Raw genomic sequence first — 57,671 nt, forward strand, 5'->3', positions numbered from 1 at the left:
ACCCGGCCTCTCCGACGACCTCGCCCTGGCCGCGCAGCAGCTCGCCATCGACCTGGCCACCGAGCTGGGTGTGGTCGGCCTGCTGGCCGTCGAGCTGTTCGAGACCGACGCCGGCATCGTGGTGAACGAGCTGGCGATGCGCCCGCACAACTCCGGGCACTGGACCATCGAGGGCGCCCGGACCTCGCAGTTCGAGCAGCACCTGCGGGCCGTCCTGGACTATCCGATGGGCTCCACCGCGCTGACCGCCCCGGTCGTCGTGATGGCGAACGTGCTGGGCGGCCAGCCCGGCGGGATCTCCATCGACGAGCGGCTGCACCACCTGTTCGCCGCCGTCCCGGACGCGCGCGTGCACCTTTACGGCAAGCAGGTCCGCCCGGGCCGCAAGATCGGGCACGTGACCGTGCTCGGTGACTCGTTGACCGAGGTGCGCGCGCGAGCCGCGCGGGCCGCGCAGTGGCTCCAGGAAGGCAACTGATGGCACCCGTCGTCGGCATCATCATGGGCAGCGACTCGGACTGGCCGACCATGGAGGCCGCCGCGCTCGCGCTCGCCGAGTTCGAGGTGCCGTTCGAGGTCGGCGTGGTCTCCGCGCACCGCACGGTCCGCAAGATGGTGGACTACGCGGAGTCGGCGGCCGGCCGCGGCATCCAGACGATCATCGCGGGGGCGGGTGGCGCCGCGCACCTGCCGGGCATGGTCGCCGCGCTCACCCCGCTGCCGGTGATCGGCGTCCCGGTGCCGCTCAAGCACCTGGACGGGATGGACTCGCTGCTGTCGATCGTGCAGATGCCGGCCGGTGTGCCGGTGGCGACCGTGTCGATCGGCGGGGCGCGCAACGCCGGGCTGCTCGCGGTCCGGATCCTCGGCGCGTCCGACCCGGTGCTGCGTCGGCGGATGACCGACTTCCAGGTCGGCCTGGAGAAGATGGTCGAGGAGAAGGACGCGGCTCTCCGCACGAAACTGCTCGGCTGAGACCGCGGCGCGGCTCCCGGCTCTGGCTGGTTCTCAGGGGTGTCTCCGCGCTGCGGAGACACCCCTGAGAACCAGCCGACCACCCGCGACGCGCGCTGCGGCCCGGACCGCAGCGCGGGCGTCGCGCGAGGCAGCCACGGGACGTGGCTTGTAGCCTGCGGGCGGCCGCTCGTTATTCGTACCAAATAGGGTTTATCGCATCTGGGAGACGACGTTGCGCAGGTCCTGGGCGCGGCGGCGGCTTTCGCTGGTGGCGCCCAGGAAGAGCAGGACCACGCCGACCGGGACCAGCATCAGCCACGGGCCGCCCAGGCTGAAGGCGAACTTCAGCGCGGCGACCACTGTGGCGACCGTGCCGATCACCACCGGCGCCTGTTGACGGGTCCGCGAGCCGATCAGCAGGGTGACCACGCCGCCGAGCAGCAGCACCACCTCGCGGAGGTCGCCGCCCTCGCCGGCCAGCACGATCCCGATGGTCGGCACGAACGCGGCGAGCAGCGCCGGACCATACGCCGCCCAGCTGCTCAGCTCCGGCCGATGATGCGCCTCGACGATGCCGACGGCCAGCGCCAGCGCCGCGAACGGCAGCGTGTAGGCCTCCGGCAGCGCCACCTCGGCCAGCGCGATGAACAGCCACCAGCCGATGATCTCGAAGCCCACCGCCAGCCAGAACATCGCGCGCCGCTGGCTGGGCGTCCGGTCCGGGCGGGACGCGGTCAGGCCCAGCACCGCACCCCAGGCGGCCAGCAGCGCCGCCAGATGCGCCGGTGAGTCGAAGGCCAGCGCGCCGGCGATGGCCGCGGACGCGTAACCGCTCCACTCCACGGTGACCGCCTCGGCCCGGAACTGGGCCAGGCCGAGCCGGGGGAGCAGCGACTCCAGGGCCAGCAGGGTGGCGCCGACGGCGAGCACCCCGAACGCCGCCCAGTGCCGGTCGAGACCCAGCGCGATCGCGCCGGCCAGCACGAACATCTGGCCCATCAGCGCGGCGAACAGCCAGCCCAGCAGGCGAGCCGAGACGGTGCGCCCGAGCACCGCGGCGACCAGCCCCACTACCACCGCGGCGCCCAGCGTGAGCACCGTCAGGTTTTCCTGGGCCAGGCTGCCGGAGAGCCCGGCACCCCCGGCCAGCAGGCCGATCACGAACACCACGGACCGGGTGCCGCGCAGCAGCGGACTCCGGCTCCCCACCGGCGGCAGGGTGAGCGCCAGGCCGAGCATCGAGATGGTGAAGACCGCCAGCGCCGCACCGGTCGCCGCCGGGAACGGCGCGTGCACCGCGATCGGGGTGATCAGCAGGGTGAGCGCCACCCCGGGCAGGATCACCGGCACGGTCTCGGCCGCGCGGCCGCCGAACCCGAGCGCGGCCAGCGCGGCCGCCCCGGTCAGCAGCACCGCGGCCAGCGCGCTCGTCGCGTCGACGTTGCCGGCAGCCGGGGTGACCAGAGCCGGCACCGGGCCCTCCCAGACCGCGGCGAGCTGGCGCAGCGGGTCGAGCAGCGCCGCGCGCAGGGCCGGGGCCAGCGAGAACAGCGCCAGCATGGTGGGCAGCAGGGCGAGCATCACGGCACCGGTCGCCGGGTCGTTCAGCCAGCGCTGGAACAGCCCGCCGCCACGCGCCCGACGGGCCCGGTGGTAGCGGATGTCGCCGTCCGGGAACTCGTTGACCACCGACGGGCGCGGCGGTGCGGGCACGGCGCCGCGCAGCATCTCGGCGAGCACACCGAGCAGGGCGGCGGCGGCCGCGTACAACGCCGTCGGGTAGTCGGTCGGCACCGAGACGAGCGCGGTCACGGTGGCGCCGAGCACCAGCCCGATGGTGGCCCACGGAAGGTACTGCGGGACGTGCCGGCCGAACAGGGCCAGCAGGGCCAGGCCGACGCTGGAACCGGCCAGCGCGGCGGTCAGCACGACCTGGGCGCTGTGTCCCTGGTCGGCGGAGAACGCGGCGAACGTGCCGGGCAGCGCGAGCAGCACCGCCGCGGTGGCCGCGCCGCCGACCTGCGCCCGATGCTCGGGCAGGATCCGGGAACCCTCCGGGGTGACGAGCACCTCGTCCGGGTCGGCGGACGGCAGCGGGATCCGGGCGGTCGCCGCGACCAGCGCGCCGAGCAGCACCACGGTGAGCAGGGCCAGGCCGGTCGACCAGGGGCGGGCCAGGCCGACCGCGGTGGTGTGCAGCAGGACCACGGCGGCGACGACGGCGCGGGCCCGGGCCGCTTGCGGTTCGCTGGTGGCCAGGGCGGCCATGGCGTACGCGGTGGCCACCGCGGCGCCGATCAGCAGCGGGGACCACCAGGGCAGCCCGAGCGCCCAGGGAGCACCCATCGCGGCCAGCGCGGCGCACAGCCCGGAGGCGTAGTGCGACCACGGCCGGGGCAGCGCGATGGCGGCCGTGATCGCGACCATGACCAGGGCGAACGGCGCCTGCCAGGCACCCGGCGGCGCGGCGGTGGCGAAGTGCTCGACGTCGGTGTTCCAGAGCGGTCCGGGCGCGGACAGGATCCGCAAGCTGCCGCCGACCGCCTGCCAGCCGGCCAGCCCGGCGACCACCAGAGCGGCGATGCCCAGGCCACGGGCCGGGCCGCGCTTCCACTCGTCCAGCAGCACCGTCACGCCCATGCCGACGAGCAGCACCACCACGCCGGCCACCGCGAGCGGGGCGTTCGGGAAGGCGAGCGCGGCGACCCGGGCCAGCGCGCCGCAGATCGCGACGGTGGCGGCCGCGGCGGCCAGGTCCGGGCCGTCCATCATCCGATCGGTGCGGCCACGGGTGTCGATGCTCTTGGCGAAGAACAGCAGCAGCGCCGCGCCGAGCAGCAGCGCGCCCACGCAGAGATCCGCGATGGTCCGGCCCGGGGCGAACAGGGCGGCCGCGGCCAGCGCCAGCGCGCCCAGGCCGGTGCCGGCGGTCAGCGGGAAGCTGATCTCGCGGCGGGCCACCTGGAACACCGCCGCGTAGCTGAGCGTGCCGGCCACCGCGAGGAAACCGGCGGCCAGCGCCGGGACGATCACCCCGGTGGTCGGCGGCGGGCCCTGACCGGTGTCCGAGACGGCGAGCGCGGCGGTGACCGCGGCGCCCGGGATGGCCAGCGCCGCGGCGCCGGACGCCCAGTCGCCGATCACCCAGGCGAACAGCCGGATCTGGAGCTGCCGGGCCGCGAAGGTGACCATCACGCCGGCGCCGGCCAGCGCGGTCAGCACCGCGGCGGTCAGCCAGCAGGCGGCCAGCGAGGCGCCCGCCCCGAACAGGCCGACCACCCCGGCCGCGGCGACGTGCGCGATCGCGATCCGGCGGGTGCTCGACCAGAGTCCGGCCGCGCCCAGCCCGATCGACGCCAGCACCAGCGGCCAGGGCGCCTCGGACCAGGCCAGACCGAGTGAGGCGGGCAGTGCCAGGGCGGTCATCGCGATGCCGGCCACCGCGCTCTCGTGCCGGATCTGGGCCGGCAGGGCGAGCGCCGCGGCGATCGTCACCAGCAGCGCGGCGAACGCCAGCAGCCAGCCGGCCGGGCCGACAGCGTCGGCCATCACCCGGGCGTAGTCGGCGCTGTCCACCTGCCAGACCGGGCGGGCCGCGGCCACCGGGGCGATCGCGGCCCGGATCGCGTCGATCCCGACCAGCAGGCCGATCAGGCCGAGGGCGGCCGCGGAGGCGTACTGCGGGCCGCGGCGGACCGTCTCGGGCAGCAGGCCGATCACCGCGCCGGCGATCGCCACCGTGGCGGCCGCGATCACCAGTGTCCAGTCCGGGTCGACCACGGCGGCCACCCGGGCCGCCGCGCCGATCACCGCGAGGACGAGGATGCCGTTGGCGATGTGCCGTTCCAGCGTGTGGTCGAGCAGCTTGGCGGCGGCGACGCCGGTCAGCGCGGCGGCGATCAGGATCAGACCGGAGCGCAGCGCGTCCGACACCGCGTGGGCCTGCAGCAATGCCGCCGACGAGTAGAGCAGCGCGCCCGCGCAGGCGAAGCAGAGCAGGGCGAAGGTCAGCTCGCGCAGCCAGTCCGCGGACGGTGGCTCGACCGGTGCGGCGAGCGGGACGGAACCGGCGGCCGGCGCGCCGGCTGGGCGCGGGCCGGGGAAGATCCGGGTCGGGATCCAGCGTCGGCGCGGGCGATTCAGACCGGAAATGATCAGATCCGGCTCTTCCGGATGGGACTCCGGCCGGGGCGGGGCATCCGCGGCGTACGACGACGGGTCGGCCGGATCCGGGTCACCCTCGTGCCGGGTGAAACCGTCGCCGTCCGCCTCGGCCGCGGCGGCCCGGTCGGCGGCGTCCGGCCGGCCCAGCGGCCAGCGCGGCACCAACCGGCCCCGCCGGATCACCCGGGTGAGCAGCAGCAGGTCGAGGGCGGCCACCGCGGTCAGGGCCAGGCCCCAGCCGGCCGGGCTCTGGATCCACGGGTAGGCCAGCAGCGGCGCGACCGGCTGGGTGGCGATGACCGTGGCGTAGCGGGGGATGGCCAGGCGGGTGGCGCCCGCGTACACGAAGCTCGCCACCGCGGTGATCGCGAAGGTGATGCCCAGGTAGAGCGGGGTGGCCACCTCGGCGCCGCCGGCCAGCGCGCTGCCGTGCAGCGTGTAGAGCGTCATCGGCAGCAGGATCAGGCCGATCGCGGCGATCGTCTCGGCGGTCGAGGTCAGGGTGCGCCGGGCCACGCCGGGCGCCACGCTCAGCGCGATCGCGGTGAACAGGGCCAGGATGACCGCCCGGGCGACCGGGTTGCTGAACGCCACCCCGGCGAACACCACGGCGGCCAGCGCGATCAGCAGCGCGCCCAGGCCGAGCAGGATGTTCTGCACCGACTGGGTGGAGGCCTCCGGGCCGTGCTCCAGCGGCGCCATCGGCGGCCTCGGCGGGCGGCGCACCCCGGCGGGCTCCGGGCCGTCGCCGGTCGGACGGCGTGACGCGGTCCGCGGCGGTCCCGGTGGTGGCTCCTCCGGGCCGTCCGGGCGGGCGCCCGGTGGCGGCGGTGGCGGGAAGTCCTCGGCGCCACCGGACCGGCCACGGGTGGCGGTGGCGGGGCGCCGGGACTTGCCGACCTTCTGCTTCTGCGCGTGCGCCAGGATGTCCCGCCGGAACAGCGCGGCCTGCAACTGGCTGGCGATCTTCGTCCGGGTGCCGGCCGCCGCCATGTCCTGCACCTTGAGCGCCGCTATCGAGGCGTCGATGCGAGCCAGTTCATCTGCGTAGTCGGGCTCGTCAGCCTTCGCCACGGGGCCTCCTGCCAGCGTGTCGCTCAGTAGTTAGAGCATGCCGGTATGACACCTCATTAGAACAGCCTCAAGCGGGTGGAGATCTGTTGAAACGGCCCCGAACCCGGCAGTGAGCTCGTCCGAGCACTGTCGGTGGCGATATTCGGCACAGTGCCGTTCCGTTGCCCGGCGTACGCTACGCGCCAGTAACATTGCGGACGGGACTGTTGAAGGAAGAGAAGGGCAATGGAGCATGTCTGATTTCGACGCCTACCGGCTGCCGGAGGACCACGAGACCATCCGCGCCGCCGTCCGTGAGGTCTGCGACGCCCGGGTGGCTCCGAACGCCGCCGAGGCCGATGAGACCGGAGAGTTCCCCAAGGCGTCGTACGACGCACTGCGCTCCTCCGACTTCCACGCCCCGCACATCCCGGTCGAGTACGGCGGCGCCGGCGCGGACGCGCTCGCCACCGCGATCGTGATCGAGGAGGTGGCCCGGGCCTGCGCGTCCTCCTCGCTGATCCCGGCGGTCAACAAGCTGGGCACGATGCCGCTGATCATCGCGGGCTCCGAGGAGCTCAAGCGCAAGTACCTCTCGAAGGTCGCCGCCGGCGAGGGGATGTTCTCCTACTGCCTCTCCGAGCCCGAGGCCGGCTCGGACGCCGCGTCGATGACCACCAAGGCCGTCCGGGACGGTGACTTCTGGGTGCTCAACGGCGTCAAGCGGTGGATCACCAACGCCGGGGTGTCGGAGTACTACACGGTCTTCGCGGTCACCGACCCGTCGGCCCGCTCGCGCGGCATCTCCGCGTTCGTGGTGGAGAAGTCCGACCAGGGCGTCAGCTTCGGCGCGCCGGAGAAGAAGCTCGGGATCAAGGGCTCGCCGACCCGCGAGGTCTACTTCGACAACGTGCGGATCCCGGCCGACCGGATCATCGGTGCCGAGGGCACCGGGTTCGCCACCGCGATGAAGACCCTGGACCACACCCGGGTCACCATCGCCGCGCAGGCTGTGGGCATCGCGCAGGGCGCGCTGGACTTCGCGCTGGGGTACGCCAAGGAGCGCAAGCAGTTCGGCAAGTCGATCGCAGAGTTCCAGGGCCTGCAGTTCATGCTCGCCGACATGGGCATGAAGCTGGAGGCGGCCCGGCAGCTGACCTACGTGGCGGCCGGCAAGAGCGAGCGCGGGGACGCCGACCTGACCTACTTCGGGGCGGCGGCCAAGTGCTTCGCCTCGGACGCGGCCATGGAGATCACCACGGACGCGGTGCAGATTCTGGGCGGGTACGGCTACACCAGGGACTACCCGGTGGAGCGGATGATGCGCGACGCCAAAATCACCCAGATCTACGAGGGCACCAACCAGGTCCAGCGGATCGTGATGGCACGGCAGCTCCTGAAGGACTGACCGCAGCTTTTCGCAGTTCAGTGAAGCAGTTCAGTGAAGTGGTGGCCGGGCGCATGCGCCCGGCCACGTCTGTCATGGGGTCGGGTGGCTCCGCACGAAGGCCTCGATGCCGTCGAGGATGCGGGACAGGCCGAAGGTGAAGCCGCCGGCGGGGTCGCCCGGGGTGTCCATCGCGCCGGCGTCGATGGCGCGGCGCAGCAGCGGAAACCGGTCGGCCTGCACCAGGTGTCGCATCAAGCCGCCGAACTCGGCGATCACCGCGTCGACGGTCCGGCCGTGGGCGCGGGCCGCCTCGGTCATCTGGCCCCGCAGCAGGGCTTCGTAGCGGATGTAGCCGTTGACCAGCAGCAGCAGTGACAGCTTCTCCGACTCGGGCAGTGGGAGGCCGTCCAGCGCGGCCAGGCCGGTCTCCATCCAGGCCAGCTGGCGCGGGGTGGCCGGCGGCGCGGCGATCGGCACCTGCAGGAACCACGGCTCGTCGCCGAACATCGTGAACATCGCGTGCGCCCAGCGCTCGACCGCGGCCCGCCAGGTCTCGCCGGCCGTCCGCGGCGCCGGTGGCTCGCCGGCCGCCGCCTCCATCATCAGCACCGCCAGCTCGTCCTTGCTGGCGACGTAGCGGTAGAGCGACATCGCCGACGTCTTCAGCTCGCCGGCGACCCGGTTCATCGAGACCGCCGGGTAGCCCTCGGCGCGGGCCACCGCGATGGCCGCCGCCACGATCCGGTCGACGCTCAGCGTCGGCTTGGGGCCCTTGGTGGGCTTCTCGCGCATCCCCCACGCCGCTTGCAGGGCGGGTGGCACGGGGCTGATCTCGGTCATCGACGCGGTTTCTCCTTCGGTGTTGACCGCCATCCTATTGCCGCGTATACCTTAAGCAGTAACGCGTATGGCGTACGCAGTAAGCCGATCACAGGGGAGAGCGCGATGCGAGAAGAGCGGAAAGCCGGGCGGCGCGAGTGGATCGGGCTGGTCGTGCTCGTCCTGCCGTTGTTGCTGGTCTCGATGGACGTCTCGGTGCTCTACTTCACCGTCCCGTTCATCAGCCGCGACCTGGCACCGACCAGCACCGAGCAGTTGTGGATCTTCGATATCTACGGGTTCGTGCTGGCCGGCTTCCTGATCACGATGGGCGCACTCGGTGACCGGGTGGGCCGGCGCCGGCTGCTCATGATCGGCGCGGTCGGGTTCAGTGCGGCCTCGGCCCTGGCCGCGTATTCCGGAAGTGCGCCGACGCTCATCGCGGCCCGGGCGATCCTCGGCGTTGCCGGGGCCACGCTGATGCCCTCGACGCTCGCGTTGATCCGCAACATGTTCCACGACGAGAAGCAGCGCGGCACCGCGATCGCCGTCTGGACCGTGGCCATGACCTCGGGCATCGCGCTCGGCCCGATCGTCAGCGGCGTGCTGGTGGAGCACTTCTGGTGGGGCTCGGTGTTCCTGATCAACATTCCGGCGATGGTCCTGTTGCTCGTGCTGGCGCCGATCCTGCTGCCCGAGCACCGCAACCCGGTGCGCGGCCGGTTCGACGTGGCCGGCGCCGTACTGTCGGTCGCCGCCGTGCTGCCGGTCATCTGGGGCATCAAGGAGATCGCCGCACACGGCGTGGACGCCATCCGGATCGCGGCCATCGTCGCCGGGCTGGTGATCGTGACGGTGTTCGTCCGCCGCCAGCAACGCCACCCGGACCCGATGCTCGACCTCGCCGTGCTGCGCCGCCCGGCGTTCGCCGGCTCGGTGGTGGTGAGCCTGCTCGCCACGTTCGCCATGGTCGGCTTCGCGATCTTCTCCACCCAGTACCTGCAGCTGGTGCTCGGGATGAGCCCGCTGGAGGGCGCGCTGTGGAGCCTGGCGCCCACCCTCGCGGTGGGTGCGGCCGCGCCGCTGGTGTCCGTGCTGGCCCGGCGGGGTGTGGACCGGGCGACGATCGTCGCGGCCGGGTTCGTGGTCGCCGTCGGCGGGTTCGTGCTGCTCAGCACGGTTCCGGTGGAGTCCGGGCTGTGGGTGCTGCTGGCCGGCGCCGGGTGCTACGCGGCCGGTCTGGTGGTGGTGATGTCGACCGCCACCGAGCTGGCCATCGGCACCGTCCCGCCGGAGCGGGCCGGGTCCTCGTCGGCGCTGATGGAGACCGCTTCGGAGTTCGGCGGCGCGCTCGGCATCGCGATCCTGGGCAGCATCGGCACGGCGGTGTACCGGTCCCATCTCGCCGGCCAGCTGCCGGCCGCGGCCCGGGAGACCCTGAGCGGGGCCGTCGCGACGGCCGCCCACCTGCCGGAACCGGCGGCCGGGCAGGTGCTCGGGCCGGCCCGGGCGGCGTTCGTCGAGAGTCTGCACACCGTCGCCTGGGCGAGCGCCGGGATCATGCTGATCGCCGCGGTGGTGGCGCTGACGCTGCTGCGCAGGCTGCCGGCCGGTGCGCCGCAGGACCGTCCGGCACGGACGCCGGACGAGGTCGCCGCCTAGGTCCAGCGGTGGTGCGGTGAAGGCCGGCGGGGGCACCCGCCGGCCTTCTTGGTGTCCGGCCTCCGGGGAGCTGCAACAACTGGGCGGACAGCGTTGACGAACCAGTGACATATCTGAAACATTGGATGTCTTAGCCCGCAAGAACTCAGCAGAACCACGAAATTTTGCATGAGTGCGCTGGAAAATGTCACCCCGGGCTGATCACCCCCATATCCATCCCCTCGGCGCAGTGGCGTCCGCTTCGGCGTACGGTGCTGCGCCGGTCCGACAGGACGGATGTCATGAAGCCGATAACCCTCAGTCGAAGACTGGTCAGCGTGGCCCTGGTGGCCGGCCTGGCCGTGCTGGGTCTGTCACCGGTGGCCGCGCAGGCGGCCGGCGGTCCCAACCTCGCGATCGGCAAGGCGGTCGCCGCCAGCGGCGCGCTCGGGGCGCAGCCCGCGTCCGCGGTCAACGACGGCAACGCGAACTCCTACTGGGAGAGCCCGAACAACGCGTTCCCGCAGTGGGTCCAGGTCGACCTCGGCAGCAGCGTCGCGATCGACCAGGTGGTGCTGAAGCTGCCGCCGGCCGCCGCCTGGGCCACCCGCACCGAGACGCTCAGCGTCCAGGGCAGCACCGACGGCTCGGCGTTCAGCACGCTCTCGGCGTCGGCCGGCCGGGTGTTCAACCCGGCCACCGGCAACGCCGTCACGGTCGATCTCACCGCCACGACCGTCCGGTACGTGCGGGTGCACATCACCGCGAACACCGGCTGGCCGGCCGGACAGCTCTCCGAGCTCGAGGTCTACGGCGTGGCCGGCCCGGTCGACCCCGACCCGGACCCCCCGACCGGCACCAACCTGGCCGGTGGCAAGGCGATCGAGGCGTCCTCGGCGACCTTCAACTTCGTCGCGACGAACGCCAACGACGGCAACCTGGCCAGCTACTGGGAGTCGGCGGGCTTCCCGGCCACGCTGACCGTGAAGCTCGGCGCCGACGCGAACGTCACCGGCGTCGTCGTCAAACTCAATCCCGATCAAGCCTGGGGTACGCGTCAGCAGGCCATCCAGGTGCTCGGCCGGGCCGGCACGGCCACCGCCTTCACCGAGTTGAAGCCCCGCGCCGACTACGGTTTCAACCCCTCGTCGAACCAGAACACGGTGACCATCCCGGTCAGCGGCCGGGCCTCGGACGTACGTCTGCAGATCTTCACCAACAGCGGCGCACCCGGCGGACAGGTCGCCGAGCTGCAGGTGATCGGCGCCTGGGCGCCCGCGCCGGACCTGGTCGTCACGTCGACGACCTGGAGCCCGGCCGCACCCGACGAGACCTCCGCGATCGCCCTGACCGCGACCGTGCGTAATGCCGGCACCGTGGCCTCGGCGGCGACCAAGGCCGACTTCAAGCTCGGCGGCACCGTCGTGGCTGGCGCGGACGTGCCCGCCCTCGCGGCCGGAGCGTCGGCCACCGTCACCGGCACCGCCGGCGCTCGGGCGCAGGGCAGCTACACCGTGTCGACCACGGTCGACCCGGCGAACACCGTGGCCGAGTCGAACAACGACAACAACACGTTCACCGCGAGTACGCCGCTGGTGGTCGGCCAGGCACCCGGCCCGGACCTGCAGGTCACCGCGATCACCATGACCCCGGCGAACCCGGCGGTCGGCACGGCGGTCAGCTTCACCGTCGCGGTGCAGAACCGCGGCATCAGCGCCGCGGGGGCCAGCACCACCCGGCTCGCCGTCGGCACCACCACGCTCACCGGGGCCACCCCGGCGATCGCGGCCGGCGCCACCACGACCGTGACCATCGGCGGCACCTGGACCGCGGCCAGCGGCGGCGCCACCGCCGTGGCCACCGCGGACTCGGCCGGTGTGATCGCCGAGACCAACGAGAACAACAACACGCTGTCCCGCTCCATCGTGGTCGGTCGCGGCGCGGCCGTGCCGTACACCGAGTACGAGGCGGAGGCCGGCCGCTACCAGGGCACGCTGCTGCAGGCCGACCCGCTGCGCACCTTCGGGCACACCAACTTCGCCACCGAGTCCTCCGGCCGGCAGTCGGTCCGGCTGACCAGCACCGGCCAGTTCGTCGAGGTCACCTCGACGAACCAGACCAACTCGATCGTGGTCCGCAACTCGGTGCCGGACGCCGCGGGCGGTGGTGGCCAGGACTGGACCATCAGCCTGTACGTCAACGACGTGTTCAACCGGAAGCTGACGCTCAGCTCCCGCAACAGCTGGCTCTACGGCACCAGCGACGACACCGAGTCGCTGTCCAACACCCCGTCGGCCGACGCGCGCCGGCTGTTCGACGAGTCGAACCTGCTGCTGGGCCAGTCGTACCCGGCCGGCACCCGGTTCAAGCTGCAGCGCGACTCGGGGGACGCGGCGAGCTTCTACGTCATCGACCTGATCGACCTGGAGCAGGTCGCGGCGCCGCTGAGCCAGCCGGCCGGCTGCGTCTCGATCACCACGTACGGTGCGGTGCCGAACGACGGCGTCGACGACACGGCGGCCATCCAGCGGGCGGTGACCGACGACGAGAACGGCGTGATCAGTTGCGTCTGGATCCCGGCCGGCCAGTGGCGGCAGGAGCAGAAGATCCTGTCACCGGACCCGACCCGGAACCAGTACAACCAGAAGGGCATCCGCAACGCCGTGATCCGCGGCGCCGGGATGTGGCACACCCAGCTCTACACGAACACCCAGCCGCAGAACGTGGTCGGCAACATCAACCACCCGCACGAGGGCAACGTCGGCTTCGACATCGACGACAACACCCAGATCTCCGACCTGGCGATCTTCGGCAACACCCAGAACCGGGCCAACCGGGGACACGGCCTGAACGGCCGGTTCGGCAAGAACACGAAGATCAGCAACGTGTGGATCGAGCACGTCAACGTCGGCGCCTGGGTCGGCCGGGACTACTCGGACACGCCCGCCTACTGGAACCCGGGCGACGGGGTGGAGTTCACCGGGATGCGGATCCGCGACACGTTCGCCGACGGCATCAACTTCTCCAACGGCACCCGCAACTCGCGGGTCTTCAACTCCTCGTTCCGGACCACCGGTGACGACGCGCTGGCCATCTGGGCCAACCCGTACGTCAAGGACCAGAGCGTGGACATCAACCACGACGACCACTTCCTGAACAACACGGTCCAGCTGCCCTGGCGGGCGAACGGCATCGCCATCTACGGCGGTTACGGCAACTCCGCCGAGAACAACCTGGTGTACGACACCGCGAACTACCCGGGCATCATGCTGGCCACCGACCACAGCCCGCTGCCGTTCTCCGGCACCACACTGCTCGCCAACAACGGGCTGTACCGGACCGGCGGGGCGTTCTGGAACGAGGACCAGGAGTTCGGCGCGATAACGCTGTTCCCCTCCACGAAGGACATCACCGGCGTCACCATCCGGGACACCGACATCATCGACTCCACGTTCGACGGCATCCAGTTCAAGAACGGCGGCGGGAACATGCCGAACGTCGCCATCACGAACGTACGCATCGACAAGTCGAACAACGGCGCCGGCATCCTGGCGATGAGCGGGGCCCGCGGTAACGCGGTCCTGTCCGGCGTCACGGTCACCAACTCGGCGGACGGCAACATCGTCACCCAGCCTGGCTCGCAGTTCACCTTCTCCGGAAGCTGAGCCTTCTCCGGGAGCTGAGCTTCTCCGGGAGTTGAACCTCGTCGCGGAGGTGCGGGCGCCAGCCGGTGCCCGCACCCCCGCCCCCGTGCGTCAGCGGCCGGCCCGGTCCGCCTTCCCCTGGTGGACCGGGTAGACGTGCCGCTGGTTGACGGAGATCCGGTGCCCGCACGCGCCACTCGTGCCACGGCGGGAGTAGGCGGAGTTGGTGATCGGCACGCCCGGCCCGTTCAGCGTGGGGCTGCCGGTGTCCCGGCCGGGCATCATGCCGATGATCGAGCGGGAGGCCTTGTCGTAGCCGCCCCGGTACGCCTCGTCCCGTTCCACGCCGTGCCGGTGCCACTGGTGGATCCGGCCGACCGCGTACCCGCTGGAGACGAAGACGCTCAGCGTGAAGACGAAATACATCAGCTCATTACCGGGTGCTGTCATGATCCACCTGCTACGCGTGAGGACAATGGACTGTTCGGTACGGCGGTGACCGTGGTCGACGCGCGGAGGAAACCCGCGCGGAAGGCGACCCGGCGCCGGTCGTCCTCGCGCCGCCACTGATGCACCCGGCCGCCGAGGTAGGAGATGACGGTGGCCAGCGTCAGGGCGCCGAGGACCGGTAGGAAAGTGGCCGTCATGGCGCGGAGCCTTTTGCCATGGTTTCCCGTCCTTAGGATCGCGCTTTCCGGTGGCACATTCCGGGGGATTCGCGGCGCGCTTCCGGTGGAGGAACGGCGCTGTTTCCGGCGAGGGCCGCTATCGCTTCTTGCATGACGACAAACCTTCGTTCGGCGACGCCGGAAGTCAGTCGTGAGTTCAGCGTTGCCGAGGAAAAGGACGGTCCGTGTCTGACCGATCGGCGGAGCGTGAACGTAGACGCCTCACAGGCGGTTTTCTGCCCCGCCGCCGGACCATCCGGCCTCGAGCCCGGTGACGATCTGATGCTGTGCCATGTCCAGGTGGGCGCCGACCTCGGCGACGGTGGGCGAGCGGCGCAGGCGCCGGGACAGCTCGCTCTCGGCGGCCATGATCGCGAGCTGCAGGGCCGGCAGTGGCTGGGCGGACGCCGGCCGGCGGCGGATCAGCTCCCGCCGATGACGGCGCAGGGCCCGGACGACCAGCGGAACGACCAGGGGCGAGAGATCCGGTCGCTGTGAGCCGAGCCGGCGCTCGGCCTCGAGAATCGCGGTGATCGCCGCCTGGGTCATCGCCTCGTCGTTGCCGCCGGCCCCCGCGAAAAGGGCCGCGAGATGCTGGGCGAGCGGGCGCCAGTGTTCACCGGGAGTGTGCGGGCCGGAGGTGAGATCGCCGGGTCGGCTGTCGGTGAGGTCGGCGTTTCGCACAGCTCGGCTCCCTGTGAGGTTTTCGGATCCAGACCTTCCTGGATGCCCTACCTCAACAACGAATGGAAATGTACGTACGTATTCGGCGATATGCCTCGTGGTCCGCGCCGACCTCCGCAGATCTCCGCCCGTCCGCCTTAATCCCAACGGCGTAAAGGCTTTCGGCTTCCGAGGGCGGGAGGGAGTACCTTTCCGGCACCCTCGGTGAAAGCCGACGAGAGCGCTCGCCCGCACGTGTCGTGTTCCTGCCCGTCCGGCCCCGCCACGTCGAGATTCGGCCGGTTCTGTGGACCGTGCGGCGGAGACTGAAAGCGTGAGAAAGCATCATTTTCACGCGAACGGGATCACGCCCATTTGTTTCTCCCGGCCGGCTCGTTAGGAATCGAAGCGAGAACCTCTGCCAGCTGCCTGAAGGGAACCGATCGTGACCACGGATGCCGAGGTGCTGCTCCCTCGCAGCGATGTCGACGGTGTGAGTGTCTCCCCGGCGATGCTGTCGGCTCAACGGGACGGGGCGGAGGCGGAGACGCTGATCCTGCCCGGCGGCGCGCTCGAGGTGCTCGCGCTGGCGCAGCGCACCGCGGACGACCATGTGGCCGAGGCGAGCCGGCGTGCGCGGAAGGTGCAGGCCGAGGCCGAGGTCCGGGCCGAGCAGATCCATCGGGACGCGTGTGCGTACGCCGATGAGATCCGGGCCGAGGCGGACCGGCTGCTGACCGACGCGAGGGCCGAGGCCCAGCGGATCGTGGCCGGTGGCAGTGACTTCGCCGAGGAGCTGCGACTCCGGGCGGAACAGCAGTACGAGGACGCCGTCGGCGGCTTGTCGATCAAGCGTGAGGCGTTGCAGAAGCAGATCGAGGCGCTGTCCACCTTCGACAGCGACTACCGGCAACGGATCACGTCGTTCCTGCAGAGCCAGCTGCGCGCGCTCTGGGCCGAACAACCCCGGACCGGGGACATGCCCGACATCGAGATGCAGGTGCCCGGCGGGCCGGTCGGATCTCTTCTGCCGAACTGAGCGGTCTCCGGCGCGGAAACCGCTCGGGCACAACTGAACACGGATCGGCAGATCAGCGTCTGAACCGCGAGCGATCGCGGCTCAGGCGCTGTTTTCGCTGTTCAGCGGAGGGGCCGTCACTCGTTGCGTGCGCGCTGCCGGCGTCGGCGACGGAAGTCGATCTCCCGCCAGTTGTCCGGGATCTGTGCGACGAAGAGGCGTTGGACCAGGGAGAGGTTCCCGGCGGACGCGAGTGCCTTCTGGGTACGGATCCATCGACGGGTGTCGGTGCGCGCCCGTTGCTGCCGGGCTCGGGCGATCGGGTCCGAGGGATCGCTGTACGGCTGATCGCTGTCCAGCAGGGCGAGCGCTGACTTGTAGGCCGCCCGCCAGCGAGCGGGCAGGCTGATGTCGGTCTTTTCCACGAGATGTTCCTTGCTCTAGTTACCCGTCCGGCGTTCCGGCCCTACCCCTGGCTCAGGCCGATCACTTCCGGTCAGTCGATCGAGATCGCGATGTGCCCCGCGTCGGTCCGGCGAGCGAGTGGTCCCCGGTGTCCGGGCGCCGGCTGGCGCCGGTGCCGGGGCGATCCGTCCCCGGTGATCACCGGAAGACGAGCGAGACTCGGGCCCACCGCTGTCGGACCGTTGGCATGCCAATAACTTGCCAGAAATCTGGCCCGGCGTCGGAAACTCCTTTTTGCGACGTTCTGCCCATCGATATCAGGGTGGCGACCGCAGGGCAAGGTGCCGGAATACCCCTCCGAAAACTATTTCGAGGTAGAACCGACGGGATTCGGGCGACATGTGGCCAAGCGCCCGTCGTCCCTTCGGTCGGCCACCCACGTCTGAACGTCGGATCGCGTCCGTCAATCGGGCGACGGGACGGACCGGCTGGGCTACGTCAGCTGAGTGACCGAATTGTGACGGAGTGCAAGAACGTGATCCCTGCTCACGTGGGAGGGTGCTGCCGGCGGGCCTACCGAAAGGGTCACCTGAACGGCCATCCGGGGGCCGTCTTTCCGGCGTCCGGCAATGTACGCCCGTTCGACTTCCGACGTAGCGGAAATGTTGTTTTCCATGGCGAAAGGCACCATGGAATGCACTGCGAAAGGAATTGCAATGAACAAGCTCACCCGCACGTTGACAATGGGGGGCTTCGGTATTCTCGCCGCGTTGGCCGTCGGAGCCGCTCCGGCTCAGGCGACGACCGGTAATGCCGTTCCGGAAAAGAAGTCGGCGTCGCACAAGGTTCAGCTGCGCGAGGGTGTGCAGGTCGTCGGTTACTACCGCACACCGCAGGCCTGCGAGCTGGCCGGCCGGTTCGGCGAGCGGGACGGCTACTGGGACATCCACGACTGCAGCCCGGTGCGCCTCGGCGTCCGTCGCGGCGCGTGGGCGCTGCAGGTCGCCAGCGACGACAACTGGGACCGGGTCGGTTTCGCGGTTCCGCTGCGTGCCGTCGTCGGCTTCCCGGTCCGGTTCCGGCCGATGTGGCCGGGGCAGTACGGCCCGGGTCGTCCGGGTGGGTTCGGGCACGGCCACGGGCCGCGCGACAACGGTCACTGGGGCCACGGCCCGCGGGGCCACGACGGTCCCCGGGGTCACGGCCACGACGGCCCGCGGGGCAACGACGGGCCGCGGGGCCACGGCCACGACGGCCCGCGGGGCCACGACGGCCCGGGCCGGCGCTGAACGACCGGCTCACCGAGCCACGGTGAGCCACCTGAAACGGCAGTCATAGTGCCGGGATTCATTCTGTAGGAAATGCTGTCGGTAATGCCGGCGTCGCCGGGACGCACTCGTCCCGGCGCCGCCGGCTCCCGATCCGCACCTCGAATGACATCGGCGCCCGGCCGCCTTTACGGCGGTCGTGGATAAAGCTTGGAAATCGCCCTCCCGGGCAGATTTCGCGGATTGAATCCGGAATGCAGGTGCACGCGCGGTGGGCGCGGGCACAGCAGGACAGGAGGGTGCCGGGACGGAAAAGCCTTTCAGTATGGTCCATGGGTGGATTGACGGAGTGGGCACGGCTCCGGTGGTCTTTTTTCAGACCACCATCGGGGCTCGTGCCCGCTCTGTCGTCTGTGCTCAATCGCGGGGCGGCTCGGCGGCCGGCACGTCCGGCCCGGTGGTCCCGGGCGCCGGCGCGCGGCCGCGGGAGGCGAGCGGGAAGAGCGCCTGGTACGCGTGCTTGTATCCCTCGCGGAATGATCGATCCCGGTCCAGGCTGTGCTTGTACCACTGGTGAACGCGCCCGCCGACGTACGCGAGCACCGTCGAGATCACGATGCAGGCGACGATCTGTAAGGCGCTGCTCCCGGTCGGCATCCATCCACCTTAAAGTTGCGACACGTCATGACAAAGGTGTCGCCACCATCGAGAACCCCACCCGGGTCAGCTCGCGGTCCACCCGCCGTCGATGGTGATCGAGGAGCCGGTGATGAACGCGGCGGGCGGGCTGCACAGGTAGGCGACCAACTCGGCCACCTGGTCCGGCTCGATCAGCTGTTTGATCGCCGCGCGCCGGAGCAGGATCTGCTCGACCACGTCGGCCTCGGCGATCCCGTTGACCTCGGCCTGGTCGGCGATCTGCCGGTCGACGAGCGGGGTGCGGACGAACGCCGGGTTGACGCAGTTCGAGGTCACCCCGTGCTCGGCGCCCTCCAGCGCGGTGACCTTGGACAGGCCCTCGAGCCCGTGCTTGGCGGTCACGTAGGCGGCCTTGTACGGCGAGGCGATCAGCCCGTGCACCGAGGAGATGTTGACGACCCGGCCCCAGCCGTGGGCGTACATGTGCGGCAGCACCCGCCGGATCAGCCGGAACGGCGTCTCCACCATGACCCGCTGGAGCAGCGCGAACTTCTCCGGCGGGAACTCCGGCAGCGGCGCGACCACCTGCAGGCCGGCGTTGTTCACCAGCACGTCGACCTCGGCCGGGAGCGCGTCCGTGGCGGCCAGGTCGGACAGGTCGGCGGTGATCGCGCGCCCGCCGATCGCCGTGGCGACGTCCTTGGCGGCGCGCTCGTCGATGTCCACGGCCAGCACGTCGGCGCCGGCCGCCGCCAGCCGTTCGGCGCAGGCGCGCCCGATGCCGCTGCCGGCGCCGGTCACCAGCGCGGTGCGTCCGGTCAGGTCGAGGTGGACCACCCGTGCCGAAGTCATGCCGTCAACCGTACGGATCGCCGGCGGCGGCGAGGGTGTGTGCGCGCCACACAAGGAACCGCCGCCCGATGTGCGCAAGGCCGGCGCCCCGAGGGATGCCGGCCTTGCGGAGCGGGACGTGCCTACTTCTTGGTGACGACGACCTTCTTGCCGGACGCCTTGATCGTGTAGATCACCTTCACGCCGGTCCACGGGTTCTTCGCGTAGATCCGCACCCCGCCGGTGATGTTGGTGACCGTGACGACCTTGACCTTGGCGGTCTTGTTGAACGTCGCGCCGTCCCGCTTGACGACCTTGCGCAGCACCGAGACCTTGACGGTGTGCTTGTTCGCCGCGGTGCGCACGTCGGCCGCGCTCTTCTTGGCCAGCTTCTGCACGTCGGCGGCCAGGTTGACGTAGGCCACCGCCTTGGTCAGCGTGGCGAGGCCGACGGTCTGCGCGGTGGTCGGCAGGGTGACCGTCTGCGCGCCGTACCGCCAGGCGAACGTCGCGGTCATGTAGTCGGCGTAGCCGAGGGTGGCGCCGGTCAGCACGCCGGCCGAGCTCACCTGCAGGGCGAAGTCAGCCTCTTCGCCGTCGTTGTACTTGTAGGTGATCGAGCCGTCGTCGTGCACGGTCTTGGTGCCGGCGTAGTCGTTGTCCTCGGTCAGCACGACGGCCGGGTCGGCGCTGTTGTCCCGGGCCCAGGAGACCGCGTTGAGCTTGGTGTTCGTGGTGAACACGTACGTCGCCGACGGCTTGCGGATCATCTTGACCGCGGCCTTCTGCTTCTTCGAGCTCAGCGGCTCGTACAGGCCCTTCTTGCTGACCGCGTACGTGGTGCTGTGCTCGTAGGGCAGGGCCAGCTTGACGTACGCGCGGCCGGCGAGCGGGTCGGTGCCGAACGCCGCGCTCCCGTTGCCGTCGTCGGACTTCATGCTGTAGTTGCCGGCCCAGCCCTTCGCCTCGGCGGCGCGAGTGGTGACCGCCGCCGCGTCGAGCGCCTTGGCCATCTCGGTCTTGCTCAGCGTCGTGGTGGTGTCGGCGGCGAAGGCGGCGCCGGGGACGGCGAGCACGCCGGCTGCGGCGACCGAGGCGGTGGCCAGCAGCAGAGCCGGCCGGAGAGTGCGGAGCACCAGAGGTGTCCTTTCGAGGCGTGGACGATACGTCACCGTCGCGTCGGTAACGCTGGCACGATAACCCATGTGATCAATGGTTCGGCAGGGTCGATCCGGCCTTTTCTGATCATCGAGTGGGTCGAGTCCGGCGCCCCGGTCCCCGGCTGCTTGGATAGTGCGAATGGGCAGGACATTGCGGATCAGCGCTCGGAACGCCACCTTCCAGCAGTGGCAGGCGCTGCTCGCCAACCGCACCAAGCGGCACCGGGCCGGTGAGTTCCTGGTCCAGGGCGTCCGCCCGATCAGCCAGGCGCTCGAGCACGGCTGGCCGGTGCACGCGCTGCTGCTCGACGACACCCGGCGGCTCTCCGACTGGGGCCGCGACGTGCTCGACCGGACACCGGACGCGGCCCGGTTCTCGCTCAGCGAGGAGCTGATGCACGAGCTGGGCGGCAAGGACGAGGAGGTGCCCGAGCTGCTCGCCGTGGTCGGGATGGCGGCCGACGACGTGACCCGGGCGGTGCGTCACCAGCCGGACCTGCTGACCCTGGTCTTCGACCGGCCGACCAACCCGGCCAACGTCGGCGCGCTGATCCGGTCGGCGGACGCGTTCGGCGCCACCGGCCTGGTGATCACCGGGCACGCGGCCGACCCGTACGACCCGAAGGCCGTGCGGGCCAGCACCGGGTCACTGTTCGCGCTGCCCGTGGTGCAGGTCGCCAGCCATCGCGAGGTGGTCGACGAGGTGATCGCGCTGCGCCGCGCGGGACTGCCGGTGGAGATCCTCGGCAGCGACGAGGGCGGCGACGTCGACCTGGCCGCGCATGACCTCACCGGGCCGAAGGTGATCGCGATCGGGAACGAGACCCGCGGGCTGAGCGGCGCGTGGCGGGCCGCCTGCGACCAGATCCTGCGGATCCCGATGGCCGGCGCCGCCAGCTCGCTGAACGCGTCCGTGGCCGGCACCGTCGTCCTCTACGAGGCCGCCCGCCAGCGGACCTAGGCGCCGAGCAACCGGCCGCGGGAGGAGCGCTGCTCGGCGGCCGCCCCGCTGAGGCTGGTGGCGAGCTGATCCGGGTTCGCCGCGCCGCCGCTGACCCCGCCGGCCGCGGCCGGTACCGGCGTGCCGATGCTGATCTGGGCCATCGCGGACAGGGCTGACGTGCCTGCCTCGAAATAGCCGTCGTGGCCGGTCACGTCGCCGGCGGGCAGTGGCAGCGCGCCGAACGCCGGGTCGATCGGCAGCCGGCCGTGCCCGAGACCGAACACCCGGATCCCGGGCAGTTTGCGGGTCCAGTCGTCCGGCGCGCTGCCCGCCCAGACCCGGGTGGCGCCGCCCAGTGCCGCGCGGTCGCCGACACCCATGCCCGGGCTGCCGATCGCCACGATGTCGGTGACCTGCTCGGGCAGGTGCGCGGCGGCGCGACCGGCGACGATCGACCCGTAGCTGTGCCCGATCACCACGATCTCCCGGTCCGGCCGGTCCGCCACCAGGCCGTCGGCGAACCGCTCCAGCGCGAGGGCGCCGGCCGCGGCCCGGTCCTCGCGGAGCGCGGCCCGGCGGACGCCCTCCGGCGGGTCGTAGCCCAGCCAGGCGATCACCGCGACCCGGGCGGCCGGCTCGGCGGCCCGGATCCGCTGGTAGAGCTGTTTTGCCTGCCAGGCCGGGGCGCGGCGCTCGACGTGGCCGAGCCCGGTGTCGAAGTTGGCCAGCGTGTCGTCCACGCCGGGGATCAGGATCGCCACCCGCCGCGCGGTGGCCAGGTCGCCGAGCACCTCGACGATCCGGCCGTCGCCGCGCCGGTCCAGAGCCATGATCTGCCGGCCGGCGAACTCCCCGCTGCGGTTCGCGGCATAGCGCAGCCGCAGCGGGACGCCGTCCAGGTTGCCGATCACGCCCGGGTGGTCGCGGGCCAGCCGGTCCGCCTCGGCCGGCGGGAGGGCCGCGAAGAACGCGGCGACCTGTGCCGGGCTGGCGGTCATCGGGTCCGGCAGGCCCCGCGGGTCGGCCCGCCACGCCGCGGCCCCGGCGGGTGCGGTGGCGATCGCCTCGGTCGGCCCGAACAGCCACACCGCAGGCAGTGCGAGCAGCACGGCCGTAACAATCCACAAGCGACTCATGGTTCCCCTCCCGCGCCGATGTCCGGTCTGCGGGAAAGGTAGGAAGACGGCCTGCTGCCGGTCGTCAATCCGTGGCGGGAGTTCGCGGGTAGTACCGCGGGACTACCGGGTCACCCTGCGGTAGGGTACGAAAAGATCCTGGTCTATGCTTTATGCGTGAAACAAGGCGATGAAACAAGAGTCACCGTACGCGATCTCGCCGCCCGCACCGGCCTCTCCATCGCCACCGTCTCCCGGGTGCTCAACGACCGCGCCAACGTCGCGCCGGACACCCGCGACAAGGTGCTGCGGGCGATGCACACGCTGGGCGGCCGGGCGCCGCGCCGGCGGGGTGCCCGGTCACAGGCGGCCGGCGTCTTCGTGCGCTGCCCGTACGTGCTGACCGACTACTTCGGACTGATCGTCTCCGCGGTGGCCGAGGCGCTCGAGCCGCACGGCCTGCACGTGATCCTGAACGCCGGCACCGCCGCGCAGCAGGCCCGGGTGCTGCCCACCCTGCCGGAGCGCCGGGACGTGGCCGGCGCGGTGTTGATCCTGCCGCCCGAGCCGGGTGCCGACCTGGTCCGGCTGCGCGACCGCGGCTTCCCGTTCGTGCTGGTCGACCCGCGGATCTCGCCGCCGCGCGACGTGGCAGCGGTCTCCGCCGCGCACTTCGCCGGCGCCCGCGCGCTGACCGCGCACCTGATCGAGCTGGGTCACCGCCGGATCGGCATCATCGGCGGCCCGCGGGACTGGCTGGCCAGCGACAACCGTTTCCACGGCTACCTCGCGCCGCTGGCCGAGGCGGGCGTGCTGCACGCGCCGGAGCTGACCCGGTTCGTGGCCGAGCCGACCACCGCGCTGGGTCACCGGGCCGCCGCCGAGCTGCTCGACCTGCCGGAGCGGCCGACCGCGCTGCTGGCGTTCAACGACAAGATGGCGGTCGGCGCGCTGCGGGCGGCCGCCGAGCGGGGCCTGCGGGTGCCGCAGGACCTGTCGGTGGCCGGTTTCGACGACATAGATCTCGGCTCGGCCTGTGACCCGATGCTGACCACGGTGCGGCAGCCGCTCGGCGAGATGGGCCGGATGGCGGTGCACCTGCTGCTCCGGATGCTCGGCGGGCACCGGCTGGACGCGTTGCACCTGGAGCTCGGCACGGAACTCGTGGTGCGCGGCTCGACCGGCCCGGCGCCTGCTTGACGTGTTTCACGGTTCCGGAACCGAAACGACTCATCCGGAACCCCCTACTCATTGACTGACGTATTTGGCAAAGGTTTCCTTCCTGTTACGCCATCCCCTTCCCTCGAGGGAGTCAGTCATGCGCAAGACCCTGCTCGCCGCCGCGGTTCTGGCCGGCAGCGTGCTCTACGCGCCGGCCGCGCTCGCCGCCGGCGAGGCTGTCAACGTCTACCTCACCACCACATCGGACAGTGCCGGCCGCACTGTCACCCGCGGGCTGCAGCAGCAGGCGGCCGTCGCGTTCGGCCCGGCCGGCGGCAGCGCCGGCACCACCATCAACGTCAACGAGGCCACCGGCTACCAGACCTTCGAGGGCGGTGGCGCCTCGATCACCGACACCACCGCGTACCTGATGCGGGGCGGCCCGATCAGCGCGGCCACCCGGGACGCCGTGATGAGCAAGTTGTTCAGCCCCACGAACGGCATCGGGCTCTCGTTCGTCCGCAACCCGATCGGCGCGTCCGACCTGTCCCGGCCCGGCAACGTCTCGCTCGACGACACCTGCTGCGACCTGAACGACTTCGGCGCCAGCGGCTACGACACGAACGTCCGGCTGCTCACCCAGCAGGCCAAGCAGCTCAACCCGGCCCTGCGGGTGATGGGCGTGCCGTGGAGCGCGCCGGGCTGGATGAAGGACAACGGCCGGATGGACCAGATGGGCTGGCTGAAGTTCGAGAACTACCCGACCTACGCGCAGTACCTGGTCAAGTACATCCAGAGCTACCAGGCGGCCGGCATCCCGGTCGACTACCTGTCGGTGCAGAACGAGCCGAACTGCTGCCAGGCCGGCAACCCGACCGCGATGAACTACCCCGGCATGAGCTGGAACCCGTCCGGCCTGGTGGAGTTCACCAAGAACTACATGTACCCGGCGCTGCGCTCGGCCGGGATCAACACCAAGGTGCTGGTCCACGACTGGAACTACGGCGACTACGCCAGCTTCGGCTCCGGCATCCTCAACGACGCCGGGATCCGCAGTGACCCGCTGTTCGGCGGGATCGCCTGGCACGGGTACGGCGGCAGCCCGACCATCGGCACCGACGTGCACAACCAGTACCCGGCCGTGAAGCAGTTCGAGACCGAGCACTCCGGCGGCACCTGGATCGGCAATCAGCAGAACGAGGACATGAACAACATCATCGACTACACCCGGAACTGGGGCAGCTCGGTGGTCAAGTGGAGCCTCGGCGTCAACCAGAGCATGGGCCCGCACAACGGCGGCTGCGGCACCTGCACCGGCTTCATCACCGTGCAGGAGGGCGGCGCCCGGGCCGGCCAGGTCGACTACACCGTCGAGTACTACACGATGGGGCACCTGACCAAGTTCGTGAAGCCGGGCGCGGTCCGGATCGACACCAACGCCACCAGCGCGGTGCCGAACGTGGCCTGGAAGAACCCGGACGGCTCGAAGGCGCTGATCGCGCACAACGGCGGCACGTCCAGCCAGTCGGTCCGGGTCAACTGGTCCGGCCAGTCGTTCACCTACACCCTGCCGGCCCGGACCACGGCGACGTTCACCTGGTCGGGCAGCACCGGCACCCCGCCGCAGACCGGCGGCACGATCACCGGGCTCGGCGGCAAGTGCGCGGACGTGGCCGGCGGCGTCACCACCAACGGGACCGCGGTCCAGCTCTACACGTGCAACGGCTCGACCGCGCAGCAGTGGACCCGGGCATCGGACGGGACGCTGCGTTCGCTCGGCAAGTGCCTGGACATCGTCGGGCCGAGCACCGCGGACGGCACGCTCGCCCACCTCTGGGACTGCCACACCGGCACCTCGCAGCAGTGGACCTATGACAGCGCGTCGCAGCACCTGGTCAACACGTACTCCGGGAAATGTCTCGACGTGAAGGACAACGCCTCGGCGGACGGAACCCGCCTTCAGGTGTGGACGTGTGGCACCGGCGCCAACCAGAAGTGGGTGCTCAACTGATGCTGTTGCTCAAACCGCTCGTCGCGGCCGCGCTGGCCGCCGGCTCCCTGGGCGTGCCCTCCTCGCACCCGGCGCCGATCGTCACCGGCACCTATTCGGCGGGCACCGCGCAGTGGCAGTCACTGCCGTCGACCCGGCTCACCAGCTCGGCCAAGACCGCGGACGCCACCGTGGTGATCGACCCGAGCCGGACCGAGCAGACGTACTCCGGGATCGGCTTCTCGATCGACGAGACCGCGGTGTCGAACCTGTGGAAGCTCACCCCGGCCGAGCGGGACCGGGCGATCCGGCTGCTGGCCGACCCGCGGACCGGCGCCGGCCTTGACCGCTTCCGGCTCACCATCGGCAGCCCCGACCTGATCGAGCACCTGCCGTTCTGGTCCTATGACGACCTGCCGGCCGGCGTCACCGAGGACTGGCAGCTCAAACACTTCTCCATCCAGCGCGACATCGACCTGCACATCGTCGACACGATCAAGCTGATCCAGAAGTACAACCCGAAGGCCACCTTCTTCGCGTCCGCGTGGAGCGCGCCGGCCTGGATGAAGACCAACAACAAGTTCCTCGGCGAGGTCGCCCTCAAGCCCGGCAGCACGACCGATTATTACCAGGCCGGCAAGCTGCGCGACGACTGCATCGAGGTCTTCGCCAGGTATTACGTGAAGTACCTGCAGGCGTACGCCCGGCACGGCATCAAGGTCGACGCGATCACGCTGCTCAACGAGCCGGGGATGGACGTGGTCTACCCGGCCATGGACATCAGCGTCGAGCAGCAGCAGAAGCTGTCGGTCGCGATCAAGCGGGAGTTCCGCAAGGCCGGGGTGCGCGCCGACCTCTACGTCCACGACTTCAACTTCTGGGACTGGCGCGACCCGAACAGCACCGCGACCAAGAACTACTACCGGGTGCTCAACGACCCGAAGGCCGCGGCGGCCGCCGACGCGATCGCCTTCCACCCGTACTGGGGTGACCCGGCGGTGATGCGCGACGCCTATCAGCAGACCGGCAAGCCGGTGCACATGACCGAGACCAGCGATCTGTCGCCGGCCACCGTGCTGTCCTACTTCCGGCTGGACGCCAGCTCCTACATCCTCTGGGCGCAGGCCACCGACCAGGACGGCGGCACGCTGCACTGGACCGGCGAGCGCAACAACGACGTCGACTGGGACGAGGTCGCCCGCACCAGCAAATGGCCGGACCGCCTTGTCAAGGTCAACACCACCACCAAGACCTTTTCGGTACGAGGTGAGCTCTACCAGCTCGGCCAGTTCGCCAAGTACCTCACCCCGAAGCACGTCCGGGTGGAGTCCAGCGCCACCGACAACGGCGTGACGAGTGTGGTGTTCCGCGACCACGACGACTACGTCGCGATCCTCGGCAACGCCAACCCGGCGGCGACCTCCGTGCGGGTGCTCACCGGAGCCCGCTCGTTCACCACGACCGTGCCGGCCGGGGCATTTGCCACGTATCGCTGGACGGGCGACAAGCCGGACGCGCGGCACAACCACGCCCCGCGTCTCGCCGGCGTTCCGGACGTGACCGCCGACCAGTACGGCACGACCCGGGTCCGGCTGCGCGCCACCGACGCCGACCGGGACCGGCTGGTCTTCTACGCCACCGACCTGCCGGCCGGCGCCCGCCTCGACGCGACCACCGGTGTGGTCACGCTGAACCCGCTCGCCGCCGGTGCCCAGCAGTTCACCGTCGCGGTCACCGACGGGAAGGCGCACGCGGAGACGACGGTGCACGTGACGGTCCGGCCGCACGGCGCGCCGGTCGGCGCCGTCGTGGAGGCCGAGGGGTACACCGCGCAGCACGGCTGGACCGAGGGCGGCGGGAACTTCGTCGAGAGCAACGCGGCGGCCAGCGGCGGCCGCAACATCGGCTGGACCGCCGCCGGGAACTGGCTGTCCTACCGCGTCGAGGTGCCGGCCGGGACGTACCGCCTGCAGTTGCGGGTGGCGAACGGCAGCGGCGCCGAGGCGACCGGGGCGATCTCGATCCGGGACGCGTCAGGTGCGGTGTTGTCATCCGTTTCGGTTCCGGCCACCGGGGGATGGGGCACGTACCAAACGGTCGAGACGCCCGTCTCGCTGGCTGATGGTGATCAGTTGGTTACGGTCTACTGTGAAACCGGTGGGTTCAACCTGGACTACCTAAGGCTGACTGTGTAGGGGCGGTCATCCGCCGGGCTGCCGGAGGCGTGCCACAAGTTCGCCTTCGGCAGCGTCGGACACCGGCACGGGTCTTCCGTGACCACCCACGGACGTCGCCCCGGAGGGTTTCGCGTTCGGGACGCGCCAGCGGCCTGCGAAGCCCGCAGGGGTCCCGGCGGGAGCGGCGGTCTGTACCCCGGCGGACGCACGTACCCCGGCGGACGCACGACATCATGAATTTGATCTTGATGGTGATCGGTTGGTGCCGCCGGCCAGAACGGCACCAACCGCCGGATCAGCTCTTCGCGACCGGGCAGCCGCCGGTGAGGCTGCCGAGGAACGCGTTCGGGTCGTAGTAGTGCTCGACCTCGAGCAGTTTCAGGTCGTCGTTGACCTTGGCGACGCTCATGCCGAACATCTCGATGGTCTTCCCGTTCGGCTTGTGGCCGTGGTATTCGCCGTCGAACGAGCCCCAGTGCCGCCATTTGAAGGCGATCACCGGCGGCGGGCTGAGCACCTGCAGCACCTCCCAGTAGAAGCCGTTCGGGAAAGCGCCGTGGAAGACGTCGTGCTGCCCGTCGAACGATTCGGCCTGGTAGAACGGGCTGTCACCGATCAGGACGTTGTAGCTGCCCTGGTCGGCGATGTCCTGAGAGGACGCCCAGCCGCCGCCGTTGACGTTGGTGCGGAAGTGCTCGGAGACCATCGAGACCCAGGTCGCGGGTTCCTGCTTGTGCGAGACCTCCATCTCGAAGACCTGCACGAGGGACTCGACGATGGCCTCGAGTGAGCTCGGGGCGTGGTCCGTGGTGCGCTGCCCGGGCATCACGGTGTGCGACAAGTGGTAGTCAGGCGTGCCGTGCCGGAACTCGGACGGATCGGCGGCCTCGATCACGGCGGAGCGGCCCTGCAGCCACAACGGCGTCTCAGACAATGTGGTCCTTCCAGCGAGGGGGCGAGGGGCCTCCCAGCGCGTTGCTTCTTGGTTACCCCCCGTAGTCCAAAAGCGTGACCACGATATCCACGTTGGACCGATCGCAAAAGACCGCATTGGTTAACAACAATTTGCAGAACGTCATAGGCATTAACGAACGACTACATCCAGCGCCTGTTCCAGGTCTGCCACCAGGTCGTCCGGGTGCTCGATGCCAATGGCGATTCGGATGGTTCCGGGGCTTAGGTGCGATTCTTGTAGTTGCTCCGGAGTCAATTGCCGATGCGTGGTGCTCGCCGGATGCAGGATCAGGGAACCGGTGCTGCCCAGTGACGCGGCGGCCCGGATGACCCGGAGCCGGCTCATCAGGCGGACCCCGGCGTCGTGACCGCCGGCCAGGTCGAAGCAGAACGCCCCCGGGAAACCACTGACAAAACCGGCGGCCACCGCGTGACTCAGGTGCGCCGGATCGCCGGGCCAGCGCACCGCCGCGACCGCGGGATGGCCGGCCAGCCAGCCGGCGACCCGGGCCACGTTCGCGGCGTGCCGTTCCATGCGCAGGGCGAGAGTGTGCAGGCCACGGATGGTCAGCCAGGCCGCGAACGGGTCGGCTGTCGCCCCGAACTCGACAGCGTGCTCCCAGAGCTTCTCGTAGCGGGCCCGGTCGGTGAAGACCGCGAGGCCGCCCGTCACATCGGAGTGGCCGCCCAGGAACTTGGTCGCCGAGTGCACGACCACGTCGGCGCCGTGCTCGATCGGCCGGCAGAAGATCGGCGTGGCGAACGTGTTGTCGACGACGGTCAGCACCCCGGCCGCGCGGGCGATCGGCGCCAGCGCGGGCAGGTCGCTGACGTGGCCGGTCGGGTTGGCGACCGTCTCCAGGTAGAGGACCCGGGTGCGCGGGGTCAGCGCGGCGCGGAGCTCTTCCGGGTCGTGCCCGCCGATCCGGGTCACCTGGACGCCGAACCGGTTCGCCAGGTCCTGGAGCTGCGCGTGGGTGCCGCCGTAGACGTCGCGCTGGGCGATCACGTGATCGCCGGTACCGAGCAGGCCGTTCAGCAGCATGGTGATGGCGCCCATGCCGGACGAGGTGGCGATCGCGGCGGCGCCACCCTCCAAGTCGGCGACCGCGTTCTCCAGCGCGCGGACCGTGGGGTTGGCGAACCGCGAGTAGGCGTACGCGCGGTCCGGGTGGTGCAGGCCGTCGGCAATCAGCTCCGGATCGTCGAACGCGAACGACGACGTCTGGTAGATCGGCACGGACAGCGGCACACTCCCGTCCGGCACCGGCGCGGAGATGTGGACCATGCGGGTTTCGGGATGCATGCCACCGATGCTCCGCGCCCGGACCGCCCGGGGACAGAGCCATTGCCGATATATTGGTCCGTTGATGAGTCCAATACCGCCCGCGGAGCTCGCCGCCCGCCTCGGCCGCTGGTCGGCCGGCCGCGGCCCGCTCTACCTGCTGCTCGCCGGTCGCCTCCGGGCCCTGATCGACGACGGTGACCTGCCGCCCGGCACCGGGCTGCCCACCGACCGGGCCCTCGCCGCGGGGCTCTCCGCCGGGCGGACCACCGTTGTCGCCGCGTATGACCTGCTGCGCCAGGAAGGCCGGCTGGTCCGGCGGCAGGGCAGCGGCACCTGGGTGGCCGGGTCGCCGCCCGGATCACTGCACGCGACCGAGCCGACCGTGAACCCGGTCTTCCTGCACCTGCTCGACCCGCCCGACCACGTCGCGCAGTTCGCCTGCGCCGGGCCGACCGCGGCGCCACCGGCGATCATCGCGGCCTATCGGACCGCGCTCGAGGGTCTCGGCGGTCCTGACCTCGGCTACCACCCGGCCGGTCACCCACGGTTGCGGGACGCGCTGGCTGCCCGGTACACCGCGCGTGGGGTGCCCACCACGGCCGGGCAGATCCTGGTCACCACGGGCGGTCAGCAGGCGTTGGCGCTGCTGGCCCGGGCGCTCGTCGCGCCCGGCGCGGAGGTGCTGGTCCAGGCGCCGACGTACCCCGGGGCGTTGGAGATCTTCCGCGAGTCGGCGGCGGCTTTGCGACCGGTCCCGACCGATTTCGAGGGGTACGAGGGGGAGCTCGCGCGGCGCCCCGCGATGGCCTATCTGATCGCACTGTGTCACAACCCGACGGGTCGCAGCCTGCCCTCCCCGGAGCGCCGGGCGATCGTGGCAGCAGCCGTGGCCGAGGGCGTCCCCCTGATCGTCGACGACGTGCTGGCGGAACTGTCCTTCCCGGCCCCCGCAGCCTCGTCGGCCCCCGCGCCCGCGCCTTTCGTGCCGGATGCCGTGCCCACCGCGGCGTTCGCGCCGGGCGCTGATGAGCTGATCACCGTGGGGTCGCTGAGCAAGCTGGTCTGGGGCGGACTGCGGATCGGCTGGGTGCGGGCGCAGCCGGCGCTGATCGGTCGCCTCGGCCGGCTCAAGGCGGTCAACGACCTGGGCAGCGGCGTGCTCGACCAGCTCGCCGCGGCAGAACTGCTCACCGACCTGGACACGCTGATCGCCGAGCGCGCCGGAGTGCTCGCCGCCCGGCACGATCATCTCTGCACTGAGCTGCGGAAACACCTGCCGGACTGGCAGTTCGAGCCGGCCGGCGGCGGGCAGACCCTCTGGGTACGGCTGCCCTACGGCGACGCCGCCTCCTACGCACAGGCCGCGCTGCGGCAGGGTGTCGCGGTGCTGCCCGGCGGTTCGCTGGACCCGTCCGGCGGGAGCGGCGGCCACCTGCGGATCCCGTTCGTCGCGGAGCCTGCGGTGTTGACCGCCGGGGTGCAGGCGATGGCCGAGGCCTGGCGCGGCTTCACCGCCCGGTCACCAGCCACCCCACCACCGCTCCCCGCCATCGCCGTCTGACCCCCGCCAGGCCCGAAGCGCACCGCAACTCCCCACGCTGCCCGGTCAGCGAGCGTGTGTGGGGAGTTTGGGTGCGGAGCGCGCCGTTACTTCACACGCTGGGTGGGGATTTTGGTGTGTTCGCTGGGCGGGGTGACCAGGGCTACCGCGGAGAGCACCTCGGTCTCCTCGTCTCCCGGCTTCTGGCTTGCCGGGGTGGGGCCGGCCGCCGGCTGGAGCGGGATCGCCACGGTCCGGTCGGCGTCGTTCGAGGGGGTTTCGGCAGCACTTTTTCCGGCGTTTGCGGTGATAGCTGAATTGGCGGTAATGCCGGATTTATTAGAATTGGGTGCTTCGGGAGTGCGGGAAGTCGGCCCACCGAGGACGGTGGTCTGCTCCTCGTCAGAACTCCGAGCCGCGACGGCCGGGGCCGCCGGGATCGAGACGGCGGTGGCCGGGACCGGGGCGGCGGTGGCCGGGGCTGCGACGGCCGGGGTCGCCGGGACCGAGGCGGCAGGAGCCGGGACCGAGGCGGCAGGAGCCGGGACCGAGGCGGCAGGAGCCGGGGCGGCGGTGGCCGGGGCCGCGGTGGCCGGGGCGGCGGTGGCCGCGGGGGCAGGTGCCAGGGGTGCCGTGGGCTCGGCGGGGGCCAGGACGGCCGTGGGCTCGGCGTGCGTCAGGGGTGCCGTCGGCTCGGCGGCCGGCGTACGGAGCAATTGGGTGCGGTCGGCGGAAGCCGAAGGCGACGCGGCCTGCGCCGGGATAGCGACCGTGAGCTCGGCCGCCTGACGCGGCGGCACCTGCTGCCCGGTCCGCAGCACCGTCGTCCGCTCGGCGGCGATGGAGTCGCCGGCGACCTTGGCCGATCCGCGGAACCGGCCGATCTCGCCGATGATCGGCAGCACCGGCGGCTCGTAGCGGGCCCAGCGGCGGGCGCTCAGCGCGGTGCAGAGCAGGGGCACCGCGAGCAGCGCGGCCAGGCCGTAGCCCGGGCGGCTCAGGTCGAAGTCGGCCTTGACCACGTCCGGCGACCAGATCCCGGCGTACGACTCCGGCGCGGTCCACGCCCAGTACGTCACACCCAGGTATGCCGCTCCGGCCAGGGTCGGCCCGGCCGGCGAGATCGGCGTGAACGCCATGATCGCGTGCAGGATGCCGGCGAAGACCAGGAGCAGCAGGCCGCTCAGCGACTCGGCGGTGAACAGGTCCCGCCCGCGGCTGACGAGGTCGTGGGTGAAACCGACACCGGCCAGCACCCAGATGGCGGGCGCGAGCACGAGCGCGTAGAGGATCGACCGGAGGTGGCGCATGATCCGGCAGGCTACTCCGGCCCGGCAACGACCGCTAAGCGCGTCGTAATGTGCCGGCATGGACGAACAGCTCACGGGACGACCCATCGCACACAGCCGCGTCACGCTCAGCAAGATCATGACAGCGATCGACGTGAATCTGTACGGAACGGTGCATGGCGGCGTGCTGATGAAGTTCGTCGACGACGTGGCCGGCGCGGCGGCCGCCCGGCACAGCGGTGGCACCGCGGTCACCGCCGCGATCGACGAGATCGTGTTCCTGGAGCCGGTCCGGGTCGGTGACCTGGTCCACGCGTATGCGCAGGTCAACTGGACCGGCAAGAGCTCGATGGAGGTCGGCGTGAAGCTGGCCGCGGAACGCTGGGACGTGTTCGGCGCGCCGCCGCTCCCGGTGGCCACCGCGTACCTGGTGTTCGTGGCGGTGGATGTGGCCGGCCACCCGCGCCAGGTCCCGCCTGTGGTGATGACCGACATGGACGACCAGCGCCGCTTCAAGGAAGCTTTGATCCGTCGTGACCATCGTCTCGCGAGGCGCGCCGCCATCCAGCGCGCCCGGGCCGAGCAGTGACGTCCGCGACCGACTGAATGAACGTTAGGGTGAGCGCATGACGGTGACGATGGGCACAGTCCTCTGGGAGCCGCCGGCGAACGTCCGGGAGACGTCCCGGATCGGCGACTATCTCGAGTGGCTGCGGCGCGAACGCGGGCTGACCTTCCCGGACTACGCGGCGCTGTGGGAGTGGTCGGTCACCGACCTGTCCTCGTTCTGGGAGTCCATCTGGGAGTACTTCGGCGTGGTCGCGCACCACGCGCCGGTCACGGTGCTGGACAGCCCGGAGATGCCCGGCGCGCGCTGGTTCCCCGGCGCCACGCTCAACTACGCCGAGAACGTGCTCCGGATGCCCGGCATCGGTGACGACGAGCCGGTCGTCCTGGCGTACTCCCAAAGCCGCGAACCGATCACCCTGACCGCGCGGCAGCTCCGTGAGCAGGTGCGGCGCGTGCGTGCCGGGCTGAAGGCCCGCGGTGTGGAGAGGGGCGACCGGGTCGTGGCCTACGCGCCGAACATCCCGGAGACCTACGTCCTGATGCTGGCCACCGCGAGCCTCGGCGCGACGTTCTCGTCCTGCGCGCCGGAGTTCGGGTCCCGCAGCGTGATCGACCGCTGGAGCCAGATCGAGCCGAAGGTGCTGGTTGCGGTCGACGGCTACCGGTACGGCGACAAGCCGATCGACAGGTCCCAGGAGATCGTGGCGATCACGTCAGCGCTGCCGTCCGTCGATCACGTCATCACCATCGGATACCTCAACGGTGGTGGCGACTGGGACGAGCTGGACGGCGACGACGAGCTGGCCTTCGAGCCGGTGCCCTTCGACCACCCGCTCTACGTGCTCTACAGCTCCGGTACCACCGGGCTGCCCAAGCCGATCGTGCACGGCCACGGCGGGATCCTGCTGGAGCACCTGAAGATCCTCGCGCTGCACCACGACCTCGGCCCGTCCGACCGGTTCTTCTGGTTCACCACCACCGGCTGGATGATGTGGAACTACCTGGCCAGCGGCCCGGCCGTCGGCGCGGCGATCGTGATGTTCGACGGCAATCCGGGCTGGCCCGACCTGTCCACCCTCTGGGACCTCGTCGACACCGCCGGGATCACGTATTTCGGCACGTCAGCGCCGTTCCTGATGGCCTGCCGCAAGGCCGGTCTGACACCGGGCAAGCGGCTCAAGGGGGTCGGCTCGACCGGCGCGCCGCTGCCCGCCGAGGGCTACGCGTGGGTCTACCAGGCGGTCGGCCGCGACCTGCAGCTGGTGTCGCTCTCCGGCGGCACCGACGTGTGCACCGGGTTCGTCGGCGGCGCGCCGATGCTGCCGGTCCGCGCCGGGGTGATCTCCGGCCGCAGCCTGGGCGCCCGGGTGGAGGCACTGGACAGCGCGGGCAAGCCGGTCATCGGCGAGCTGGGCGAGCTGGTGATCACCGCGCCGATGCCGAGCATGCCGGTCGGCTTCTGGGGCGACGTCGACGGCTCGCGCTACCGCGAGGCGTATTTCGACGTCTTCCCGGGCGTCTGGCGGCACGGCGACTGGATCACCATCAGCGAGGACGGCAGCTGTGTGATCACCGGCCGGTCGGACGCCACGCTGAACCGGGGCGGGGTGCGGCTGGGCACCTCGGAGTTCTACTCGGTGGTGGAGAGCCTGCCCGAGGTCGCCGACGCGCTGGTGGTGCACCTGGACCTGCCCGACGACCCGAACGGCGAGCTGTTGCTGTTCGTGGTCCCGGCCGAGGGGGTCGAGGTCGACGACGCGATGCGCGCGCGGATCGCCCGGGAGCTGCGCGCGTCACTGTCGCCGCGGCACATTCCCGACAAGATCTATTCGGTACGGGCGGTGCCCCGGACGCTGTCCGGCAAGAAGCTCGAAGTCCCGGTGAAGCGGATCCTGACCGGCACCCCGGTGGAGTCGGCTGCCGCCAAGGGGGCGCTGGCCAACCCGGAGTCGCTCACCGCGTTCGCCGAGTTGGCCGCGGAGCGGGGATAACACAAACCCGCGGGCAGTGCTCGTCACGTTGACCGTCGATGGGCGCCCGGCCACGCTGGCCGGGTGCCCATGCTGTCTGCTCGCTGGCTGCCGGCCGTCGCCGTTCTCCTGACGGTCGCCGGCTGTGCCCCGTCGCCGGCCCCGTCCCCTGCCGCCGCTCCGTCTTTTGTCGCCGGGCCGGGCCCGGTCGCTCCCTCGGCCGAGACGCCGTCGGTCCTGCCCTCCGCGACGAAGCCCGCTGCGCCGAAGCCCGCTGCGCCGAAGCCCGCTGCGCCGAAGCCCTCTGCGACGAAGCCCTCGGTGAAGCGGAAGCCCGCTTCCTTCTGGGGCGACACCTCGGGCATCCCGAAGGCGAAGAACGTGCTGACCGTCAAGGTCCTGAACCGCACGAACGGCGCCTACCCGGACAGCAAGGTGTTCTGGACCTTCGACGGGCGGACCCGGTCCATCGCGCAGCAGCCCTACCTGGACATGCCGGCCAACTCGTCCGGCCGGATGTACTTCCACCTCGGCTCGCCGACCGGCAAGTACGCCGACTTCATCGAGTTCACCGTGGGGCCGGACCAGTTCAACGGCAACACCACCCGGGTCGACGCGTTCGTCCTCAAGATCGCGATGCGGCTGCACGCCGCGGACGGCTTCGACCAGGCGGTAGGGGAGAAGCCGGCACTGTTCAGCGAGTCGCGGGCGGCCACCTTCGCCAGGTTCCGGGCCGCCGTGCCGGCCGAATTCGATCACCTGGCCCAGGGCACCGACAAGATCCTCTCGCCGGGCGGGGACCCGGAGTTCCGGCCCGGCGGTACCTACGCGGACTACTACGCCGGCTACACGAACGCCGCCACCAGCGCGGAGATCCTCGGGTGCAGCGGGCCGCTCGGCGGCGACCCGGACCGGTGTGCCGCGCTGAACCGGCACGTCACCACGGCGCAGGCGAACAAGCCGGGTGCGTACTACCGGAGCGCGCCGGCGAACTTCTACGCGAAGTTCTGGCACGACAACGCGATCGACGGCCGGGCCTACGGATTTCCGTACGACGACGTGAACTCCCAGTCGACGTACGTCTCCCACGCAGACCCGGCCTACCTGCTGGTGGCCGTCGGGTACTAGGCCAGGACCAGGCTGACCTTCTCGGCGGTGGCCCGGTCGTCGAGCTTGTCGTGGTCGAGGTTCGCGCAGAGCACCACCGACGCGCCCGCGGCCAGCGGCGCGAGCAGCCAGTCGACCGGGTCCGGGTGGACCGTCACGTCGATCAGCACCCGGTCGCCGGCGCCGAAGCCGAGCTGGCTGGCCCGGTCGTCGGCGGCGGCCAGCGCGTCCAGGTGGCTCATCTCGATCGGCCCGGCGAACGCCCGGTCGGCGGGCGCCACCGGCTCGCCCCGGAAGTGGTCGCCGTAGTTGCGGACCTCGGTCACGTAGTCCGCGTACCCGGCCGGCAGCTCGCGCAGCGGCATGGCGAGCGGGAGCAGGCCGGTGACGTACCGGTCGGTGGTGGGCCAGGCGGCGGCCCGTTCCACCCGGTCCGGGCTGGTGAACAGCGCCTCCACCGGCTGCGCGTCACCGCCGAGATCGGCCAGGTCGACGGCGAGTCCGGCGGCCGACACGCCGAGCAGGATCGCGGCGGTCTGCCAGTGCGGCGGCAGGAGCAGCGAGACGGCGTCGCCGTGCCCCAGGCCGATGCCGTCGACCAGCAGGTTCGCCGTCTTCGACACCCAGTTGTCAAGTGTCGCGCCGGAAAGTTCGGCGCGGTCGCCGGTGGCGTCGTCGTACCAGGTGAGCAGGGGGGCGGCCGGGTCGCGCCGGACCGCCTCGGCGAGTGCCTGCGGAATCGTGGTCTTCATCGTCCCTCACCCTAGGTGGGTCACTGTCCGTGATTGGATCGGCACATCTTTCCGGCGTCGATTACGGCAACGTACGGCAACCACCGGCGTCGCGGACACTTTCCCGAAGCGTTCCGGGCGTACCCTCGCAGGTGTACGCCGGCACCCCCGCGGCGTTGAAGTTCGACAGCCGCATCAGTACCTGTTCCACAGCAGCATCGGTACGTCAGAGACGCCAAGGAGATGCCTCGTGACCCCCGGTCGCCCCCCGCGAGTGCTGGTCGACGCCACTAGTGTCCCCGCGGACAGAGGTGGTGTCGGCAGATATGTCGACGGATTGCTCGGCGCCGTCGGCGCCCTGGGCCCCGAGCGTCTGGACCTGGCCGTGGTGGCCCAGCGTTCGGATGCGGAGCGTTACCGCCGGATGCTTCCGGACGCTGAAGTGCTCGCCGGCCCCGCGGCGATCGTGCACCGGCCGGCCCGGCTCGCCTGGGAGCAGACCGGCTTGCCGCTGCTGGCCCAGCAGGTCGGCGCGCAGGTGCTGCACTCGCCGTTCTACACCTGCCCGCTGCGGGCGAGTTGTCCGGTCACGGTCACCGTGCACGACGCGACGTTCTTCACCGAGCCGGAGCACTACGACAACACCAAGCGGACCTTCTTCCGCAGCGCGATCAAGACCTCGATGCGCCGGGCCGCCCGGGTGATCGTGCCCAGCAAGGCCACCCGCGACGAGCTGATCCGGCTGCTGGACGCCGACCCGACCCGGATCGACGTGGCCTATCACGGCGTCGACCAGGACGCGTTCCACATGCCGACCGAGGGGGAGAAGGCCCGGGTGCGGGCGCGTCTCGGCCTCGGCGACTCCGGGTATGTCGCGTTCCTCGGCGCCAAGGAGCCCCGCAAGAACGTGCCGAACCTGATCCGCGGCTGGGCCCGCGCGGTGGCCGACTGGCCGAACCCGCCGGCCCTGGTGATCGCCGGTGGGCAGGGGCACGACGACGACATCGAGCGGGCGGTCGCCGAGGTGCCGTCGCACCTGCGCCTGCTGCGCCCGGGTTACCTGCGCTACGCCGACCTGCCCGGTTTCCTCGGTGGCGCGCTGGTGGCCTGCTACCCCTCCTTCGGCGAGGGGTTCGGCCTGCCGATCCTGGAGGCGATGGCCTGTGGCGCCCCGGTGCTCACCACGCCCCGGCTCTCGCTGCCCGAGGTCGGCGGCGACGCCGTGGCGTACACCACCGAGACGCCCGAGCGGATCGCCGAGGACCTGGCCGATCTCCTGCACGACGAGCCGCGGCGGCAGACCCTGGCCAAGGCGGGCTTCGACCGGGCCAAGGAGTTCACCTGGGAGTCCAGCGCGGAGGTACATGTAACAACGTGGACTCGGGTCGCGGTTTGATCATCTAATAGACTCTCCGCGCATGAGCGACGAACAGAGTGTGCTGTACGGAGTGGTGCTGGCGGGCGGCACCGGAACCCGTCTGTGGCCACTGTCCCGCGCCGGTCATCCCAAGTTTCTGCACCCCCTGACCGGGACCGAGGCCTCCCTGCTGCAGGCCACCGTGGATCGGTTGGACACCTTGACCACCGCCGATCACGTCTTCGTGGTGACCGGTGTGGCGCACGCCGCGGCGGTCTCCCGGCAGCTCGCCGCGGTGCCGGTCGAGAACGTCCTGGTCGAGCCGTCGCCGCGGGACTCCTGCGCGGCGATCGCGCTGGCCGCCGCCGTGATCGCCCGCCGTGATCCCGAGGCGATCATGGGTTCGTTCGCGTCGGACCACCTGATCGCGAACAAGGACGAGTTCGCGAACGTGATCCGCAAGGCGATGGCCGGTGCCAAGGACGGCCTGCTGATGACCCTGGGCATCACGCCCACCCGTCCCGAGACCGGGTACGGCTACCTGCAGTGCGGCGGCACGGTCGGCGCCGGCCCGGCGCGGCGGGTCGAGGAGTTCAAGGAGAAGCCCTCGTACGAGGTCGCCGAGTCGTACATCAAATCCGGCAACTACCTGTGGAACGCCGGCATGTTCGTCTGGCGGGTCGACGTCTTCCTCGCCGAGCTGGCCCGGCAGCAGCCGCAGCTGGCCGCCGGGGTCAGCCGGATCGCGGCGGTCTGGGGCACCGTGGAGCAGGAGGAGGTGCTCGGCGAGGTCTGGCCGACCCTGCCGCGCATCTCGGTGGACTACGCGGTGATGGAGGGCGCGGCCACGGTCGGCCGGGTCGGCACCGTCCCGGGTGACTTCGGCTGGAACGACGTCGGCGACTTCCACACCCTCGGCGAGGTGCTCACCGCCGACGCGGCCGGCAACGTGGTGGTCGGCCATGACGGTGAGGTGGAGCGGCCGATGGTGCTGCTGCGCGACACCGAGAACCTGGTCGTGGTGCCCGGCTCGGGCCGGCTGGTGGCCGCCATGGGCGTCCGGGACCTGGTCATCGTGGACACCGCGGACGCCGTGCTGATCTGCCCGCGGGAGCGCGCGCAGGAGGTCAAGCAGCTCGTCGACCAGCTCAAGGAGCTCGGCCAGCACGGCTACATCTGATCGTTCGTCCGGTGCGGGCCGCGGGTGGCGGCCCCCACCGGGCCGGTCACCAGGCGACGACGCCCTGGCGGCTGGGCTGCAGCGTGCCGATCGTCAGCGACTTCATGGTGATCCCGCTGCGCTCGCCGGCCGGGAAGCCCTCCAGCTCGGCGACCGGGCCGTCGGTGGACGCCTCGAGGTTGTACCGCAGCGTGTTGCCCACCCCGCAGCTCGCGTCGCCCTTGTCGCACGTGGTCCAGGTGAACCCGGCGAACGCCGAGGTACCCGGCTTGACGGTGAACGCCTCGGCCGGTCCCGGCTGCGGGACCTTCCTGGTCGGCACCGGCACCACCTCGTCGGCCGCGTTGACCAGCGAGATCGCCACCCAGCCGTCCAGCGTGCAGGTGGCCTTGCCGGTGTTGGTGAGGGTCACCAACCCCTTCTGGAGGGTGTCGCCGCCGTCGGACTGTGCGGTCACCGTGGTCTTCATGTCCGCGCTGGTGCAGGCGGACGCCTCGGTGCCGCCAGTGGTGGCGGTGCCGGCGGGCTTCGTGGTGTTCGCGGGCTTCGTGGTGCTCGCGGTCGTGGTCGCGGCCGGGCTGCCGGTCGCGGAGGCCGCTGCGGTGGGCTGAGCGGCCGGCGTGGCGGTGCTGGAGCACCCGGCCACCGAGCCGATCAGGACCAGGGCCGGAACGGCGATCATCAGGGCCCGGGTACGCATGTCACTGTTCACGAGGTAGATCCTCGGACATCCGCCGACGCCCCGGTCTGCCCGCCGTCCCGGTCGGCACGATCGGGGTAGATCACCCCAGCCGGGCACGCGCCGGGGCGATCTGCTGCACCACACCGCCGGCCAGCGGGCTCGGCAGCTCGTCCGGCGCGAACCAGGCCAGGTCGGCCGACTCGTCGCTGATCTGCTCGACCGAGCCGGCCGGGGCGCGCAGCAGGAACCGTACGTCGTAGTGCACCGACGGCTCGGCCGGCGCACCGTCGGCCGGCCCGCAGCGCACCTCGTGGATGTCGATGTCGATCGGCTCCGGGTCGAGGATCAGCCCGTTGATGCCGGACTCCTCGGTGCCCTCGCGCAGCGCTGCGGCGGCCAGGGTCTCGTCGCCGGCCTCGCAGTGCCCGCCGAGCTGCATCCACATCCCGAGCCGGCCGTGCAGGCAGAGCAGCACCCGGCCGGCGTCGTCCACGATGAACGCGCTGGCCGTGACGTGCCCGGCCCGGTGTGCCCGGGTCATCGCGACCGGGCCGTCGGCGAGCAGGCCGAGCGTGCGCTTGCGGGCCGTCTCGGCGGCCTCCGACGTGGCGGTCCAGCCGGTCAGCACCCGGACGGCGTCTTCATAAAGGCTCATGCGGTGCCTCCGAGGCTCAGGGTCACGCCGTCGTCGTCGACGGTCAGGACGGTGGCCACGCCCTCGGCGGCCAGCGCCACGCGTACCCGATGGGTGTCGGTCCCCAACCGCAGGAGATCGGCGGATCCGGCGCCGGCGGGGGTGAGGCGCAGCGTGCCGGCGCCCGCGGTGATCCCGGTGCCCGGCGTGAGGACGCCGGTGACCAGCGTCAGTGCCCGGTCGACGGCCGCCTGGTCCGCGACACCCGCAACCGCGTCCGGGAGGCGGGCCGCGTCACGCAGGCCCTCGGCGCGGGCCTCGGCGGTGCCCAGGCTGAACATGTCGCTCGCGGTGTCCCGGATCAGCACGGACGCGCCGGCCCGGTCGTCGGCCTCCGGCCGGGCATAGCCGCGCACCACCGCGACCGGCACCCGGTCGCGTTTGCCCTTGACCAGGTCGGCGGCGGCGGACAACTCGTCGACCACGGCCATCTGGGTCAGGCTCAGTTCATTTCCGTACGGATCGATCTCGCCCCGGTGATCGCGCAGCGCGGCGATGCCGGCTGCGCCCAGTGCCACGTCGGTCAGCCCGTTGCGCCAGGCCCGGCCCATCGTGTCGGAGACGATCACGGCGACGTCCCGTCCGCGGGCGGCGAACCCGGCACGCAGCGCCCGGGCCGACGCGTCCGGGTCGGCGGGCAGCAGCACCAGGTGGGTCTTGTCCACGTTCGACGCGTCGATGCCGCCCGCGGCCATCACGAAACCGTGGTGGGTCTGCACGATCGTGGTCGGCCCGCGGCGGGCCACCACCCGGGCGGTCTCCGAGGCCAGCGCGCGGTCCCGGGCCTCGTCGCGCTCCGGTCCGTCGGCGGGCACCTCGACCAGGCGGCCCTCCGCCTTCGACACGATCTTGCTGGTCACCACCAGCACGTCGCCGTCGGCGAGCCAGGGCGCCGCGTTGGTGATCAGCTCGGCCAGGTCGTCGCCGGCCGTGACGTCGCCGATGCCGCGGACCGGCAGGATCTGCAGGCCGTCGCTCATCGGGCGACCTTCGCCAGATCCAGCGCGTCGGCGACCATCCGGACGGTCAGCGTCTCGTCCTTCATCCACAGCGGCACCGCGCGGGTGGTCACCCCGCTGATCTCGACGCCGGCGTCCGACGAGTCGACGAGCCAGCCGTCGAGCAGGCCACCGTCGGCGCGCGGGCCGTACATCCGGCCGACGCCGGCCGCGCTCACCTCGACCTCCAGGGTGGCCAGGCACTTGTCGGCCATGCCCCGGACCGGCGCGCCGCCGATGATCGGGGAGACCCCGACGACCGGCGCGGAGCCGCTGGCGAGGGCCTCGCGGATCGCCGGCACGGCCAGGATCGGCGCGATGCTGACCACCGGGTTGCTCGGGGCCAGCAGGATCACGTCGGCCTGGCCGAGCGCGTCCAGCACGCCGGCGGCCGGCTTGGCATTCTCCGCGCCGCGGAAGACGAACCGGTGGGTCGGCACCTCGCCGCGGTAGCGCACCCACCACTCCTGGAAGTGGATGGCCTTGCGCTCGCCGTCGACGTCGACCACGACGTGCGTCTCCAGGCGGTCGTCGGTGGCCGGCAGCATTCCGATGCCCGGCTGCCAGCGCTCGCACAGCGCGGCGGTGACCGCGGAGAGCGGGTACCCGGCGTTCAGCATGGTGGTGCGGACCAGGTGGGTGGCGGTGTCCTTGTCGCCGAGGCCGAACCAGGACGGCTCGACGGCGTACTTGGCCAGCTCCTCCTTGACCACCCAGCTCTCGCCGACCCGGCCCCAGCCGCGTTCCGGGTCGGCCGCCCCGCCCAGCGTGTACATCACGCTGTCCAGGTCCGGGCAGATCTGCAACCCGTGCATCCGGACGTCGTCGCCGACGTTCACCACTGCTGTGACTTCGGCGCCGATGGCGCGCGCGTGCTCACGCACGCCGACGAGGAACCGGGCGCCGCCGATACCCCCGGTGAGGACCACGATCCGCATCAGCCCATCCTCTCCCACACGCGTCGTAGGGCCGGTTGCCGGGTAGCGGTTTACTCTGAGCGCACCTCGATCACCGTACGTCCAGGAGTAACCGTGACCAGTCCAACGTCGCCCACGCCGGCAGACGGCAAGCCGATCGGCCAGTACCTGACGCCGCTGCGTGACCTCGCGGCGTACGTCCTGGTCGGCGCGCCCGCTGTGTTCCTGCTGATAGCCGTGATCAACCTGATCGGCGACAACTTCGACGCCCGCACCGCGGCCAGTTTCGACAACTTCATCAGTCTCCCGACGATCCTGATGCCGCTGGCAGCCGTGGTGCTGGCGCTCGGGATCACGCCGAAGCACCCCAAGGCCCGGCTGATCGCGCTGGCCGCGGTCGTCGAGTACGCCGTGGCCGGTTTCTTCGGCATCATCTTCGGCCTGCTCTTCGGAGTGATCAACATCGCGTCGTACGACGCCGGCAGCGCGTTCAAGACGCTGCTCGTCGAGCTGGCCTGGCTGGCCGTCTACGGCGTGGCGGCGTACGCCATGCTGCAGATCTGGCGCGGCGTCTACATGGTGCCCAAGCCGCAGGCCCCGCCCGGCGTCTACGGCCAGCCGCAGTACGGCCAGCCCCAGCAGTACGGCCAGCAGCCCCAGTACGGCCAGCCCTACGGTCAGCAGCCCCCGCCCTACGGCCAGCCCGCGCCGTTCGGTGCGCCGCAGCCCGGCACGTACGGCCAGCCCCCGGTCCCGCCCGCCGCGCCGCCGTCCTACCCGGCCGGCACGTACGGCCAGCCGCCGGTGCAGCCGGCCCCGCCGGCCCAGCCGGGCTGGAACCAGCCGCCGGTCACCGCGCCGCCGCTGAGCACCCCGCCGGTCCCGCCGGCACCGGCCGCGCCGGCCACCCCGTTCTCGGACGCCACCCAGGTGGTCCGGGACGAGCCGGAGCCGATCGACCGGACCACCAAGATGCCGGACGACCGCCCCGGTTTCGGCCCCGCGGACACGGACCCGCCGCGGCAGTGAGCACCTCTGCGGCCGGGCTCTCGCACACGCGGGAGTCCGGCCGGTTTTATTCCCGTGTCCCATGACACTCGGCGGTCCTGTGGACGGTGGCGGCAGCCGTAACGAATCCGGCCTAGGCTGCTGTTCGTGGTAGAGGTCAACGAAGTCCCGACCGAGGCGAGCATCCGACGTGCGCTACGTCGCGCCGCCGACGGTAAAGCGATCGACGTCGACGAGGCGACCGCGCTCCTCGCGGCGAGCGGCGACCAGTTCAGCGAGCTGCTGGCCATCGCCGGCGGCATCCGTGACGCCGGCCTGCGGGAGGCCGGGCGCCCGGGCGTGGTGACCTATTCGCGCAAGGTCTTCATCCCGCTCACCCGGCTGTGCCAGGACCGGTGCCACTACTGCACGTTCGCCACCGTGCCGCACCGGCTGCCCGCCGCGTTCCTGGAACGCGACGAGGTCCTGGAGATCGCCCGGCAGGGCGCGGCGCAGGGCTGCAAGGAGGCCCTGTTCACGCTCGGCGACCGGCCCGAGGAGCGCTGGCCGGCGGCCCGGCAGTGGCTGGACGAGCGGGGGTACGACTCCACCCTCGACTATGTCCGGGCCTGCGCCATCGCGGTGCTGGAGGAGACCGGCCTGCTGCCGCACCTCAACCCGGGCGTGATGAGCTGGGCCGAGCTGCAGCGGCTCAAGCCGGTCGCGCCGAGCATGGGGATGATGCTGGAGACCACCGCCACCCGGCTGTGGTCCGAGCCCGGCGGCCCGCACTACGGCTCGCCGGACAAGGAGCCCGCGGTCCGGCTCCGGGTGCTCGACGACGCCGGCCGGGTGGCCGTGCCGTTCACCACCGGCATCCTGATCGGCATCGGGGAGACCCCGGCCGAGCGGGTCGACGCGCTGTTCGCGATGCGCCGCACCGCCCGGGAGTACGGGCACATCCAAGAGGTCATCATCCAGAACTTCCGCGCCAAGCCGGACACGGCGATGCGCGGGATGCCCGACGCCGAGCTGCGCGAGCTGGCCGCCACGGTGGCCGTCGGCCGGATCATCATGGGCCCCAGGGCCCGGATCCAGGCGCCGCCCAACCTGATCGACGACGAGTTCCCGCTGTTGCTGCAGGCCGGCATCGACGACTGGGGCGGGGTGTCCCCGGTGACACCCGACCACGTCAACCCGGAACGCCCCTGGCCGCAGATCGACCTGCTGGCCGAGAAGACCGCGGCCGCCGGGTTCACCCTGCGCGAGCGCCTGACGATCTATCCGGAGTTCGTCCGCCGCGGCAACGAGGGCTGGCTCGACCCGCGGCTTGCCGCGCACGTGGCCGCGCTGGCCGGCGAGGACGGGCTGGCCAAGGAGGGCACCCTGCCGGTCGGCCTGCCCTGGCAGGAGCCGGAGGAGACGTTCGGTTCCGGCCGGACCGACCTGTTCTCGGCGATCGACTCCGAAGGGCGCACCGGCGACCGCCGCTCGGACTTCAACGACGTCTACGGCGACTGGGACGAAGTGGCCGCGCACGTCAAGAGCGCGCCGCAGCACGTGCCCACCGACGTGCTGGCCGGGCTGAAGCTGGCCTCGACCGACCCGGCCGCGCTGCTGCTGCCGGAGCACGAGGACAAGGTGATGGCGCTGTTCAACGCGGACGGCAGCGCGCTGGACGAGCTGGCCCGGATCGCCGACGACCTGCGCAAGCACGTCAACGGCGACGACATCACGTACGTCGTGAACCGCAACATCAACTTCTCCAACGTCTGTTACGTGGGCTGCCGGTTCTGTGCGTTCGCCCAGCGGGAGAAGGACGCCGACGCGTACCGGCTCTCCGTCGACCAGGTGGCCGACCGGGCCGAGGAGGCGTGGCGGGACGGCGCCTCCGAGGTGTGCATGCAGGGCGGGATCGACCCGAAGATGCCGGTCACGGCGTACGCGGATCTGGTCCGGGCGGTCAAGCAGCGGGTGCCGGGGATGCACGTGCACGCGTATTCACCCATGGAGATCGTCACCGCGGCGTCCAAGGCCGGGGTGTCGCTCAAGGAGTGGCTCACCGACCTGCGCGACGCGGGCCTGGGCACCATCCCGGGCACCGCCGCCGAGATCCTCGACGACGACGTGCGCTGGGTGCTGACCAAGGGCAAGCTGCCGACCGCCACCTGGGTCGAGGTGGTCACCACCGCGCACCAGGTCGGCATCCGGTCCAGCTCGACGATGATGTACGGCCACGTCGACCACCCGCGGCAGTGGCTCGGCCACTTCCGGGTGCTGGCCGGCATCCAGGACACCACCGGCGGGCTCACCGAGTTCGTGGCGCTGCCGTTCATCCACACCAACGCGCCGATCTACCTGGCCGGCATCGCCCGGCCCGGTCCCACCTGGCGGGAGAACCGGGTGGTGCACGCGATGGCCCGGGTGCTGCTGCACGGCCGGATCGACAACATCCAGTGCTCCTGGGTGAAACTCGGCGACGAGGGCACCCGCGAGATGCTCAACGGCGGGTGCAACGACCTCGGCGGTACGCTGATGGAGGAGACGATCTCGCGGATGGCGGGCTCGGAGCACGGTTCGGCGCGTACGGTCGCCGAGCTCAAGGAGCTCGCCGCGTCCGCCGGTCGTTCCGCGGTGGAGCGGACCACGGTCTACGGCCGCCGCTGACCTGTCCGGCACGACACCGCCCGCCCCACCCGTTCGAGGTGCGGCGGGCGGCGCCGTAGTGACAGCGACACGCCGATGTCACCCGTCCGCGTGTCCTGCCGGGCCGATCCGGGTTGGTCATGGCGGACGGTGGGTGTGCAACAACACGACGGTTGTGGGGTTCGATGGGACCGTGTGCGGGCATTCGCTGCCGCGACCCGGCGTCGGAGGACCGTGTGGACCGTCTGATCGGGGCTGTCCCAGGCGGACGGTCCCTCGTGGTGTGCCGGCCCGGAGCGGGTTTGATCAGGGCGTGTCCGGCCTGTTCGGAGCCGAACCCGGTGCCGGGCGTGGCCCGGTCGCGGGACCCCCCTCGACCTGAAGTAACAAATCGGGTTAAATTGGACGCCGAGGCCGACGTTCGCGTTACCTTCCGGTGGCTCCGGGAGATAGGGCAGGAACGGGACCTCGACGCGCCCCGGCGCTTTGGGGAAACGGGCCCATTTAACAGGTTCGGCTTGACGACGCACGTCTAACACGCGTGTAATTTTGGTGGGGTTGTGGGGACGATGTGCGCCTTTTGCGTCGAACCCACAGAAACACGCCGCGTGCGTGGGGGGTCAGCGTCGGCATCGCTGCCGGCGCAGAATTTGGAGGCACGCCGATGGAAGCGCAGGTTGAAGGGGTAGACCTGCTCGGGGACGCGCCCGAGTGGCAGGAACGGGCGCTGTGCTCACAGACCGATCCAGAGGCCTTCTTCCCGGAGAAGGGTGGATCAACGCGCGAGGCCAAGCGCATCTGCGGTCGCTGTGAGGTGAAGGCCGATTGTCTGGAGTACGCACTCGGTCACGACGAGCGTTTCGGTATCTGGGGTGGACTGTCCGAACGTGAACGTCGCAAGTTGAAGCGGCGCGTCGCCTGACGGCCGGACGGCGCGAGACCCGGGCAGATGCGCGAAAGGCGCGGGGGCTGCGCGGGAAGCGCCAAGGATCAGGTGTGCGGCGTAGGAGTCTGCGCGGAATCAGGGGATCCGCTCAGCAGCCGCGGGGGTCCGCATCAGCGGGCCGGGGGCCCGCGGTGCGCCACCGGGAATCCGTAGTGGGGTAGTACCGACAACGCGGCAGCGTCAGCCCGCCGCGTTGTCCCAGGCGTCAGGCCAGTTCGTCCGGGTCGACGCCGAGCAGGTTCGCCACCTGCTCGATGATCACGTCGTGGACGAGGTCGGCGAGGTCCTCCCGATCCATCGCCCGGAATTCCAGCGGGCGGCGGTAGAGCACGATCCGTGGCGGCAGCTCATGCCGTCCCGGGCGGCCGGGCAACAGCCGGGCCAGGGGCACCTCGCCGTCCTCGAGCACGTCCGAGTCGTAGACGTTGAGATCCGGCGGCACGTCCTCGACGGCGAACTCGACGCCGGCGAGCTCTTTCGCATAGCGCCGTTCCAGGCCCTCGACGGTGTCCAGCACCAGGTCGTCGAAGATTTCCGCCTTGGTGCGGGCCAGGGGCACGGTCGCCGGCACCAGCCGGCCACGCAGGCCACGCCCGTGCCGGTCTCGTCGAGCCGGATGACCCGGGCCGGAGGCGCGCGCCGTCTTCGCGTCGGTGCGGCGGCGTTCGGGGCTGGTCGTCACTCGCTGAGCGTATCCCCACCCGGGCGACATCCGTGGTCAGGCCGTTCCTCACCGTGTGTCTGATCCGTTAATTCGTTCCATCGGGGCGGCGTGTCGGCGGACCATGGCCGAATCGTGATGCATCGCGGGTCGGCGTGTCGCGGGGCAACGCTCCCCAGAACGCCCGGCGGGGCGATAAGTTGCCGCCGTGAGGTCACCACGGCGCTGCTCCCGGAACGGCTGTCCCCGACAGGCGGTCGCCACCCTGACCTACGTCTACGGTGATTCCACCGCGGTCGTCGGCCCCCTCGCGGCGTTCGCCGAGCCCCATACGTACGACCTCTGCGAGCCGCACGCTCGCAGCCTGACCGCGCCCCGCGGCTGGGATCTGGTCCGGCACGACGGCGACTTCGCCCCGCCGCCGCCGACCACCGACGACCTCAACGCGCTCGCCGACGCGGTGCGCGAGGCGGCCCGCCCGCCCTCGGTCCGCACGGACGACACGGATCACACCCCCCAGACCGGCCGCCGCGGCCACCTCCGGGTCATCCCTCCGTCCCATTAACCCTTTTTGGTACGAATGGTGGGGTCTCGTCCGTAGGCTACGAGCCGAGTACCGCCCGTGCAGCCGACGCGGCACCGTGACCACTCCCGGCCGCAGCGCGCCTCCCGACCTCAGCTGGGCCTGACGGCCCTTATCGCGATGCGATAAGGGCCGTCAGAGCCAGCCTGAACACCCGGCGGCGCGATGCGGTCCGGACCCCGCTGCCACGTCGCGCGAGACCGTCACGGGACTCGGCTCGTAGCCTGCGGGCGGGCGCTCCGTAGTCGTACAAAATCGGGTTTTAAGGAAGAGCGACCAGGTGGAACCGCTTCTTGAGCCACGGCAGCAAGGTGCGGTAGGCCTTGATGGTGTCGGGCTGCGCGTAGTCGTGACTGAGAATGATCGCGCCGGGGCGGGCGTTGCGCTTCACGCTGCTGATCACGCGGCTGGTGTGTGAGCCGTCGGACTCCTCGCGGCCGTGCTCCCAGTCGCGGGGGTCGACCTTCCAGTAGATCGAGGTCATCCCGAGCTCCTTGGCGATCTTCACCACTCCCGGCGTGAAGTTGCCGCCGGGCGCGCGGAAGTACTTGATCTTCGCGTTCGGTACTGCGGCGCGGATCGCGTCGTTGGTGCGCTGCATGTCCGCGCGGATCTGCTTGGCCTTCTTCTTACCGAGCTTGAGATCGTGGTTCCAGGTGTGGTTGCACAGGGTGTGCCCGCCGGCCACGATCTTGCGGATCAGGTCGGGGTGGTGCTCGGCGTTGTCGCCGACCACGCAGAACGTCGCCTTCACGTGCTCCCGGGCCAGCATCTTCAGCAGGGTCGGCGTGTTCGCCGGGTCCGGGCCGTCGTCGAAGGTGAGCGCGACGTTCTTGGTCCCGGTGGTGAGCAGGCTGCCGGCCGGACCGGTTTTGCCCCGGGGGTGCTTCGGGATCGCGGTGCTCTCGGTGCGCGGGTCGGTCTTGGTCTTGGTGGGCTTCGGCTTGGCGGTCGGCTTCCGGGTCGCCGGCGGCGTGACCGGAGTGCTGACCGGCGCGGATGCCGCCGGCGGAGTCGCCTCGGTGTGGGACGTCTCGGCGGCAGCGGCCTGACCGAGGAGCCCCGTCATGATCAGCGTCAGGCTGATCATGAGGGCCTTCCTGGTGTGGGACAGCCGCATCGATTACCTCCCCAGATCATCGGCGGACTGACGAGGATGCCTCGCGAACCGGCGGAGCGCCAAGTTCGGTACGCATCTTTCGCACTGATATGCGAACTCATGAGCCTTCGACGTCGTATCCTTGCGCACCGTGTCCAGCGCTCGAGCACGCCCGTAATTGAGGGGCATTGATGTCAATAGCCGGATTTGTCATGCAAATAGGTTGATCTTGGTCGATCCGTCCTCTCTCCCGAGTATCGATCCTCCGGCCGCCGGCGGACACCGTCCCTCACCCGCCAGTGGACGCCGTCACACGGATGGCACACGGGTGAAGGCCGGGTCGCGACGCGACCCGGCCTCGAAGAACGCGAAAATTCCTATCCCAGCTCGGCCAGCTCCGCCTCGGTGAGCAGGCGGGACCGGATCAGGAAGCGGACCCCCTCGGGCGCCTCCAGCGAGAAGCCGGCGCCCCGCCCGGGGACCACGTCCACCGTGAGGTGGGTGTGCTTCCAGAGCGTGAACTGCGCGGCCGACATCCAGAACGTGATCGGCTCCGGCACCCCCTCGATCGCCAGAGATTCCAGCAGGACGTCCGAGTTGCCGGTACGGAACTCGCCCTCCAGGTAACACATCGGCGAGCTGCCGTCGCAGCACCCGCCGGACTGGTGGAACATCAGCGGACCGTGTTGCTCCCGCAGCTGCCGCATCATGCCGGCGGCCGCGGGAGTCACCTCGACGCGAGTGGCCATCTCTAGAAGAAGCCCATGGCCTTGGGTGAGTAGCTGACCAGAAGGTTCTTGGTCTGCTGGTAGTGGTCGAGCATCATCCGGTGGTTCTCCCGGCCGATACCGGACTGCTTGTAACCGCCGAACGCGGCGTGTGCCGGGTAGAGGTGGTAGCAGTTGGTCCACACCCGGCCGGCCTGGATCGCCCGCCCGGCCCGGTAGGCCCGGTTGATGTCCCGCGTCCACACCCCGGCGCCCAGGCCGTACAGGGTGTCGTTGGCGATCTTGATGGCGTCGTCGAAGTCCGCGAACGGGGTGACCGACACCACCGGCCCGAAGATCTCCTCCTGGAAGATCCGCATCGAGTTGCGGCCCTCGAAGATCGTCGGCTGGACGTAGTACCCGCCGGCCAGGTCGCCGCCGAGCTCCGCGCGCCCGCCGCCGGTCAGCGCCCGGGCGCCCTCCTGCCGGCCGGTGTCGAGGTACGACAGGATCTTCTCGAGCTGGTCGTTGGACGCCTGCGCGCCGACCTGGGTGTCGGTGTCCAGCGGGTTGCCCTGCTTGAGGTTCTCCACCCGCTTGACGCCGGCGGCCAGGAAGTCGCTGTAGTGACTCTGCTGGATCAGCGCCCGGGACGGGCAGGTGCAGACCTCGCCCTGGTTCAGCGCGAACATCGAGAAGCCTTCCAGGGCCTTGTCCAGGAAGTCGTCGTCGGCGCTGCTCACGTCGTCGAAGAAGATGTTCGGGCTCTTGCCGCCGAGCTCCAGGGTGACCGGGATCAGGTTCTCCGAGGCGTACTGCATGATCAGGCGCCCGGTGGTGGTCTCGCCGGTGAAGGCGACCTTGGCCACCCGGTTCGACGAGGCCAGTGGCTTGCCGGCCTCCACGCCGAAGCCGTTGACGATGTTCAGCACGCCGGCCGGGAGCAGGTCGCCGATCAGCGAGATCAGGTAGTGGATCGAGGCCGGGGTCTGCTCGGCCGGCTTGAGCACCACGGCGTTGCCGGCCGCCAGCGCGGGCGCCAGCTTCCAGACCGCCATCAGGATCGGGAAGTTCCACGGGATGATCTGCGCGACCACGCCGAGCGGCTCGTGGAAGTGGTACGCCACGGTGTCGTCGTCGATCTGGCCGGCGCTGCCCTCCTGCGCCCGGATGCAGCCGGCGAAGTAGCGGAAGTGGTCGATCGCGAGCGGGATGTCGGCGGCCAGGGTCTCCCGGACCGGCTTACCGTTCTCCCAGGCCTCGGCGACGGCCAGCTTCTCCAGGTTCTGTTCCATCCGGTCGGCGATCCGGTTGAGGACGTTGGCCCGCTCGGCCGGCGAGGTGCGGCCCCACGCGCCGGCCGCGCCGTGCGCCGCGTCCAGGGCCCTCTCCACGTCCTCCGCGGTGCCCCGGGCGATCTCACAGAACGACTGGCCGGTGACCGGGGACGGGTTCTCGAAGTACTGGCCCTTGACCGGCGGGACGTACTCGCCGCCGATGTAGTGGTCGTAGCGGGACTGGTAGCTCACGATGGCGCCCTCGGAACCGGGCGGGGTGTAGATGGTCACGGTCTCGCCTCCCTCTTCGGGACCGGACGCTAGTTACGGATACGTTGCAGGAACGTTGCACGCGTACTCGCGGGTCAGCTCGGCGGTCCGGCGCGCGGCGGCCCGGTCGGCCGGCGCGAGCGACGCGTACGTCTCCCAGAGCTCCAGGTCGTCGGCTCCCCACGGGCTCTCCAGCCACCTCTGCAGCAGCCGCCGGTCGCCGGCGGCCAGGATCGCGGCGCGCAGCCGGCTGTCGATCATGCGGCGCAGCCGGACGATCCCGGGCGCGTCCGAGCCGGGCAGCAGCGGCCCCGGGTAGGCGGCCAGCGCGTCGGCGGTCTGCCCGCGGCCCAGCAGGTCGGTCACCGTGCCGAAGTCGGTGGCCGGCTGGGCGCGCAGCCGGTAGGGCCGCGAGTCGAGCAGCTCCGGCCCGAGGATCCGGCGCAGCCGGGACAGCTCGGCGCGCACCGTCACCGGGTTCACGTCGTCGCCGTAGAGGTCGACGGCCAGCTGGTCGCCGGTCCGCCCCTCCGGGTGCGTGGTGAGCAGGACCAGCAGCTCGGAGTGCCGCCGGCCGAGCCTGGTCCGGGCCGTCCCGGACGCGAGGAGGGCCTCGTCCCGGCCGAGTGCCGCGACCGACGGCCGGTCCCGGACCGGGGTCAGACCGCGGAGGTACGCCTCGGCGGCCAGCGCGGTGGCCCGGACCAGCGCCAGGCTGTGCGGGTTGGCCAGGTGGTCGCCGCCGGTCACGTCGATCGCGCCGAGCAGCAGCCCGGTGCCCGGGTCGTGGATCGGCGCGGCGGTGCACGTCCAGCGCTGCACCGGCCGGCTGAAGTGCTCGGTCGCGAAGATCTGCAGCGCGTGGTCGACGGCGAGCGCGGTGCCCGGGGCGTTGGTGCCGGCGTGCGCCTCGTCCCAGCGGGCGCCGGGCACGAAGTTCATCGAGGCGGCGCCGGACAGCATGCCGGAGTCACCCTCGACCCAGAGCAGCCGGCCGTGCGCGTCGCAGACCGCCAGGATGTGATCGCCGTCATCGGCCAGGCCGCCCAGCAGGTCCCGGAAGATCGGCATCACCCGGGACAGCGGATGAGCCGCCCGGTACGCCTCCAGCTCGTTGTCGCACAGGTCGATGGGCGGGGTGCTGTCCGCACCGATGAAGGCCGCCGAGCGGGCCCAGGAATCGGCCACCACCGAGCGCATCTGGTGCGGTCGTTCGTTCTGCGACACGAACCGTTCGTGGGCACGGCCGACCTGCCGGATCCGTTCGGCCGGGTCGTCACCGGGGGTCAGGGCAAGCCAGGGGTTCACCGGCAGCACCTCCAGACCCCCATCGTGACGCGCGTCACGACAAGAGACAACAGTCCCTACGATCTGGCCCGTGCAGCCCTGGCCCCGTACCGAAGAAGAAGCCCTCGCCGCGCAGGACCTCCTGCGCGGCCGCGTCGTCACCGCGCCCGGTCCGGCGTCCCCGGCCACCGTGGCCGGCCTGGACGTCGCCTACGACGACTCCGGTGACCGGCTGGGCGCGGCCGTCGTCGTGCTGAACACCGAAGATCTTTCGGTACGCGACACCGCGGTGATCCGCGGCCGCCCGGCCTTCCCGTACGTGCCGGGTCTGTTCGCTTTCCGCGAAGTCCCCGCCCTGATGGCGGCGCTGGAGAAGCTGACCGTACGCCCGGACGTGCTGATCTGCGACGGTCACGGACTGGCCCACCCGCGCCGGTTCGGCCTCGCCGCGCACCTGGGCGTGCTCACCGACCTGCCGTCGTTCGGGGTCGGCAAGACCCGGCTGATCGGCGCCTGGGAACCGGTCGGTGAGGGCCGGGGGAGTCGATCGGCGCTGGTGGACGACGGTGAGACGGTCGGCGCGGTGCTGCGTACCCAGACCGGGGTGAAGCCGGTCTTCGTCTCGGTCGGGCACCGGATCGACCTGGACACCGCGTGCGCGCTCACCCTGCGGCTGGCCGCGAGGTACCGGCTGCCCGAGACCACCCGCGCAGCTGACCGTGTTTGTCGTGATCTTCTCAGTTAACGGCCCGGTCGCGGGGATAAAACCTTTTCGTGGCCGGTGCTCCGATACCCTCCCCCCAACAGGGCTTTCGAAGGAGTGAGCAGTGCTGGATCTGTCCCAGATCATCAAGGCGTACGACGTCCGGGGCGTTGTCCCGGACCAGTTCAACGAGCCGGTGGCCCGGGCGATCGGTACGGCGTTCGTCGAGATGCTGCGGGAATCCGGTGACCAACCCGACCAGATCGTGATCGCGCACGACATGCGCGAGTCCGGTCCGGGTCTGGCCGCCGCGTTCGCACAGGGCGTCAACGCGGCCGGCGCCGGTGTGATCAACATCGGGCTGGGCTCGACCGACCAGCTGTACTACGCGTCCGGGTCGCTGAACCTGCCCGGCGCGATGTTCACCGCGAGCCACAACCCCGCGCAGTACAACGGGATCAAGCTGTGCCGCTCGGGCGCGCGCCCGGTCGGCCAGGACAGCGGCCTGGCCGTGGTCCGGCAGCGGGCCCAGAAGCTGCTCGGCGACCTGAACGCGGAGGCCGACGGCCCGTCCCGGGTCGAGGAGCGCAACCTGCTCGGCGCGTACGCCGAACACCTGCGCTCGCTCGTCGACCTCAGCGGCATCCGCCCGCTCAAGGTGATCGTGGACGCCGGCAACGGGATGGGCGGGTACACCGTGCCGGCCGTGCTCGGCGACCAGGTGCTGCCCGCGCTGCCGCTGACCATCGCGCCGCTCTTCTTCGAGTTGGACGGTTCGTTCCCGAACCACGAGGCCAACCCGCTGGACCCGAAGAACCTGGTCGACCTGCAGAACGCGGTGCGCGAGCAGGGCGCCGACATCGGCCTGGCGTTCGACGGCGACGCGGACCGCTGCTTCGTGATCGACGAGAACGGCGACCCGGTCTCGCCGTCCGCGATCACCGCGCTGGTGGCCGCGCGTGAGCTGGCCAAGTTCCCGGGCAGCGTGATCATCCACAACCTGATCACCTCGGCCGCGGTGCCGGAGATCATCCACGAGCTCGGCGGCAAGCCGGTGCGCAGCCGGGTCGGCCACTCGTTCATCAAGGCCGAGATGGCCGAGACGAACGCGGTCTTCGGCGGCGAGCACTCGGCGCACTACTACTTCCGGGACTTCTGGTTCGCCGACACCGGCATGCTCGCCGGGATGCACGTGCTGGCCGCGCTCGGCGGGCAGGATCTGCCGCTGTCCGAGTTCGCCGCGGAGTACGAGCGGTATTCGGCGTCAGGTGAGATCAATTCCACGGTGGCCGACGTTCCCGCCAAGATCGAAGAGGTCCGCGCCGCGTTCCCGGACGCCGATGTGGACACCCTCGACGGGTTTACCTTCCAGGTCGGCGACGGTGCGTGGTTCAACCTGCGCGCCTCGAACACCGAGCCGCTGCTGCGCCTGAACGTCGAAGCGCAGGACGCCGCGCGGATGGCGTCGCTCAGGGACGACGTGCTCGCCATCGTTCGCGGATAGGATCGCGGGGACACACGCTTTCCGCCGCGTAAAGGAGTAGATCGGTGGCGCTCGATCCGCAGTTGCTGGACATCCTGGCCTGCCCGGACACCCATCACGCTCCTCTCGAGTACGACACCGGTGGTCAGACGCTGACGTGCACGGAGTGCGGCCGGATCTTCGAGATCCGGGATGACATCCCGATCCTCCTCCTCGACGAGGCCCGGCTTCCGGGTTCGGCGGGCACCGCTGTGGAGGGGGAGCACTGATGGTCAACCCACTTGAGGGCCGGGCCGGCGTCAACGGCCACCGCGTCGCCGACGAGACGTTGCTCAACAACGAGAAGACGATGCTCGGCAACGACCCGGGCGGCATGCTCCGGGCCACCGCGTCGGCCGGCGCCCAGGTCCGCGAGTCGGCGGCACTGGCCGCCGAGGTCGACCTGACCATGCTGATCGACGAGGGGCGGCCGCGCGCGGTCGTCGTCGCCGGCATCGGCACGGCCGGCCTGACCGGCAGCATCCTGTCCACCGTCGCCGGCCCGCGCTGCCCGGTTCCGATCATCGGGCACCGCAGTGCCGGCGTGCCCGGCTGGGTCGGCGCCGCCGACGTGGTGATCGCGGTCTCCGCCTCCGGGCGCAGCCCCGAGGCGCTGGCCGCGGCCGAGGCGGCGTCGCGTCGTGGCGCCCGCCTGGTCGCCATCGGCAACCCCGACTCCGAGCTGCAGGCGATCGCCGAGCGCGCCCGGGCCCCGTTCATCGGTGTGCCCCGTCGCGCGCCGGCCCGCGCCACGCTCTGGGGCCTGGCCGTCCCGGTGCTGCTGGCCGGCCGCGCGCTGGGCCTGGTCAAGGTCACCGAGGCGGACATCGCCGAGACCGCGACCCGCCTCGACGCCGACGCCGAGCGCTGCCGGCCGGACGCCGACTCGTTCGTCAACCCGGCCAAGGCTCTCGCCCTCGGCCTGGCCGGCTCGGTCCCGGTCATCTGGGGTTCGTCCCCGCTGGCCACCGTCGCGGCCCGGCGGTTCGCCGACACCCTGGCCGCGAACGCGCGGTATCCCGTGATGGCCGGCGCGCTGGGCGAGGCCGGCCGCGGCCGGGTGGGCCTGCTGGACGGTGTGTTCGGCGGGCTCGCCGAGTCGACGCGGGACATCTTCGCCGACCCGGACGAGGAAGAGGAGAACGTGACCCGGCTGCGCCTCGTGGTGCTCCGGGACGGCGGGCTCAACCCGGAGGACGACGCCGACGAGCCGGTCGCCGTCGAGGAGCGCCGGGCGGACGCCATCCAGACGCTCGCCGATCGCCGTGGCGTACGCTGCGACGTGCTCACCGCCGAGGGCGGCTCGGCGCTGGAACGGCTCGCCTCGCTCGTCGCGGTGCCCGACTTCGCGTCGCTGTACCTCGCCCTGGCGCACGGGCTGGACCCGATGGCCGTTCCGGCGATCAGCGAGATGAAGGAGCTGTCGAACCCGATGCCTGAAGGACTTCAGTGAGCGCTGAGGGCGGCACCAAGGCGATCATCGCGGCCCTGAGTGCCAACCTCGGTATCGCGGCCACCAAGTTCGGTGCCTGGTTCCTGACCGGTTCGTCGTCGATGCTGGCCGAGGCGATCCACTCGGTGGCCGACTCCGGCAACCAGCTACTGCTCCTGGTCGGCGGCAAACAGGCAAAGAAAAAAGCCACCCCGGAACACCCTTTCGGGTACGGGCGGGAGCGCTACATCTACGCGTTCATCGTCTCGATCGTGCTGTTCAGCGTGGGTGGCCTGTTCGCGCTCTACGAGGCGTACCACAAGATCCAGCACCGCGAGCCGATCACCGAGTGGAAATGGGTGCCGGTCGTCGTCCTGGTGGTGGCGATCGCCCTGGAGTCCTACTCGTTCCGGACCGCGATCAAGGAGTCCAACCACACCCGGGGCACCACCTCGTGGGTGGACTTCGTGCGCCGGGCGAAGGCGCCGGAGCTGCCGGTGGTGCTGCTGGAGGACGCCGGCGCGCTCGTCGGCCTGGTGCTCGCGCTGTTCGGCGTCGGGATGACCCT

At 71.1% G+C, this 57,671-nt stretch carries 49 protein-coding genes (2 of these 49 running past the window's edge); 26 read left to right on the top strand and 23 right to left on the bottom strand.

The annotated features are described in order from the left end of the window. Together ADL15_RS12660 and purE are read left to right on the top strand one after the other, a co-directional pair. Positions 1-478: the final stretch of a 5-(carboxyamino)imidazole ribonucleotide synthase gene (locus ADL15_RS12660; RefSeq protein WP_067688802.1), read on the top strand. Its footprint begins 665 nt before the window's first position; 478 of the gene's 1,143 nt are visible here — the last part of the coding sequence; its start codon lies beyond the left edge, outside the window; its stop codon occupies positions 476-478. Next, on the top strand, positions 478-975 hold the full coding sequence (purE, locus tag ADL15_RS12665; protein ID WP_067688805.1) for a 5-(carboxyamino)imidazole ribonucleotide mutase: 498 nt from the start codon (positions 478-480) through the stop codon (positions 973-975). Before ADL15_RS12660 ends, purE begins: the two co-directional genes overlap by 1 nt. A gap of 192 nt (positions 976-1,167) precedes the next feature. Here the strand turns inward: purE and ADL15_RS12670 are convergent, their stop codons facing one another. Next, positions 1,168-6,195 (bottom strand): SCO7613 C-terminal domain-containing membrane protein, encoded by a 5,028-nt coding sequence (locus ADL15_RS12670; RefSeq protein ID WP_067688808.1) that lies wholly within the window; start codon positions 6,193-6,195, stop codon positions 1,168-1,170. Between the two features lie 232 nt (positions 6,196-6,427). Here ADL15_RS12670 and ADL15_RS12675 point away from each other — a divergent pair, with 232 nt between their 5' ends. Next, positions 6,428-7,582, top strand: a complete 1,155-nt coding sequence (locus ADL15_RS12675; RefSeq protein WP_067688811.1) for an acyl-CoA dehydrogenase family protein — start codon at positions 6,428-6,430, stop codon at positions 7,580-7,582. Between the two features lie 72 nt (positions 7,583-7,654). Here the strand turns inward: ADL15_RS12675 and ADL15_RS12680 are convergent, their stop codons facing one another. After that, complete coding sequence (locus ADL15_RS12680) at positions 7,655-8,404, bottom strand: TetR/AcrR family transcriptional regulator C-terminal domain-containing protein (RefSeq protein WP_067689100.1); 750 nt, start codon at positions 8,402-8,404, stop codon at positions 7,655-7,657. A gap of 105 nt (positions 8,405-8,509) precedes the next feature. On the opposite strand from ADL15_RS12680, the gene ADL15_RS12685 reads away from it, so the two are divergent. After that, positions 8,510-10,045, top strand: coding sequence for an MFS transporter (locus ADL15_RS12685; protein WP_067688814.1), 1,536 nt, complete (start codon positions 8,510-8,512; stop codon positions 10,043-10,045). 281 nt (positions 10,046-10,326) lie between these two features. Further along, the gene (locus tag ADL15_RS12690) at positions 10,327-13,689 is read left to right on the top strand and encodes a CARDB domain-containing protein (protein ID WP_067688817.1); all 3,363 of its coding nucleotides are present in this window, start codon (positions 10,327-10,329) and stop codon (positions 13,687-13,689) included. A gap of 90 nt (positions 13,690-13,779) precedes the next feature. Here the strand turns inward: ADL15_RS12690 and ADL15_RS12695 are convergent, their stop codons facing one another. The 3 genes from ADL15_RS12695 to ADL15_RS12705 all read right to left on the bottom strand — a co-directional run bounded on the left by ADL15_RS12695 (position 13,780) and on the right by ADL15_RS12705 (position 15,020). Continuing rightward, positions 13,780-14,118, bottom strand: coding sequence for a hypothetical protein (locus ADL15_RS12695; protein WP_157441334.1), 339 nt, complete (start codon positions 14,116-14,118; stop codon positions 13,780-13,782). Next, positions 14,115-14,315, bottom strand: coding sequence for a hypothetical protein (locus ADL15_RS12700; RefSeq protein WP_067688823.1), 201 nt, complete (start codon positions 14,313-14,315; stop codon positions 14,115-14,117). Before ADL15_RS12700 ends, ADL15_RS12695 begins: the two co-directional genes overlap by 4 nt. 243 nt (positions 14,316-14,558) lie before the next feature. After that, on the bottom strand, positions 14,559-15,020 hold the full coding sequence (locus ADL15_RS12705; RefSeq protein ID WP_067688826.1) for a hypothetical protein: 462 nt from the start codon (positions 15,018-15,020) through the stop codon (positions 14,559-14,561). Between the two features lie 424 nt (positions 15,021-15,444). Between ADL15_RS12705 and ADL15_RS12710 the strand changes: the two genes are divergently transcribed. Continuing rightward, positions 15,445-16,038 (top strand): DivIVA domain-containing protein, encoded by a 594-nt coding sequence (locus tag ADL15_RS12710; protein WP_067688829.1) that lies wholly within the window; start codon positions 15,445-15,447, stop codon positions 16,036-16,038. A gap of 116 nt (positions 16,039-16,154) precedes the next feature. Here the strand turns inward: ADL15_RS12710 and ADL15_RS12715 are convergent, their stop codons facing one another. Further along, entirely contained in the window at positions 16,155-16,442 is a 288-nt protein-coding gene (locus ADL15_RS12715; protein ID WP_067688832.1) for a hypothetical protein, read from the bottom strand. Between the two features lie 696 nt (positions 16,443-17,138). On the opposite strand from ADL15_RS12715, the gene ADL15_RS12720 reads away from it, so the two are divergent. Next, positions 17,139-17,711: a hypothetical protein gene (locus tag ADL15_RS12720; protein ID WP_067688835.1), complete on the top strand. Its 573-nt coding sequence runs from the start codon at positions 17,139-17,141 to the stop codon at positions 17,709-17,711. Positions 17,712-18,107: 396 nt separating this feature from the next. On the opposite strand, the gene ADL15_RS12725 is transcribed toward ADL15_RS12720, so the two are convergent. The 3 genes from ADL15_RS12725 to ADL15_RS12735 all read right to left on the bottom strand — a co-directional run bounded on the left by ADL15_RS12725 (position 18,108) and on the right by ADL15_RS12735 (position 20,296). Next, positions 18,108-18,347 (bottom strand): hypothetical protein, encoded by a 240-nt coding sequence (locus ADL15_RS12725; protein WP_067688838.1) that lies wholly within the window; start codon positions 18,345-18,347, stop codon positions 18,108-18,110. 66 nt (positions 18,348-18,413) lie between these two features. After that, positions 18,414-19,181 carry a 3-hydroxybutyrate dehydrogenase gene (locus ADL15_RS12730; RefSeq protein WP_067688841.1) on the bottom strand — a complete coding sequence of 256 codons (768 nt, stop codon included), beginning with the start codon at positions 19,179-19,181 and terminating at the stop codon, positions 18,414-18,416. Positions 19,182-19,303: 122 nt separating this feature from the next. Then, entirely contained in the window at positions 19,304-20,296 is a 993-nt protein-coding gene (locus tag ADL15_RS12735) for a hypothetical protein (protein ID WP_067688844.1), read from the bottom strand. Between the two features lie 163 nt (positions 20,297-20,459). On the opposite strand from ADL15_RS12735, the gene ADL15_RS12740 reads away from it, so the two are divergent. Continuing rightward, a complete protein-coding gene (locus tag ADL15_RS12740) occupies positions 20,460-21,281 on the top strand; it encodes a TrmH family RNA methyltransferase (protein WP_067688847.1) in 822 nt (273 codons plus the stop codon). Here the strand turns inward: ADL15_RS12740 and ADL15_RS12745 are convergent. Beyond that, complete coding sequence (locus tag ADL15_RS12745) at positions 21,278-22,399, bottom strand: alpha/beta hydrolase (protein WP_083971186.1); 1,122 nt, start codon at positions 22,397-22,399, stop codon at positions 21,278-21,280. The two genes, ADL15_RS12740 and ADL15_RS12745, sit on opposite strands and share 4 nt — an antisense overlap. Before the next feature lie 156 nt (positions 22,400-22,555). Between ADL15_RS12745 and ADL15_RS12750 the strand changes: the two genes are divergently transcribed. From ADL15_RS12750 to ADL15_RS12760, 3 genes are all read left to right on the top strand, one after another. Next, positions 22,556-23,578 carry a LacI family DNA-binding transcriptional regulator gene (locus ADL15_RS12750; RefSeq protein WP_067688853.1) on the top strand — a complete coding sequence of 341 codons (1,023 nt, stop codon included), beginning with the start codon at positions 22,556-22,558 and terminating at the stop codon, positions 23,576-23,578. Between the two features lie 118 nt (positions 23,579-23,696). Then, on the top strand, positions 23,697-25,550 hold the full coding sequence (locus tag ADL15_RS12755) for a ricin-type beta-trefoil lectin domain protein (protein ID WP_067688856.1): 1,854 nt from the start codon (positions 23,697-23,699) through the stop codon (positions 25,548-25,550). Beyond that, positions 25,550-27,724, top strand: a complete 2,175-nt coding sequence (locus ADL15_RS12760; RefSeq protein WP_067688859.1) for a carbohydrate-binding protein — start codon at positions 25,550-25,552, stop codon at positions 27,722-27,724. Before ADL15_RS12755 ends, ADL15_RS12760 begins: the two co-directional genes overlap by 1 nt. Positions 27,725-28,001: 277 nt before the next feature. On the opposite strand, the gene ADL15_RS12765 is transcribed toward ADL15_RS12760, so the two are convergent. Both ADL15_RS12765 and ADL15_RS12770 read right to left on the bottom strand, forming a co-directional pair. Further along, entirely contained in the window at positions 28,002-28,640 is a 639-nt protein-coding gene (locus tag ADL15_RS12765) for a nuclear transport factor 2 family protein (RefSeq protein WP_067688862.1), read from the bottom strand. 150 nt (positions 28,641-28,790) lie between these two features. Next, a complete protein-coding gene (locus ADL15_RS12770) occupies positions 28,791-29,966 on the bottom strand; it encodes a trans-sulfuration enzyme family protein (RefSeq protein ID WP_067688865.1) in 1,176 nt (391 codons plus the stop codon). Between the two features lie 64 nt (positions 29,967-30,030). Here ADL15_RS12770 and ADL15_RS12775 point away from each other — a divergent pair, with 64 nt between their 5' ends. Further along, a complete protein-coding gene (locus ADL15_RS12775) occupies positions 30,031-31,509 on the top strand; it encodes an aminotransferase-like domain-containing protein (protein WP_067688868.1) in 1,479 nt (492 codons plus the stop codon). Between the two features lie 86 nt (positions 31,510-31,595). Here the strand turns inward: ADL15_RS12775 and ADL15_RS54125 are convergent, their stop codons facing one another. Continuing rightward, positions 31,596-32,798, bottom strand: coding sequence for a hypothetical protein (locus ADL15_RS54125; protein ID WP_067688871.1), 1,203 nt, complete (start codon positions 32,796-32,798; stop codon positions 31,596-31,598). 58 nt (positions 32,799-32,856) lie between these two features. Here ADL15_RS54125 and ADL15_RS12785 point away from each other — a divergent pair, with 58 nt between their 5' ends. The 3 genes from ADL15_RS12785 (at position 32,857) to ADL15_RS12795 (ending at position 36,445) form a co-directional block, all read left to right on the top strand. Beyond that, a complete protein-coding gene (locus ADL15_RS12785) occupies positions 32,857-33,366 on the top strand; it encodes an acyl-CoA thioesterase (protein ID WP_067688873.1) in 510 nt (169 codons plus the stop codon). A gap of 49 nt (positions 33,367-33,415) precedes the next feature. Further along, positions 33,416-35,338: an acetoacetate--CoA ligase gene (locus tag ADL15_RS12790; protein ID WP_067689102.1), complete on the top strand. Its 1,923-nt coding sequence runs from the start codon at positions 33,416-33,418 to the stop codon at positions 35,336-35,338. Between the two features lie 300 nt (positions 35,339-35,638). Further along, entirely contained in the window at positions 35,639-36,445 is an 807-nt protein-coding gene (locus ADL15_RS12795) for a glycoside hydrolase family 64 protein (RefSeq protein WP_067688876.1), read from the top strand. Here ADL15_RS12795 and ADL15_RS12800 read toward each other — a convergent pair. Next, positions 36,442-37,176 (bottom strand): TIGR03089 family protein, encoded by a 735-nt coding sequence (locus tag ADL15_RS12800; protein ID WP_067688879.1) that lies wholly within the window; start codon positions 37,174-37,176, stop codon positions 36,442-36,444. The two genes, ADL15_RS12795 and ADL15_RS12800, sit on opposite strands and share 4 nt — an antisense overlap. Before the next feature lie 229 nt (positions 37,177-37,405). Between ADL15_RS12800 and ADL15_RS12805 the strand changes: the two genes are divergently transcribed. Both ADL15_RS12805 and ADL15_RS12810 read left to right on the top strand, forming a co-directional pair. Continuing rightward, on the top strand, positions 37,406-38,551 hold the full coding sequence (locus ADL15_RS12805) for a glycosyltransferase family 4 protein (protein ID WP_067688882.1): 1,146 nt from the start codon (positions 37,406-37,408) through the stop codon (positions 38,549-38,551). Between the two features lie 22 nt (positions 38,552-38,573). Then, positions 38,574-39,692 carry a mannose-1-phosphate guanylyltransferase gene (locus tag ADL15_RS12810; protein WP_394326931.1) on the top strand — a complete coding sequence of 373 codons (1,119 nt, stop codon included), beginning with the start codon at positions 38,574-38,576 and terminating at the stop codon, positions 39,690-39,692. A gap of 46 nt (positions 39,693-39,738) precedes the next feature. Here ADL15_RS12810 and ADL15_RS12815 read toward each other — a convergent pair whose 3' ends face one another. From ADL15_RS12815 to cofD, 4 genes are all read right to left on the bottom strand, one after another. Further along, positions 39,739-40,404 carry a DUF4232 domain-containing protein gene (locus ADL15_RS12815; RefSeq protein WP_067688885.1) on the bottom strand — a complete coding sequence of 222 codons (666 nt, stop codon included), beginning with the start codon at positions 40,402-40,404 and terminating at the stop codon, positions 39,739-39,741. A 70-nt stretch (positions 40,405-40,474) separates the two neighbouring features. Then, positions 40,475-41,029 carry an NUDIX hydrolase gene (locus ADL15_RS12820; RefSeq protein ID WP_067688888.1) on the bottom strand — a complete coding sequence of 185 codons (555 nt, stop codon included), beginning with the start codon at positions 41,027-41,029 and terminating at the stop codon, positions 40,475-40,477. Then, positions 41,026-42,048, bottom strand: coding sequence for a coenzyme F420-0:L-glutamate ligase (locus ADL15_RS12825; RefSeq protein WP_067688891.1), 1,023 nt, complete (start codon positions 42,046-42,048; stop codon positions 41,026-41,028). The genes ADL15_RS12820 and ADL15_RS12825 overlap by 4 nt, the downstream gene beginning before the upstream one ends. Beyond that, complete coding sequence (cofD, locus tag ADL15_RS12830) at positions 42,045-43,004, bottom strand: 2-phospho-L-lactate transferase (protein WP_067688894.1); 960 nt, start codon at positions 43,002-43,004, stop codon at positions 42,045-42,047. The genes ADL15_RS12825 and cofD overlap by 4 nt, the downstream gene beginning before the upstream one ends. A gap of 93 nt (positions 43,005-43,097) precedes the next feature. Here cofD and ADL15_RS12835 point away from each other — a divergent pair, with 93 nt between their 5' ends. The 3 genes from ADL15_RS12835 (at position 43,098) to ADL15_RS51365 (ending at position 47,538) form a co-directional block, all read left to right on the top strand. Further along, entirely contained in the window at positions 43,098-44,012 is a 915-nt protein-coding gene (locus ADL15_RS12835; protein ID WP_067688897.1) for a hypothetical protein, read from the top strand. 126 nt (positions 44,013-44,138) lie between these two features. Further along, positions 44,139-46,637: a bifunctional FO biosynthesis protein CofGH gene (locus ADL15_RS12840; protein ID WP_157441336.1), complete on the top strand. Its 2,499-nt coding sequence runs from the start codon at positions 44,139-44,141 to the stop codon at positions 46,635-46,637. A 643-nt stretch (positions 46,638-47,280) separates the two neighbouring features. Next, positions 47,281-47,538, top strand: coding sequence for a WhiB family transcriptional regulator (locus ADL15_RS51365; RefSeq protein ID WP_083971190.1), 258 nt, complete (start codon positions 47,281-47,283; stop codon positions 47,536-47,538). A 229-nt stretch (positions 47,539-47,767) separates the two neighbouring features. Here the strand turns inward: ADL15_RS51365 and ADL15_RS12845 are convergent, their stop codons facing one another. Beyond that, on the bottom strand, positions 47,768-48,244 hold the full coding sequence (locus ADL15_RS12845) for a metallopeptidase family protein (protein WP_067688903.1): 477 nt from the start codon (positions 48,242-48,244) through the stop codon (positions 47,768-47,770). 187 nt (positions 48,245-48,431) lie between these two features. Here ADL15_RS12845 and ADL15_RS12850 point away from each other — a divergent pair, with 187 nt between their 5' ends. Continuing rightward, the gene (locus tag ADL15_RS12850) at positions 48,432-48,788 is read left to right on the top strand and encodes a DUF3499 domain-containing protein (RefSeq protein WP_067688906.1); all 357 of its coding nucleotides are present in this window, start codon (positions 48,432-48,434) and stop codon (positions 48,786-48,788) included. Between the two features lie 280 nt (positions 48,789-49,068). Here ADL15_RS12850 and ADL15_RS12855 read toward each other — a convergent pair whose 3' ends face one another. From ADL15_RS12855 to ADL15_RS12870, 4 genes are all read right to left on the bottom strand, one after another. Then, the gene (locus ADL15_RS12855; protein ID WP_232344048.1) at positions 49,069-49,896 is read right to left on the bottom strand and encodes a polysaccharide deacetylase family protein; all 828 of its coding nucleotides are present in this window, start codon (positions 49,894-49,896) and stop codon (positions 49,069-49,071) included. A gap of 386 nt (positions 49,897-50,282) precedes the next feature. Then, positions 50,283-50,654, bottom strand: coding sequence for a DUF779 domain-containing protein (locus tag ADL15_RS12860; RefSeq protein ID WP_067688911.1), 372 nt, complete (start codon positions 50,652-50,654; stop codon positions 50,283-50,285). Between the two features lie 2 nt (positions 50,655-50,656). Further along, the gene (gene adh / locus ADL15_RS12865) at positions 50,657-52,180 is read right to left on the bottom strand and encodes an aldehyde dehydrogenase (RefSeq protein WP_067688914.1); all 1,524 of its coding nucleotides are present in this window, start codon (positions 52,178-52,180) and stop codon (positions 50,657-50,659) included. Between the two features lie 33 nt (positions 52,181-52,213). After that, positions 52,214-53,467 (bottom strand): sigma-54-dependent transcriptional regulator family protein, encoded by a 1,254-nt coding sequence (locus ADL15_RS12870; protein WP_157441338.1) that lies wholly within the window; start codon positions 53,465-53,467, stop codon positions 52,214-52,216. 70 nt (positions 53,468-53,537) lie between these two features. Between ADL15_RS12870 and nfi the strand changes: the two genes are divergently transcribed. The 5 genes from nfi to ADL15_RS12895 form a co-directional block, all read left to right on the top strand. Then, positions 53,538-54,191 (top strand): deoxyribonuclease V, encoded by a 654-nt coding sequence (gene nfi, locus ADL15_RS12875; RefSeq protein ID WP_067688917.1) that lies wholly within the window; start codon positions 53,538-53,540, stop codon positions 54,189-54,191. Between the two features lie 82 nt (positions 54,192-54,273). Then, positions 54,274-55,653 (top strand): phosphomannomutase/phosphoglucomutase, encoded by a 1,380-nt coding sequence (locus ADL15_RS12880; RefSeq protein ID WP_067688920.1) that lies wholly within the window; start codon positions 54,274-54,276, stop codon positions 55,651-55,653. A 44-nt stretch (positions 55,654-55,697) separates the two neighbouring features. After that, positions 55,698-55,901 carry a Trm112 family protein gene (locus ADL15_RS12885; RefSeq protein ID WP_067688922.1) on the top strand — a complete coding sequence of 68 codons (204 nt, stop codon included), beginning with the start codon at positions 55,698-55,700 and terminating at the stop codon, positions 55,899-55,901. Beyond that, positions 55,901-57,124 carry an SIS domain-containing protein gene (locus tag ADL15_RS12890; RefSeq protein ID WP_067688925.1) on the top strand — a complete coding sequence of 408 codons (1,224 nt, stop codon included), beginning with the start codon at positions 55,901-55,903 and terminating at the stop codon, positions 57,122-57,124. The genes ADL15_RS12885 and ADL15_RS12890 overlap by 1 nt, the downstream gene beginning before the upstream one ends. Then, positions 57,121-57,671 carry the 5' portion of a cation diffusion facilitator family transporter gene (locus ADL15_RS12895; RefSeq protein ID WP_067688928.1) on the top strand. It continues 412 nt past the right edge of the window, so the window shows 551 of its 963 coding nt (coding positions 1-551); the start codon lies at positions 57,121-57,123; the stop codon falls past the right edge of the window. The genes ADL15_RS12890 and ADL15_RS12895 overlap by 4 nt, the downstream gene beginning before the upstream one ends.

Source organism: Actinoplanes awajinensis subsp. mycoplanecinus, from assembly GCF_001509495.1.
GTDB lineage: Bacteria > Actinomycetota > Actinomycetes > Mycobacteriales > Micromonosporaceae > Actinoplanes > Actinoplanes palleronii.

What these genes read in the sequence shown, in the direction of transcription:
- purE (WP_067688805.1), top strand. Translation starts at nt 478, where the DNA reads ATGGCACCCGTCGTCGGCATCATCATGGGCAGCGACTCGGACTGGCCG.
- ADL15_RS12675 (WP_067688811.1), top strand. Translation starts at nt 6,428, where the DNA reads ATGTCTGATTTCGACGCCTACCGGCTGCCGGAGGACCACGAGACCATC.
- ADL15_RS12680 (WP_067689100.1), bottom strand. Translation starts at nt 8,404, where the DNA reads ATGACCGAGATCAGCCCCGTGCCACCCGCCCTGCAAGCGGCGTGGGGG.
- ADL15_RS12685 (WP_067688814.1), top strand. Translation starts at nt 8,510, where the DNA reads ATGCGAGAAGAGCGGAAAGCCGGGCGGCGCGAGTGGATCGGGCTGGTC.
- ADL15_RS12690 (WP_067688817.1), top strand. Translation starts at nt 10,327, where the DNA reads ATGAAGCCGATAACCCTCAGTCGAAGACTGGTCAGCGTGGCCCTGGTG.
- ADL15_RS12695 (WP_157441334.1), bottom strand. Translation starts at nt 14,118, where the DNA reads ATGACAGCACCCGGTAATGAGCTGATGTATTTCGTCTTCACGCTGAGC.
- ADL15_RS12700 (WP_067688823.1), bottom strand. Translation starts at nt 14,315, where the DNA reads ATGACGGCCACTTTCCTACCGGTCCTCGGCGCCCTGACGCTGGCCACC.
- ADL15_RS12720 (WP_067688835.1), top strand. Translation starts at nt 17,139, where the DNA reads ATGAACAAGCTCACCCGCACGTTGACAATGGGGGGCTTCGGTATTCTC.
- ADL15_RS12725 (WP_067688838.1), bottom strand. Translation starts at nt 18,347, where the DNA reads ATGCCGACCGGGAGCAGCGCCTTACAGATCGTCGCCTGCATCGTGATC.
- ADL15_RS12730 (WP_067688841.1), bottom strand. Translation starts at nt 19,181, where the DNA reads ATGACTTCGGCACGGGTGGTCCACCTCGACCTGACCGGACGCACCGCG.
- ADL15_RS12740 (WP_067688847.1), top strand. Translation starts at nt 20,460, where the DNA reads ATGGGCAGGACATTGCGGATCAGCGCTCGGAACGCCACCTTCCAGCAG.
- ADL15_RS12745 (WP_083971186.1), bottom strand. Translation starts at nt 22,399, where the DNA reads ATGAGTCGCTTGTGGATTGTTACGGCCGTGCTGCTCGCACTGCCTGCG.
- ADL15_RS12755 (WP_067688856.1), top strand. Translation starts at nt 23,697, where the DNA reads ATGCGCAAGACCCTGCTCGCCGCCGCGGTTCTGGCCGGCAGCGTGCTC.
- ADL15_RS12760 (WP_067688859.1), top strand. Translation starts at nt 25,550, where the DNA reads ATGCTGTTGCTCAAACCGCTCGTCGCGGCCGCGCTGGCCGCCGGCTCC.
- ADL15_RS12770 (WP_067688865.1), bottom strand. Translation starts at nt 29,966, where the DNA reads ATGCATCCCGAAACCCGCATGGTCCACATCTCCGCGCCGGTGCCGGAC.
- ADL15_RS12775 (WP_067688868.1), top strand. Translation starts at nt 30,031, where the DNA reads ATGAGTCCAATACCGCCCGCGGAGCTCGCCGCCCGCCTCGGCCGCTGG.
- ADL15_RS54125 (WP_067688871.1), bottom strand. Translation starts at nt 32,798, where the DNA reads ATGCGCCACCTCCGGTCGATCCTCTACGCGCTCGTGCTCGCGCCCGCC.
- ADL15_RS12785 (WP_067688873.1), top strand. Translation starts at nt 32,857, where the DNA reads ATGGACGAACAGCTCACGGGACGACCCATCGCACACAGCCGCGTCACG.
- ADL15_RS12790 (WP_067689102.1), top strand. Translation starts at nt 33,416, where the DNA reads ATGGGCACAGTCCTCTGGGAGCCGCCGGCGAACGTCCGGGAGACGTCC.
- ADL15_RS12800 (WP_067688879.1), bottom strand. Translation starts at nt 37,176, where the DNA reads ATGAAGACCACGATTCCGCAGGCACTCGCCGAGGCGGTCCGGCGCGAC.
- ADL15_RS12810 (WP_394326931.1), top strand. Translation starts at nt 38,574, where the DNA reads ATGAGCGACGAACAGAGTGTGCTGTACGGAGTGGTGCTGGCGGGCGGC.
- ADL15_RS12820 (WP_067688888.1), bottom strand. Translation starts at nt 41,029, where the DNA reads ATGAGCCTTTATGAAGACGCCGTCCGGGTGCTGACCGGCTGGACCGCC.
- ADL15_RS12825 (WP_067688891.1), bottom strand. Translation starts at nt 42,048, where the DNA reads ATGAGCGACGGCCTGCAGATCCTGCCGGTCCGCGGCATCGGCGACGTC.
- cofD (WP_067688894.1), bottom strand. Translation starts at nt 43,004, where the DNA reads ATGCGGATCGTGGTCCTCACCGGGGGTATCGGCGGCGCCCGGTTCCTC.
- ADL15_RS51365 (WP_083971190.1), top strand. Translation starts at nt 47,281, where the DNA reads ATGGAAGCGCAGGTTGAAGGGGTAGACCTGCTCGGGGACGCGCCCGAG.
- ADL15_RS12855 (WP_232344048.1), bottom strand. Translation starts at nt 49,896, where the DNA reads ATGATCAGCCTGACGCTGATCATGACGGGGCTCCTCGGTCAGGCCGCT.
- ADL15_RS12860 (WP_067688911.1), bottom strand. Translation starts at nt 50,654, where the DNA reads ATGGCCACTCGCGTCGAGGTGACTCCCGCGGCCGCCGGCATGATGCGG.
- ADL15_RS12890 (WP_067688925.1), top strand. Translation starts at nt 55,901, where the DNA reads ATGGTCAACCCACTTGAGGGCCGGGCCGGCGTCAACGGCCACCGCGTC.